The organism is Curtobacterium sp. VKM Ac-1393 (assembly GCF_015350995.1).
Taxonomy (GTDB): domain Bacteria; phylum Actinomycetota; class Actinomycetes; order Actinomycetales; family Microbacteriaceae; genus Curtobacterium.
On record NZ_JADKRW010000004.1, the window covers coordinates 1 to 55,540 of the forward strand.

Annotated in this window: 57 protein-coding genes and 1 tRNA gene (1 of these 58 cut by a window edge); 24 read left to right on the plus strand and 34 right to left on the minus strand. The window is 70.3% G+C overall.

Features of this window, described 5'->3' with window-relative positions; translation table 11 throughout:
• Positions 1–78 precede the first annotated feature (78 nt).
• Positions 79–723, minus strand: coding sequence for a TetR/AcrR family transcriptional regulator (locus ITJ59_RS09485; RefSeq protein ID WP_194650893.1), 645 nt, complete (start codon positions 721–723; stop codon positions 79–81).
• A 76-nt stretch (positions 724–799) separates the two neighbouring features.
• Between ITJ59_RS09485 and ITJ59_RS09490 the strand changes: the two genes are divergently transcribed.
• Entirely contained in the window at positions 800–2,242 is a 1,443-nt protein-coding gene (locus ITJ59_RS09490; RefSeq protein WP_228511355.1) for a DHA2 family efflux MFS transporter permease subunit, read from the plus strand.
• A gap of 15 nt (positions 2,243–2,257) precedes the next feature.
• On the opposite strand, the gene ITJ59_RS09495 is transcribed toward ITJ59_RS09490, so the two are convergent.
• From ITJ59_RS09495 to ITJ59_RS09520, 6 genes are all read right to left on the minus strand, one after another.
• Positions 2,258–3,034 carry an amino acid ABC transporter ATP-binding protein gene (locus ITJ59_RS09495; protein ID WP_194650895.1) on the minus strand — a complete coding sequence of 259 codons (777 nt, stop codon included), beginning with the start codon at positions 3,032–3,034 and terminating at the stop codon, positions 2,258–2,260.
• A complete protein-coding gene (locus tag ITJ59_RS09500; protein WP_194650896.1) occupies positions 3,031–3,909 on the minus strand; it encodes an amino acid ABC transporter permease in 879 nt (292 codons plus the stop codon). Before ITJ59_RS09500 ends, ITJ59_RS09495 begins: the two co-directional genes overlap by 4 nt.
• Positions 3,910–3,913: 4 nt before the next feature.
• A complete protein-coding gene (locus ITJ59_RS09505; protein WP_194650897.1) occupies positions 3,914–4,738 on the minus strand; it encodes an ABC transporter substrate-binding protein in 825 nt (274 codons plus the stop codon).
• A gap of 82 nt (positions 4,739–4,820) precedes the next feature.
• Positions 4,821–5,327: a cupin domain-containing protein gene (locus ITJ59_RS09510; protein WP_228511356.1), complete on the minus strand. Its 507-nt coding sequence runs from the start codon at positions 5,325–5,327 to the stop codon at positions 4,821–4,823.
• Positions 5,324–6,760: an amidohydrolase family protein gene (locus ITJ59_RS09515; RefSeq protein ID WP_228511357.1), complete on the minus strand. Its 1,437-nt coding sequence runs from the start codon at positions 6,758–6,760 to the stop codon at positions 5,324–5,326. The genes ITJ59_RS09510 and ITJ59_RS09515 overlap by 4 nt, the downstream gene beginning before the upstream one ends.
• Positions 6,757–8,505 carry an adenosylhomocysteinase gene (locus tag ITJ59_RS09520; RefSeq protein ID WP_194650898.1) on the minus strand — a complete coding sequence of 583 codons (1,749 nt, stop codon included), beginning with the start codon at positions 8,503–8,505 and terminating at the stop codon, positions 6,757–6,759. Before ITJ59_RS09520 ends, ITJ59_RS09515 begins: the two co-directional genes overlap by 4 nt.
• Positions 8,506–8,554: 49 nt before the next feature.
• On the opposite strand from ITJ59_RS09520, the gene ITJ59_RS09525 reads away from it, so the two are divergent.
• From ITJ59_RS09525 to ITJ59_RS09555, 7 genes are all read left to right on the plus strand, one after another.
• Positions 8,555–8,818 carry a glutaredoxin family protein gene (locus tag ITJ59_RS09525; protein ID WP_194650899.1) on the plus strand — a complete coding sequence of 88 codons (264 nt, stop codon included), beginning with the start codon at positions 8,555–8,557 and terminating at the stop codon, positions 8,816–8,818.
• Between the two features lie 124 nt (positions 8,819–8,942).
• On the plus strand, positions 8,943–9,782 hold the full coding sequence (locus tag ITJ59_RS09530) for an amidohydrolase family protein (protein WP_194650900.1): 840 nt from the start codon (positions 8,943–8,945) through the stop codon (positions 9,780–9,782).
• 42 nt (positions 9,783–9,824) lie between these two features.
• Positions 9,825–10,694, plus strand: a complete 870-nt coding sequence (locus tag ITJ59_RS09535; protein WP_194650901.1) for a fumarylacetoacetate hydrolase family protein — start codon at positions 9,825–9,827, stop codon at positions 10,692–10,694.
• On the plus strand, positions 10,694–11,461 hold the full coding sequence (locus tag ITJ59_RS09540) for an SDR family NAD(P)-dependent oxidoreductase (protein ID WP_194650902.1): 768 nt from the start codon (positions 10,694–10,696) through the stop codon (positions 11,459–11,461). The genes ITJ59_RS09535 and ITJ59_RS09540 overlap by 1 nt, the downstream gene beginning before the upstream one ends.
• A gap of 87 nt (positions 11,462–11,548) precedes the next feature.
• Positions 11,549–12,226: a FadR/GntR family transcriptional regulator gene (locus tag ITJ59_RS09545; protein WP_111086323.1), complete on the plus strand. Its 678-nt coding sequence runs from the start codon at positions 11,549–11,551 to the stop codon at positions 12,224–12,226.
• 37 nt (positions 12,227–12,263) lie between these two features.
• Positions 12,264–13,637 carry a HEAT repeat domain-containing protein gene (locus tag ITJ59_RS09550; RefSeq protein ID WP_194650903.1) on the plus strand — a complete coding sequence of 458 codons (1,374 nt, stop codon included), beginning with the start codon at positions 12,264–12,266 and terminating at the stop codon, positions 13,635–13,637.
• A gap of 107 nt (positions 13,638–13,744) precedes the next feature.
• Entirely contained in the window at positions 13,745–14,023 is a 279-nt protein-coding gene (locus ITJ59_RS09555) for a GlsB/YeaQ/YmgE family stress response membrane protein (RefSeq protein ID WP_194650904.1), read from the plus strand.
• Between the two features lie 91 nt (positions 14,024–14,114).
• Here ITJ59_RS09555 and ITJ59_RS09560 read toward each other — a convergent pair whose 3' ends face one another.
• From ITJ59_RS09560 to ITJ59_RS09600, 9 genes are all read right to left on the minus strand, one after another.
• Positions 14,115–15,071, minus strand: coding sequence for an aldo/keto reductase (locus ITJ59_RS09560; protein WP_194650905.1), 957 nt, complete (start codon positions 15,069–15,071; stop codon positions 14,115–14,117).
• Positions 15,068–15,394, minus strand: coding sequence for an L-rhamnose mutarotase (locus ITJ59_RS09565; protein WP_194650906.1), 327 nt, complete (start codon positions 15,392–15,394; stop codon positions 15,068–15,070). The genes ITJ59_RS09560 and ITJ59_RS09565 overlap by 4 nt, the downstream gene beginning before the upstream one ends.
• On the minus strand, positions 15,394–16,719 hold the full coding sequence (locus ITJ59_RS09570; RefSeq protein ID WP_194650907.1) for an alpha-L-fucosidase: 1,326 nt from the start codon (positions 16,717–16,719) through the stop codon (positions 15,394–15,396). The genes ITJ59_RS09565 and ITJ59_RS09570 overlap by 1 nt, the downstream gene beginning before the upstream one ends.
• 34 nt (positions 16,720–16,753) lie before the next feature.
• Positions 16,754–17,671, minus strand: coding sequence for a carbohydrate ABC transporter permease (locus ITJ59_RS09575; RefSeq protein WP_194650908.1), 918 nt, complete (start codon positions 17,669–17,671; stop codon positions 16,754–16,756).
• Positions 17,664–18,641 (minus strand): carbohydrate ABC transporter permease, encoded by a 978-nt coding sequence (locus ITJ59_RS09580; protein WP_194650909.1) that lies wholly within the window; start codon positions 18,639–18,641, stop codon positions 17,664–17,666. The genes ITJ59_RS09575 and ITJ59_RS09580 overlap by 8 nt, the downstream gene beginning before the upstream one ends.
• A gap of 107 nt (positions 18,642–18,748) precedes the next feature.
• A complete protein-coding gene (locus tag ITJ59_RS09585) occupies positions 18,749–19,987 on the minus strand; it encodes an ABC transporter substrate-binding protein (RefSeq protein ID WP_228511358.1) in 1,239 nt (412 codons plus the stop codon).
• A gap of 59 nt (positions 19,988–20,046) precedes the next feature.
• Positions 20,047–21,384 carry an enolase C-terminal domain-like protein gene (locus ITJ59_RS09590; RefSeq protein WP_194650911.1) on the minus strand — a complete coding sequence of 446 codons (1,338 nt, stop codon included), beginning with the start codon at positions 21,382–21,384 and terminating at the stop codon, positions 20,047–20,049.
• Positions 21,385–21,703: 319 nt separating this feature from the next.
• Positions 21,704–22,288: a TetR/AcrR family transcriptional regulator gene (locus ITJ59_RS09595; protein WP_194650912.1), complete on the minus strand. Its 585-nt coding sequence runs from the start codon at positions 22,286–22,288 to the stop codon at positions 21,704–21,706.
• A gap of 61 nt (positions 22,289–22,349) precedes the next feature.
• Entirely contained in the window at positions 22,350–24,404 is a 2,055-nt protein-coding gene (locus ITJ59_RS09600) for an MDR family MFS transporter (protein ID WP_194650913.1), read from the minus strand.
• A gap of 187 nt (positions 24,405–24,591) precedes the next feature.
• Here ITJ59_RS09600 and ITJ59_RS09605 point away from each other — a divergent pair, with 187 nt between their 5' ends.
• From ITJ59_RS09605 to ITJ59_RS09620, 4 genes are all read left to right on the plus strand, one after another.
• Positions 24,592–25,551 carry a phosphotransferase gene (locus tag ITJ59_RS09605; protein ID WP_194650914.1) on the plus strand — a complete coding sequence of 320 codons (960 nt, stop codon included), beginning with the start codon at positions 24,592–24,594 and terminating at the stop codon, positions 25,549–25,551.
• A 70-nt stretch (positions 25,552–25,621) separates the two neighbouring features.
• Positions 25,622–26,047: a hypothetical protein gene (locus tag ITJ59_RS09610; RefSeq protein WP_194650915.1), complete on the plus strand. Its 426-nt coding sequence runs from the start codon at positions 25,622–25,624 to the stop codon at positions 26,045–26,047.
• A gap of 190 nt (positions 26,048–26,237) precedes the next feature.
• A complete protein-coding gene (locus ITJ59_RS09615; protein ID WP_228511359.1) occupies positions 26,238–26,534 on the plus strand; it encodes a helix-turn-helix domain-containing protein in 297 nt (98 codons plus the stop codon).
• Positions 26,531–27,790 carry a type II toxin-antitoxin system HipA family toxin gene (locus ITJ59_RS09620; RefSeq protein ID WP_194650916.1) on the plus strand — a complete coding sequence of 420 codons (1,260 nt, stop codon included), beginning with the start codon at positions 26,531–26,533 and terminating at the stop codon, positions 27,788–27,790. Before ITJ59_RS09615 ends, ITJ59_RS09620 begins: the two co-directional genes overlap by 4 nt.
• Positions 27,791–27,817: 27 nt before the next feature.
• On the opposite strand, the gene nadE is transcribed toward ITJ59_RS09620, so the two are convergent.
• Entirely contained in the window at positions 27,818–28,645 is an 828-nt protein-coding gene (gene nadE / locus ITJ59_RS09625) for an ammonia-dependent NAD(+) synthetase (RefSeq protein WP_194650917.1), read from the minus strand.
• Between the two features lie 81 nt (positions 28,646–28,726).
• Here nadE and ITJ59_RS09630 point away from each other — a divergent pair, with 81 nt between their 5' ends.
• The 3 genes from ITJ59_RS09630 to ITJ59_RS09640 all read left to right on the plus strand — a co-directional run bounded on the left by ITJ59_RS09630 (position 28,727) and on the right by ITJ59_RS09640 (position 31,046).
• On the plus strand, positions 28,727–28,876 hold the full coding sequence (locus ITJ59_RS09630; protein ID WP_194650918.1) for a hypothetical protein: 150 nt from the start codon (positions 28,727–28,729) through the stop codon (positions 28,874–28,876).
• A 159-nt stretch (positions 28,877–29,035) separates the two neighbouring features.
• Positions 29,036–29,473, plus strand: coding sequence for a MarR family winged helix-turn-helix transcriptional regulator (locus ITJ59_RS09635; protein WP_194650919.1), 438 nt, complete (start codon positions 29,036–29,038; stop codon positions 29,471–29,473).
• Positions 29,474–29,606: 133 nt separating this feature from the next.
• A complete protein-coding gene (locus tag ITJ59_RS09640) occupies positions 29,607–31,046 on the plus strand; it encodes an MATE family efflux transporter (protein ID WP_194650920.1) in 1,440 nt (479 codons plus the stop codon).
• 229 nt (positions 31,047–31,275) lie between these two features.
• Here ITJ59_RS09640 and ITJ59_RS09645 read toward each other — a convergent pair whose 3' ends face one another.
• The gene (locus tag ITJ59_RS09645) at positions 31,276–31,884 is read right to left on the minus strand and encodes a copper resistance CopC family protein (RefSeq protein ID WP_194650921.1); all 609 of its coding nucleotides are present in this window, start codon (positions 31,882–31,884) and stop codon (positions 31,276–31,278) included.
• A gap of 41 nt (positions 31,885–31,925) precedes the next feature.
• Positions 31,926–32,093: a hypothetical protein gene (locus ITJ59_RS09650; RefSeq protein ID WP_194650922.1), complete on the minus strand. Its 168-nt coding sequence runs from the start codon at positions 32,091–32,093 to the stop codon at positions 31,926–31,928.
• Between the two features lie 213 nt (positions 32,094–32,306).
• On the opposite strand from ITJ59_RS09650, the gene ITJ59_RS09655 reads away from it, so the two are divergent.
• On the plus strand, positions 32,307–33,020 hold the full coding sequence (locus ITJ59_RS09655; protein ID WP_194650923.1) for an alpha/beta hydrolase: 714 nt from the start codon (positions 32,307–32,309) through the stop codon (positions 33,018–33,020).
• 170 nt (positions 33,021–33,190) lie between these two features.
• Here ITJ59_RS09655 and argG read toward each other — a convergent pair whose 3' ends face one another.
• The 3 genes from argG to ITJ59_RS09670 all read right to left on the minus strand — a co-directional run bounded on the left by argG (position 33,191) and on the right by ITJ59_RS09670 (position 35,957).
• Positions 33,191–34,633, minus strand: coding sequence for an argininosuccinate synthase (argG, locus tag ITJ59_RS09660; protein ID WP_194650924.1), 1,443 nt, complete (start codon positions 34,631–34,633; stop codon positions 33,191–33,193).
• 132 nt (positions 34,634–34,765) lie between these two features.
• Positions 34,766–34,840: transfer RNA gene (locus tag ITJ59_RS09665), tRNA-Arg, on the minus strand.
• 13 nt (positions 34,841–34,853) lie between these two features.
• Entirely contained in the window at positions 34,854–35,957 is a 1,104-nt protein-coding gene (locus ITJ59_RS09670) for an epoxide hydrolase family protein (protein WP_194650925.1), read from the minus strand.
• 251 nt (positions 35,958–36,208) lie between these two features.
• Here ITJ59_RS09670 and ITJ59_RS09675 point away from each other — a divergent pair, with 251 nt between their 5' ends.
• Positions 36,209–37,015 carry a CPBP family intramembrane glutamic endopeptidase gene (locus ITJ59_RS09675; RefSeq protein ID WP_194650926.1) on the plus strand — a complete coding sequence of 269 codons (807 nt, stop codon included), beginning with the start codon at positions 36,209–36,211 and terminating at the stop codon, positions 37,013–37,015.
• A gap of 138 nt (positions 37,016–37,153) precedes the next feature.
• On the opposite strand, the gene ITJ59_RS09680 is transcribed toward ITJ59_RS09675, so the two are convergent.
• The 3 genes from ITJ59_RS09680 to ITJ59_RS09690 all read right to left on the minus strand — a co-directional run bounded on the left by ITJ59_RS09680 (position 37,154) and on the right by ITJ59_RS09690 (position 39,929).
• Positions 37,154–37,648 carry an HNH endonuclease gene (locus ITJ59_RS09680; RefSeq protein ID WP_194650927.1) on the minus strand — a complete coding sequence of 165 codons (495 nt, stop codon included), beginning with the start codon at positions 37,646–37,648 and terminating at the stop codon, positions 37,154–37,156.
• A 364-nt stretch (positions 37,649–38,012) separates the two neighbouring features.
• Entirely contained in the window at positions 38,013–39,056 is a 1,044-nt protein-coding gene (locus ITJ59_RS19610; RefSeq protein WP_194650928.1) for a C40 family peptidase, read from the minus strand.
• Positions 39,057–39,233: 177 nt separating this feature from the next.
• On the minus strand, positions 39,234–39,929 hold the full coding sequence (locus ITJ59_RS09690; protein WP_194650929.1) for a metal-dependent transcriptional regulator: 696 nt from the start codon (positions 39,927–39,929) through the stop codon (positions 39,234–39,236).
• 174 nt (positions 39,930–40,103) lie between these two features.
• Here ITJ59_RS09690 and serC point away from each other — a divergent pair, with 174 nt between their 5' ends.
• Positions 40,104–41,219 (plus strand): phosphoserine transaminase, encoded by a 1,116-nt coding sequence (gene serC / locus ITJ59_RS09695; protein WP_194650930.1) that lies wholly within the window; start codon positions 40,104–40,106, stop codon positions 41,217–41,219.
• A gap of 90 nt (positions 41,220–41,309) precedes the next feature.
• Here serC and ITJ59_RS09700 read toward each other — a convergent pair whose 3' ends face one another.
• Together ITJ59_RS09700 and ITJ59_RS09705 are read right to left on the minus strand one after the other, a co-directional pair.
• Positions 41,310–42,032: a DUF3027 domain-containing protein gene (locus tag ITJ59_RS09700; RefSeq protein WP_194650931.1), complete on the minus strand. Its 723-nt coding sequence runs from the start codon at positions 42,030–42,032 to the stop codon at positions 41,310–41,312.
• 4 nt (positions 42,033–42,036) lie between these two features.
• A complete protein-coding gene (locus tag ITJ59_RS09705) occupies positions 42,037–42,414 on the minus strand; it encodes a cold-shock protein (protein ID WP_111085215.1) in 378 nt (125 codons plus the stop codon).
• A gap of 109 nt (positions 42,415–42,523) precedes the next feature.
• On the opposite strand from ITJ59_RS09705, the gene ITJ59_RS09710 reads away from it, so the two are divergent.
• The 5 genes from ITJ59_RS09710 (at position 42,524) to ITJ59_RS09730 (ending at position 48,832) form a co-directional block, all read left to right on the plus strand.
• Positions 42,524–42,769, plus strand: coding sequence for a hypothetical protein (locus ITJ59_RS09710; protein WP_194650932.1), 246 nt, complete (start codon positions 42,524–42,526; stop codon positions 42,767–42,769).
• Positions 42,770–42,797: 28 nt separating this feature from the next.
• Positions 42,798–44,561 (plus strand): helicase-associated domain-containing protein, encoded by a 1,764-nt coding sequence (locus tag ITJ59_RS09715; protein ID WP_194650933.1) that lies wholly within the window; start codon positions 42,798–42,800, stop codon positions 44,559–44,561.
• Positions 44,562–44,623: 62 nt separating this feature from the next.
• Positions 44,624–46,321: a DNA repair helicase XPB gene (locus ITJ59_RS09720; RefSeq protein ID WP_194650934.1), complete on the plus strand. Its 1,698-nt coding sequence runs from the start codon at positions 44,624–44,626 to the stop codon at positions 46,319–46,321.
• A gap of 51 nt (positions 46,322–46,372) precedes the next feature.
• Complete coding sequence (locus tag ITJ59_RS09725; protein WP_017888045.1) at positions 46,373–47,068, plus strand: response regulator transcription factor; 696 nt, start codon at positions 46,373–46,375, stop codon at positions 47,066–47,068.
• 66 nt (positions 47,069–47,134) lie between these two features.
• Positions 47,135–48,832 (plus strand): sensor histidine kinase, encoded by a 1,698-nt coding sequence (locus ITJ59_RS09730; RefSeq protein WP_194650935.1) that lies wholly within the window; start codon positions 47,135–47,137, stop codon positions 48,830–48,832.
• 259 nt (positions 48,833–49,091) lie between these two features.
• Here the strand turns inward: ITJ59_RS09730 and ITJ59_RS09735 are convergent, their stop codons facing one another.
• The 7 genes from ITJ59_RS09735 to ITJ59_RS09765 form a co-directional block, all read right to left on the minus strand.
• Positions 49,092–49,988 (minus strand): hypothetical protein, encoded by an 897-nt coding sequence (locus ITJ59_RS09735; protein ID WP_194650936.1) that lies wholly within the window; start codon positions 49,986–49,988, stop codon positions 49,092–49,094.
• A gap of 329 nt (positions 49,989–50,317) precedes the next feature.
• The gene (gene groL / locus ITJ59_RS09740) at positions 50,318–51,940 is read right to left on the minus strand and encodes a chaperonin GroEL (RefSeq protein WP_111085221.1); all 1,623 of its coding nucleotides are present in this window, start codon (positions 51,938–51,940) and stop codon (positions 50,318–50,320) included.
• 261 nt (positions 51,941–52,201) lie between these two features.
• The gene (locus ITJ59_RS09745; RefSeq protein ID WP_111085222.1) at positions 52,202–52,405 is read right to left on the minus strand and encodes a cold-shock protein; all 204 of its coding nucleotides are present in this window, start codon (positions 52,403–52,405) and stop codon (positions 52,202–52,204) included.
• 199 nt (positions 52,406–52,604) lie between these two features.
• Positions 52,605–53,210, minus strand: coding sequence for a LytR C-terminal domain-containing protein (locus ITJ59_RS09750; RefSeq protein WP_194650937.1), 606 nt, complete (start codon positions 53,208–53,210; stop codon positions 52,605–52,607).
• Positions 53,207–53,524 (minus strand): DUF3263 domain-containing protein, encoded by a 318-nt coding sequence (locus ITJ59_RS09755; RefSeq protein WP_323749469.1) that lies wholly within the window; start codon positions 53,522–53,524, stop codon positions 53,207–53,209. Before ITJ59_RS09755 ends, ITJ59_RS09750 begins: the two co-directional genes overlap by 4 nt.
• Positions 53,525–53,620: 96 nt before the next feature.
• Entirely contained in the window at positions 53,621–54,625 is a 1,005-nt protein-coding gene (locus ITJ59_RS09760; protein WP_194650938.1) for a DUF2332 family protein, read from the minus strand.
• Complete coding sequence (locus ITJ59_RS09765) at positions 54,622–55,095, minus strand: GNAT family N-acetyltransferase (RefSeq protein WP_194650939.1); 474 nt, start codon at positions 55,093–55,095, stop codon at positions 54,622–54,624. Before ITJ59_RS09765 ends, ITJ59_RS09760 begins: the two co-directional genes overlap by 4 nt.
• Positions 55,096–55,160: 65 nt before the next feature.
• On the opposite strand from ITJ59_RS09765, the gene msrB reads away from it, so the two are divergent.
• A protein-coding gene (msrB, locus tag ITJ59_RS09770) for a peptide-methionine (R)-S-oxide reductase MsrB (protein ID WP_194650940.1) crosses the window boundary here: on the plus strand, positions 55,161–55,540 show its 5' portion. 28 nt of this gene lie beyond the right edge of the window; the window shows 380 of its 408 coding nt (coding positions 1–380); its start codon is at positions 55,161–55,163; the stop codon falls past the right edge of the window.

Consider the following 55,540-nt stretch of genomic DNA (forward strand, 5'->3'; position numbering starts at 1 on the left):
ACAACAATGACCGGATCCACTCGAGCCACGGACTCACGCCCGCAGCCCGAGTGTCACCAACCTCATGACTCAGTACATCTAGGCGCGCGGGCGGGCGGCGCCCGGGTCCGCGACCCTCGGGTCCGCCGCGCTCGGCCGCACCAGGTCGAGCACCTGCCCGCACTTCGCGCCGAACGTCGCGCGGAGCAAGTCCGCCGCGTCGCGGTCCTCGTCGAACCGCGCCGGCATGTCGATCGCGAGCATGATCGCGAAGATCATCCCGCTGCCCAAGAAGCCCTGCACCTGGTCGTCCGGGATCCCCGCCTCGTCCCGCAGGAACCGGTAGATCTCAAGGAAACCGTCGCGTGCGGCCGCACCGATCGCGGGCTCGGCACCGGAGACGAACCCCTGCAGCAGCACGGTGTGCAGGCCCTGCTCGGCAGCGAGGTCGACGAACTGCTCACCGATGACGTGCGCCGGCACGTCGTCCGGGCCGAGGGTCGTCAAGGTCTCGCGCCAAGCGTCGAGCAGGATGCCGAGGGTGTCGCGGAAGACCTCGAGGAACAGCGCTTCCTTCGACCCGAACATCCGGACGACGTACGGCTGGCTGATGCCCGCCGCCGAGGCGATCTGGTCGGTGGTGGTGCCGTGGTACCCCTGGCGGCCGAACACCCCGCGTGCGGCTTCGAGGATCATCGCGCGACGCTGCGCTGCCGGCATCCGGACGGCTGTCTCCGTGCTCATGGTTGACATGTTATCAGTCGATTACTACAGTCCGTCGAAGCAAGTAATCATCGGATTACCAACGACTGGAGACAGCATGTCCCGACGCATCCCCGTGTGGCTCGCGATCGCCGCCGCATCCCTCCCGATGTTCATGGCGACGCTCGACAACCTCGTCGTCACCAGCGCACTCCCCGCCGTGCACGCCGACCTCGGCGCCTCGGTCGAGGAGCTGCAGTGGATCACCAACGCCTACACGCTCGCCTTCGCCGCCCTGATGCTGCTGGCCGTCGGCCTCGGCGACCGCATCGGCCGCCGCCACCTGTTCATCGCCGGCATCGGCGTCTTCACCGTCTCGTCGGCCTTCGCGGCGATGAGCACTGACCCGACCGCCCTCATCGTCTGGCGCGCGGTCGAGGGGGCCGGCGCCGCGGCGATCATGCCACTGTCGCTGACCCTGCTCGTCGGCAGCGTCCCGGACCGCCTGCGCACCGTGGGCATCGGCGTCTGGGGCGGTATCTCGGGCCTCGGTGTCGCTCTCGGCCCGCTCATCGGCGGAGCCGTCGTCGAGAGCTGGAGCTGGGAGGCGATCTTCTGGCTCAACGTCCCCGTCGGCGTGATCGCGATCCCGCTCGCCCTGTTCGCCCTGCCGAACACCCGAGGTGCCCGGGTCCGGACCGACGTCCTCGGCGTCGTGTTCGCGGGCCTCGGAGTGCTCGGTGTCGTGTTCGGGATCGTCCGCGGCAACGACGCAGGATGGACGAGCACCGAGGTGCTGGCCGGGCTCATCGGTGGCGGCGCACTGCTCGTCGCGTTCGTCGTCCGCCAGGCCACGACGGCCGCACCGCTCCTGCCGCTCCGGTTCTTCCGCGACCGCAGCTTCACCCTCGCCAACCTCGTCGCCATGACGTTCTCGTTCGGCGCGTTCGGGTCAGTCTTCATCCTGATCCAGTTCCTGCAGGTGGTGCAGGGCCGGTCACCGCTCGAGGCCGGCGTCTGGACGATGCCGTGGACCCTCGCACCGATGATCGTCGCGCCGCTCGCCGGGATCATCGCACCACGGGTCGGCACCCGGGTGCTCATCGCCGGCGGCATGGCGTTCCTGTCCGCCGGTCTGTTCTGGATCGCCGCCACGATGTCCGCCGACGTCACCTTCACCGGCCTCCTGCCCGGCTTCCTGCTCGCCGGCATCGGGATGGGCGCCGTGTTCGGGCCGATCTCGACCGCGGTGCTCGCGCGGATGCCCCAGGACGACCACGCGAAGGCCTCCGGCGCGAACTCCACCCTGCGCGAGATCGGGGTCGCGCTCGGCATCGCGGTGCTCACCGCCGTGTTCACCGGGGCCGGCGGCCAGCTCACCCCCACCGGCTACGTCGACGCGGCCCAGCCCGCCGTGCTGGTCGGAGCCGCCGTCGTCGCCGCCTCGGCACTGGTCGCCGTGTTCCTGCCGGCAGGTCGCGGATCCCACGTCCCCGACGTGGTCGCCGATGATGACCGGGAGGCGCGGCTCCTGTCGCCGACGCCGGCTCCCGTCGCGTAGTCGCCCGGTCTGGTCCTAGGCGTGGACGCGGGAGAGGAACTCGACCAGGGCCGGGTGCTGCGGTGCGTCGAGCACGTCCCCGGGGACGCCCTGCTCGACGACCTCGCCCCGGTGCAGGAACACGATCCGATCGGCCACGTTCCGCGCGAAGTGCATCTCGTGCGTGGTCATCAGGATCGTCGACCCCTGCCGCTTCAGCTCGGTGACCAGGTCGAGCACCTCGCCGACGAGCTGGGGGTCGAGGGCACTCGTGACCTCGTCGAGCAGTAGGAGCTCGGGGTCCGACGCGATCGCCCGGACGATGGCCACGCGCTGCTGCTGCCCGCCGGACAGGCGGTCCGGGTACGCATCAGCGAACTCCGACAGGCCGATCCGTTCGAGCAGCCGACGCGCGGTCGCCTCTGCTTCAGCCCGGCCGACGCCGTGCACCTGCCGCGAGGCGAGCGTCACGTTGTCGAGCACGGTCATGTGCGGGAACAGGTTGAACTGCTGGAAGACCACGCCGATCCGTGCCCGGACCCCGTCGACGGCGATGCGGGGATCGGCGATGTCAGTCCCCTGCAGCAGGATCTCGCCGTCGTCGATGCCCTCGAGCAGGTTCACCGTCTTGAGCAGGGTCGACTTGCCCGAGCCAGATGCCCCGATGACGCAGATGACCTCGTGGCGGTGCAGCGTCAGGTCGATGCCACGCAGGACCTCGTGCTCGCCGAAGGCCTTGCGCAACCCGCGCAGTTCGAGAACCGCAGCGTCCGCACCCGACGCACCACGGGCCTCCTGGCCGACCTCGCTCATACGGTCCCTCCGATCTGCTCGCGCCGCTGCTGGCGGCGCGCGATCGCGTCCGTGACGCGGATCAGCGGCAGGCTGATCACCACGAACAGCAGCCCCGCGACGAAGTACGGCGTGAAGTTGTAGGTCTCCGCCTGGGCGATCTGCGCCGAGCGGACCGCGTCGACGGCGCCGAGGATCGACACCAGGCCGACGTCCTTCTGCATCGACACGAAGTCGTTCATGAGCGCCGGCGTGACCTTGCGGATCGCCTGCGGCAGCACCACGAGCCGCAGCGTCTTGGCGTGCGAGAGCCCGAGCGACCGCGCGGCCAGACGTTGCGAGGGGTGCACGGCCTCCATGCCGGCGCGCAGGACTTCCGCGATGTACGACGAGTACGTCAGGACGATCGCGATGGTGCCCCAGACCTCGGCGGGCAGCCGCGGGAACACCCCGAGCCCGGGGATCCCGTAGCCGACCAGGTACAGCACGATGATGAGCGGCAGGCCGCGGAACAGGTCCGTGTAGCCGGTCGCCAGCATCCGCAGCGGGAAGAACACCGGGTTCCGCAGACCACGCACCACCGCGAGCAGGGTGCCGAACACGGCGACCCCGATGGCGCTGAAGAACAGGATGCGGACGTTGAGCCAGAGCCCCAGCAGGATGTCCGGGAAGCTGTCGATCGCGGTCTGCGGGTCGAAGAACGACTGCTGGACCGCAGCCCAGCCCGGAGTGTTCACGACGCCGAAGTAGACGACCGCGATCACGACGAGCGTCGATGCCACCGACACCACGATCGACCGGCGTCCGCGCTGCCGGCGGTAGAGCCGACGTTCGAGCTCGACCTGGCTCGGCGCTGCTGCGGCAACCGGGGTGCCGGCGCCTGCTGGCACGGTCATGCGGTTACTTCAGGACCGGGGTGTTGGTCTCCGAGGAGAGCCACTTCGTCTGCAGGTCCTCGAGCGTGCCGTCGTCCTCGAGCGTCTTGAGCGCCTTGTCGACCTTGCTCGTGAGCGCCGAGCCCTTGGGCAGCACGAAGCCGAACTGGTCGCCCGAGCCGTCCGCCGGGAACTGCGCCGAGACCGTGCCGTCGTCGAGCTGCGCAGCGGCCATGTAGAACGCCGTCGGCAGGTCGGTGACGATCGCGTCGATCTGGCCCGACTTCAGTGCGAGCACGGCGTCGTCGTTCGAGTTGAAGACCTGTGGGGTGATCCCCAGCACGCTCTTCACGCTGGCGATCGACGTGGACCCGGTGGCGACACCGATCGCGTCCTTCTTGAGCGCGGCGATGCTCGTGTCGTCGACGGCCTTCGAGGTGCTCGTCGTCACCACGGCCTGCGTCGTCGTGTAGTACGCGCTCGACATGTCGACGGCCTTCTTGCGCTTCGCGTCGATCGAGAACTGCTGGACGTTGAGGTCCCAGTCCTTCGGGCCCGGTGCGATCGCACTGTCGAAGGTGCTGCGCTTCCAGACGACGTCGGACTTGCTGTAGCCCATCTCCTTCGCGACCGCGTAGGCCACGGCGGACTCGAAGCCCTTGCCGGACTGCGGCTTGTTGTCCTCGATCCACGGCGAGTACGCCGGCTCACCGGTGGCGATCGTCAACTTGCCGTCGGTGACGGTGCCGTCCGATCCGGAGCTGCTGCCCCCGGCGGAGCACGCCGACAGGGCGAGGGCGGCGACCGCGGCTGTTGCGACGGCGAGGGTGAAGCGGAGGGATCGGGTCACGGTCGGGCCTTCGTGCGAGGGGGTGGGGGCAGGTCGAAGTGTACTTCGCGGTGGGATACCAACGCGAAACCGTGTCGCGGTACTACTCGGCCTCGTCGGCCATCGTGAAGTCGTCGAACGAGAAGCCCGGCGACACCAGGCAGCTCAGCAGCACCTCGCCGTCGTTCGGGATCGTCCGCTGCCACACGCCACCGCGCACGAACGCCTGCGCGTCGTTCACCCGGTCACGTCCGGCGTCGGGCCCGAGGGTGATCCGCGCACCGGGCTCGGGAGCATCGCCGGAACCGCCGAGTTCGAGCTCGACGGTGTCCGGGCCGTGCCACATCCAGATCTCGTCGCTCGTGACCCGGTGCCAGGCCGAGGCCTCGCCCGGCGGCAGCAGGAAGTGGATCAGGGTGGCGGCGGGGCGGTCCCCCGCGGGCGTCGTCACCGTGGCCGGTGAGGTCCAGGTGCGGACGTACCAACCACCTTCGGGGTGCGGCTCCATGCCGAGGGCGATGGCACGCTTCGGCACGTCGAGCCACTCGATCAGCTCGCCGTCGACGGTGCGACGGGCGGCCATGCCGGGGCGGGGTGCGGTCTCGGTCATGATTCCTCCACAGGGATGACAGGGCGGGCAGGGCGGCCGGGCGACGACGTCGGCTCGCCGGTCAGCGCTCCGTCGACGGCGCGGACCACGCCACGGATGACGGTGGCGGATGCACGCCCGGCGCCGTCCTCGACGAGCTCGGCGAGTGCGTCGGGCACGGTGCGGGCATCGACGTCGAACACGGCCAGGTCGGCGCGGGCCCCCACGGCGAGGTGGCCGATGCGGTCCGGACCGACGGCGAGCCCCATCGCGTGCGCGCCACCGAGGGTCGCAGCCGCCAGGAGCCGCTCGTGCAGGTCGCGGTGGCCGTAGCCCTGGGCGCGGGCGATGCGGTGGAGCGCGGTGACGTCGGCCATCAGGTCGAGGGACGGCGACGACGACAGCGAGTCGGTGCCGATGGCGATCGGGCTGCCCTCGCGCAGGTAGTCGGCGACGGGCGGCGGGTCGAGGCCGATGACGGCGTTCGACCGCGGGCACAGTGCGACGGCGGTGCCGCGTGCGCGCAGGAGCGCCCGGTCGGCGGCCGTCATGTAGACACCGTGCGCGATGTGGCAGTCCGGACCGAGCACCCCGAGCCGGTCGACGAACGCGGTGGCGCTCGCCCCGAACCCGAGGGCCCGGAGCGCCCGGAACGAGGGCACGTTCGCCAGGTGCCAGTCGTTGCCGTGGCCGACGCCGTCGACACCGTCGAGTCCGGGAACGGGTCCGAGGGCGATGCGCTCCCCCTCGAAGGCGGCCTCGCCGAGGTGCAGGTGCAGCCGGAGCCCACGCTGCCGGACGATGTCGGGGAGTTCGAGCAGGGGTGCGACCTCGAGCGAGTACGGCGCGTGCGGTGACAGGCCGGCTCCGGGGGTGGTCGGGATCCGGGCGAGTTCGTCGAGCACCTGGTCGCGGCCGTGCGACTGCCAGGCGTCGTTCTCCCAGTCCATCACCTCCCAGTAGGCGATGCCGCCGAGCCCGGCGTCCTCGAGCGCGGTGGCGGCCTCGATGTCGGTGACGATGTCCGCGATGCTCGTCACGCCGGCACGGATCGAGGCCGCGGCGCCAGCGGCCGCTTCGGCCCGCCAGTCGTGCGGTTCGGCGTAGACCTCGTTGAAGGCAGCCGCCCAGTCCTCGAATCCGCTGTACTGCCGGGTGCCGACACTGGCCATGCCGGTGTACTGCAGGTGCGAGTGCGCGTTGACGAGGCCCGGCAGGAGGGCTCCGCGCCACTGCCGTTCGGTGAACGTCGCACCCGTTCCGGCGAGCTGGTCGACGACCCACGACCGGTCGCCGACGTGCAGGATGCGGCCGTCCTGCACGGCAACCGCGCCGTCGGCGATCGGCGGCGCGGTCATCGGCACGACGACGCGCGCCGAGTGCACGACCACGGGGTGGTCGGCACGCGGGCGCGCGGCGCTCGGGTGCGAGTCGCTCGGGTGCGCAGCGCTCATGCGGGGTCTCCGAAACGACGCGTCCGGACGTCCGGCTCGCGGTCCGCCGGGTGTTCGGCTGGAAGGCCGGGAGGAACGGGGTGCGCTCCGAAGGCGGCGAGCGCCACGCGGGCGGTCGCGTCGTCGACCGCGGGGTCGATCGGCACGACGGCTCGCTCCAGTTCGTCGCCCCGCTCGAGCAGCATGCGGACGGCCCCGAGCTGCACGGCGAAGGACAGGTCCATGATCTCGATCGGGTTGCCCTCGGCCGCGGTGATGTTGATGCAGCCGCCACGGTCGAGCACGACCGGCCCGCCCTCGGCGTCGGGGAACACGAGGCGTTCGGCCTTCGGACCCACTGGCCGCAGTTCGGCTCCGGCGGCGCGGGCGTCGTCGAGCGCGACCTCGTGGTCGACCCCACCGGCGACGGCGACGACGGCCCCGTCCGCGCACGAGCGCAGCACCCGAAGGTCGATCGTGTCGGCGACCCCCGTGGCGCTCACCACGAGGTCGGCGTCCTGCACGGCATCGGCGAGCGGCGCGACGGCGTGGCCGGCGAACAGCGCCTGCAGGGCGCGCACCGGATCGGTCTCGGCGACCGTGACCCGGAACCCGAGGGCGGTGAGCACCAGCGCGACCCCTTCGCCGACGTGCCCGAACCCGGCGACGACCGCCGCGCCTCCCCCCACCGGCACGGCCGACCCGCCGCTGGCGCGTCGGTCCGGAACCGGCGGCGTGGGCCCAGGCCGGACCCGGTGCGTGCCGGACGCGAGTCCGTCGACCAGGTCGAGCACGGCGAACACCGTCGACTGCCCGGTGCCGTACCGGTTGTCGAAGAACGTCTTGGTGCGGGCGTCGTTGACGGCGACCACGGGGATGCCGAGCTCGCCCCGCGACGCCATCACGCGCAAGGGCCGGAGACCGCTCGTGGTCTCCTCAGCCGCGCCGAGCATCGTCGGCAGCAGGTCCGGTCGCTCCCGGTGGGCGAGCCGGATGACGTGGGAGCCGTCGTCGAGCAGGATGTGCGGCCGGGTGTCGAGCATCGCGAGGGCGAGCGCCTTCTGCTCCGGCAGCGACGCGGTGCTGCTCGCGTGCACCGTGAGACCCGCTGCCCGGAGCGACGCGGCCACGGCGTCGTCGGTCTCGTCGGCGTGCGCGTAGACGACGACCTCTGCCCCGGCGTCCCGCAGCAACAGGCTCAGCACCGCCGTCTTCGGCTCGAGGAACATCGCGACGCCGATGCGGGTGCCACGGAGCAGTCCGCCGTCGCGGAGTTCCGCGGCGACCTCGCGTGCGACGGGCATCGAGCGTCGTGCCCAGCGCAGGCGGGCGTCGGCGGCCGGGTCGCCCTCGGGGTCGCGGCCGGTCGAGACGAGGAAGACGTCGTCGGAGAGCATCGGGACGCCGAGCACACCGGGGCGGGCGGTCACGACGGGGCCGAAAGCGTCCTCGTCGACGGCGGGCAGGTGCCGGCCGGCGTCGATCACGATGAGCGTCGCGCCACGAGGGCGGTCCGCCTCGCGCTCGATGACTGGGGTCGACTCCTCGGGGGAACCGAGGCACCAGAGCTGGTCGATCGGTTCGTGGTCGGCGGCCGGGCGAGCGCCGAGACCGGTCAACAGACCGTGCAGCGCCGAGGCATCGCGGGGGTCGCCGCCGACGATGCGGAACCGGCGGGCCGCCACGAGCAGGTTCGTGACCGCGGCGAAGCGTCGGACGGCCGCTGACGCCCAGGATCGCGTCTCGGGGTCGGGTCCTGGCGGCATGCTCCAATCGTAGGGAATGGACGGGGGCGCGCAGACGTACTCTCTGGGCATGAGCGATGAAGTGTTCGACAAGGTGACGATGTTCGGCGCGGACTGGTGCCGCGACTGCCGCCGGTCCAAGGCGCTGCTCGACACCCTGGGCGTCGACTACGAGTACGTGGACGTCGAGCAGGATCTGTCGGCGGCCGACCGTGCCGAGGCGATCAGCGGGCGGAAGAACATCCCCGTCGTGGTGCTGCCGAACGGCAAGCACTTCGTCGAGCCGTCCGACGCGGAGCTGCGGGCCGAGCTCGAGGCCTCCGGCGCGGTCTGAGGGCGCGAACTTTCGCGCCCAGCGACACGTCACGCCGGCAGACACCCGTGACGTGTCGCCCAGCGCGAGAAGTCGTCGGACGGACACCCGCGCGGACATCGGATGAATCGGGCATCATGAGGGCGTGATCATCGATGCTCACCACCACCTCTGGGACCCCGCCGACCGGCCGTACCCCTGGATGGACGACTCCGTCGCCCCGATCCGCCGCCGGTTTGACGTGGACGACCTCCGCGCGGCGACGCAGGACACCGGCGTCACCCGGACCATCGTCGTGCAGGCCGTGCACGATCCCGACGAGACCGCGTGGCTGCTCGAGCAGCCCGGACCCGTCGCGGGTGTCGTCGGCTGGGTGGACCTGACCGCTGCCGACGTGGTCGACCGGATCGCAGCCGTCCGGGCGCGCCCCGGCGGCGAACGCCTGGTCGGCATCCGGCACCTGGTGCAGGACGAACCGGACCCGTACTGGCTCGCCCGGCCCGACGTCGCGCGTGGGGTGCGCGCCCTCGCCGATGCCGGCCTGGTGTTCGACGTCCTGGTCCGGGCGCGCGAGCACGCTGCTGCCCTGGCGCTGATCGACGCCGTGCCCGGTGCGTCGTTCGTGCTGGACCACGCCGGCAAGCCGTCCATCGACTCCGGCGACCCGGCCTGGCGAGGACGGATGGCCGACTTCGCCGCACGCCCGAACGTCGTCGGCAAGGTCTCCGGCCTGTTCACCGAGGCCGGCCAGGACTGGCAGGACCGCCCCGTCGCCCGCTACATCCGCGAGGTCGTGGAGCAGTTCGGCCCCGAACGGTCGCTGTTCGGCTCGGACTGGCCGGTGTCGACCCTGGCGACCGGGTACGCCGACGTCGTGCAGCGGACGACGGCAGCTCTCGCCGACCTGACGGCGGACGAGCGTGACGCCGTCTTCCGCCGCACCGCGGAACGCATCTACCTTGTCCGTGAAGTCGAGCAGACATAGGATGTTTCTGGCTGCATCGGCGCAGCCGGAGAGCGAGGAACGATGCAGTTCGCACGACTCGGCCCGGCGGGGAGCGAGATCCCCGTGGCCATCGACACCGACGGCGAGGTCTTCGACCTCCGCTCGATCACCAGTGACATCGGCGGGGCCTTCCTGGCCTCGGACCCGGTCGGCCGCGTCGACCACGCGCGCAGCGCCGGTGACCTGACGAGCATCGGCCGAGACCGGGCCGACGGCATGCGCCGTGGGGCCCCGATCGCCCGCCCCGGCAAGGTCGTGTGCATCGGCCTGAACTACCGCGACCACGCAGCGGAGACCGGCGCCGACATCCCCACCGAACCGATCGTGTTCATGAAGGACCCGATGACGGTGATCGGTCCCGACGACCAGGTGCTGATCCCCCGGAACAGCACGAAGACCGACTGGGAGATCGAGCTCGCGATCGTCATCGGCCGCACCGCTCGGTACTGCGAGACCGATGCGGACGCCGAGGCCTCCATCGCCGGCTACGCCATCGCGAACGACGTGTCCGAGCGGGAGTTCCAGCTCGAGCGCGGCGGGCAGTGGGACAAGGGAAAGTCCTGCGAGACCTTCAACCCGCTCGGACCGTGGCTCGTCACCCCCGGGTCACTCGCTGCCGCCGGCCTCGACCCCGCGGCGCTCGCGCTCCGGCTGACCGTCAACGGCGAGGTCCGGCAGGACGGCACCACCGCCGACATGATCTTCCGGCCTGTGGAGATCGTCCGGTACCTGTCCCAGTTCATGGTGCTGTACCCCGGGGACGTCATCAGCACGGGGACCCCGGCGGGCGTCGCGCTGGCCGGACACGCGCCCTACCTGCAGCCCGGGGACGTCGTCGAGCTCACCGCTGACGGGCTCGGCTCGCAGCGCCAGACGGTCGGAGCAGCCTGATGGCGGACGCAACCGGCGGCGCCGGCAGCCACGACGGCGTCCGGGCCATCGTCACCGGGGGTGCTTCCGGCATCGGCGCAGCGATCGCCGCCGCCTTGCAGGACCGCGGTGCGACGGTCGCCGTCCTCGACCTCCAGCCGTCCACCGCCGACGGCGTCGTGTCGATCACGTGCGACGTCAGCGACGATGCGTCCGTCCGCGCAGCCGTCGCCTCCGCCGTCGAGCAGCTCGGCGGACTCGACGTCCTGGTGAACAACGCCGGCATCGGCGCACAGGGAACGGTCGAGGACAACGACGACGACGAGTGGCGACGGGTGTACGAGGTCAACGTGCTCGGCGCCGTCCGGCTGTCCCGCGCCGCACTCCCCCACCTGCGGGCGTCGGGCAACGCGAGCATCGTGAACACCTGCTCCATCGCCGCCACCGCTGGACTGCCCCAGCGGGCGCTCTACTCGGCGACGAAGGGCGCCATCGCAGCCCTGACCCGCGCGATGGCCGCTGACCACATCCGCGAGGGCATCCGCGTCAACGCCGTCAACCCCGGCACCGCCGACACCCCGTGGGTCGCGCGGCTGTTGTCGGCCGCGGGCGACCCGGCCGCCGAACGTGCCGCCCTCGAGGCCCGCCAACCGCACGGCCGGCTCGTGCAGGCGGAGGAGGTCGCCGAGGCGGTCGCCTACCTGACGAGCCCGCTCGCACGGTCCACGACGGGCGTCGACCTGGCCGTCGACGGCGGGATGCAGGCCCTCCGGTTGCGGCCCGCCTGATGGTCGGGCCGTGACGACCGGGAGGCCCGGCTATCGTCGACCTGTCGGCTCGCGTCCGCGAGTGGGCCGGGATCAGGAGGTGGTGACGTGGCGTCGCTGACCGACGATGCGATCGCACGCATCCAGCAGATGATCGTGAGCGGTGAGCTCCAACCGGGGCAGCGCCTGCCGCCCGAGAAGGAACTGAGCGAGTCGCTCGGGCTGTCGCGGAACAGCCTGCGTGAAGCGGTGAAGGCCCTCGAGCTCATCCGCGTGCTCGACGTCCGACGCGGCGACGGCACCTACGTGACGTCGCTCGAACCCGGCGTCCTGCTCGAGGCCGTGTCGTTCGTCGTCGACATGCACCACGACCGGTCCCTCGTCGACCTGCTCGAGGTCCGCCGCATCCTCGAGCCCGCGTCCGCCGTCCTGGCGACCGCGCGGGCTTCCGAGCAGCAGATCGACGAGCTCGCCACGCTGATGCAGTCCGTCGGCGAGGACACAGGCGTCGAAGACCTCGTCGCGCACGACCTGCTGTTCCACTCGACCATCGCGGGCATCGGTGGCAACCAGTACCTGTCCGGACTGCTCGACGCGCTGTCGAGCAAGACCGTGCGGGTCCGCGTCTGGCGCGGGCTCACGCAGAACGGGTCCGTGCAGCGCACCCTCGACGAGCACGCCGCGATCGTGGACGCCATCCGACGCCGTGATCCGCAGCTCGTGCAGGCGCTCGTGGTGTCGCACGTCGAGGGCGTCGAGCGCTGGTTGCGGCGCTCCCTCGACTGACCGCGCGAACCGCCACGAATCCGCGATACTGCTCGACGTGCCGTTGACCCCGAACGAGGAGCGCGAGGCCGCGAGCATCGTCGCTGAGCTCCACGCCGTCGGCGTCGACGTCCGGCGGCTCCACGACGTCGCGGACCGCCAAGACCGGTACCGTCCTGCACTCCCGGTGCTCCTGGACTGGTTGCCGCGGGTGGAGTCCGATCGCAACCGCGAGAGCATCGTCCGCGCGCTCGGGAAGGCCTGGGCACGCCCGACGGTCAACCAGGCACTCGTCGACGCCTTCCGCACCACCTCGGACGACGGCCTGCGCTGGGTCATCGGGCTCGCCATCGAAGCGACGTGGCACGATCGGTGGTTCGACGACGTGGTCGCGCTGGTGCAGGATGCGGGGAACGGGTCCGGACGCCGGATGGCCGTGTCGGGACTCGGCAAGTCGAAACGCCCCGACGCCGTCCAGGTCCTGCTTGGGCTCACTGACGACGATGACGTCCGGAACCACGCGATCACCGCGCTGGCACGGCTCCGCGCACCCGCCGCGATCTCGGTGTTCCTCGACGCCGCCGAGAACGGGCCGCCGTGGGTGCGGACCGCGTCGCGGCGAGCGCTGGGGCGGCTCGATGCGCTGCCGCCCGAGGAACCGACAGCATCGAAGCCCACGAAACGGCTCCGGCCGAGGCGTGGTGACGACTGGTACCGATCGGCAGAGTGGAACGACACGATCGCAGCGGCGTTCGAGGCCGAACTCGCGCGGTCACGATCGTCGCGCCGGGAGTACCTGCGCATCCAGGGTGGGACCCTCGCGCTCCGTGCTGATGCGGACGAAGCGATACGGGAGGCCGGACGGACGCTGCTCCGTCGGTACATGGCGGAGTGCGCCGAGGTCGGCCAGTCCCCGGCGCTCGTGAACGGCGGCGGCGAAGCGCTCGCCACGTCGCTCGCTCTGTCTGGCCGTCTGCACGAGGCCGTCGACGAGTACCGACACGTGCTCCGCCGTGTCGATGAGGATGGAAGCGACTCGTTCACCACCGGCATGGCCGAGGTGCTGCTCGCCGAGGTGCTCATCCGCCTCGGCGACGACGCGTCCCTCGCGGAGGCCGACGTACTCCTGACCGGGTTCGAGCCCGAGATGCGACGCACCGCGTTCTTCCGTGATCGTGTTGTCCGTTACCTGACGGCTCGTGCCCGCGTGGCGAGCCGTCAGGGGCGGGCCGAGGACGCTGCTGACCATGCTCGGCGGGCCCTGGCGGTCCTCGCCGTCGAGGAGGCGCCGCTGCCTCGGCACCCGGGTGTCGGCGTCCCGGCCGACGATCCCGAACGTGATACTGAACTGCACGCGCTCGCTGAACCCCGACCATCCACGGCGAAGGCCCGCCGTCGCGTCCGGTCGCCGTTCCGACGGATGCGGCCCTGACATCGACTGAAACCGAGAACGCGTGCAGGCGGTTGGGTCCAGAGTCTGACGTCGGCCCTGACTCCGGCAACCCATGCCGCGGCAACCGCACCCACGAGGAGGAAACCGTGCTCGGTCTCATCATCAGCTTGATCATCGTCGGACTCATCGCCGGCGCCATCGCCCGGCTCGTCGTCCCCGGCAAGCAGAACATCTCGATCCCCATGACCATCCTGCTGGGCATCATCGGCTCGTTCGTGGGCGGGTTCCTCGGGTTCCTGATCTTCCAGCACGACCCGATGGACGGCTTCTTCCAGCCGGCCGGCATCATCGGCTCGATCATCGGCGCCATCATCGTGCTGCTCATCTACATCCGCTTCTCGGGTCGCAGCGCCAAGACCCGCTAGGCAGGTCTCGCCGGGCACGACCCGGCGCACAACCAAAGTCACCCCGAACCACGCATCCGTGCGGTTCGGGGTGATTTTGGTTGTGCGGGGCTCAGGCGGTGAGCAGGCCCCCTGCGCGCAGGTCCTCCCACAGGGACTCGGGCACGACGGCCGCGGCCCGAGCCACGTTGGAGCGCACCTGCTCGGCGGACTGCGCTCCGAGGGCGATCGCGCGGACGGCAGCAGCACGGCGCGGGAACGCCAGCGCGGCCTCGGGCAGCGTGACACCGTGCCGCTCGCAGACGTCGGCGATCGCGTTCGCCCGCGCCACGAGCGCCGCCGGAGCCGCCGCGTAGTCGTAGGTCGCCGTGGCGTTCGGCCGCTCCTGCCCGAGCAGCCCCGAGTTGTAGACGCCGACCGCGACGACCGCGACCCCGAGCGCGGCGCACCGGGCGACGAGGTCCGCCGCCGGCTGCTCCAGGAGCGTGTACCGCCCCGCGAGCATGACCACGTCGCAGAGCCCGGTCGACACTGCGGCGTCGAGGGCCTCGACCGAGTTCGATCCGACGCCGACCGCACAGACCACGCCTTCGTCCCGCAGCTCGGCGAGCGTCGGCAGCGCCTGCGTCAGGCCGTCCTCGAGCGAGTACACGTCGGGGTCGTGCAGGTAGGCGATGTCGACGTGGTCGAGGCCGAGCCGTCCGAGCGACGCGTCGAGGGACCGCCGGACGCCCGACGGCGACGGGTCCCACTGCCGCACGGTGTCGTTCGGCACCGCGAACCCGCCGGAGGCCAGGTCGTCGCCGCCGCCACGGCCGGGGACGAGCAGCCGTCCGACCTTCGTCGACACCAGGAATGAGTCACGCTGGCGGTCGGCGAGCGCCGCCCCGAGCCGTCGTTCGGACAACCCGAGGCCGTAGTGCGGCGCGGTGTCGAAGCCGCGCACGCCGGCGTCCCACGCGGCATCGACGGTGGCACGGGCGTCGTCGTCGGACACGGTGCGCAGCAGGTTGCCGATGCCGGCGCCGCCGAACCAGAACGGGCCGCGGTCGAGGTCGGGGGCCGTCATGCGTCCACCTGGTCCGCGAGCGACCAGACCCGCGGCACGCCGTCGTCGTTCCCCGAGTAGTCGTCGTCGGCCTCGAGCAGGGGGTTGATCGTCTCCTGCCACTCCGCGTTGACCGGGTCGTCGGCGAGCGCCCGGCGCATCGCGCGGTAGTCCTCGACCTCGATCAGGTGGACCAGGTCCTGCCCGTCCCGCCACACCGTCCAGTCGTGCACGCCGGCGTCACGCAGTCGGGCCGCGAGCGCGGGCGGGATCGAAGCGTGCACGGAGTCGTACGCGGCCTCGTTCCCCGCCCGCAGTCGGGTCCTCGACAGGATGCGCTGCATCAGTCGCGCAGGAACAGTTCGACCACCGGCACGGCGACGTCGGGTCGCACGATCGGCAGCGTGAGCGTCAGCGTCCCCGCCGGCTGCCCGCCGAGCCCGGTGTTCTGCGCACGGGTCCCGGGCGGGATCTCGCGGAAGTGCAGCTCCGACGCGTCGTTGAGCAGCTGGGCGTAGGCGACCCGGCCGGCGAGGTCGGGCAGGTGCACGTGCTCGAACGGCCACGCGAACAGGTGCAGGTACAGGCGGTTGCCGTTCTGCGTGTACACGGTGTTGCGCGGCGCGACGAACGACGACGGTCCGGCGCCGTAGACGGAGCGGGCGTGCTGGTGCATCCACGTGCCGATGCCGTCGAGGGTCTGGCGTGAGACCCCGTCGAACTCGCCACGGCCGGTGGGGCCGATGTTGAGCAGCATGTTCCCGTTGTTCGAGACGCCGTCGACGAGCATGCGGACGAGCAGGTCGACGGGCTTGAGGTTCACGTTGTCGCGGTCGTAGCCCCACGACCCGTTGAGCGTCTGGCAGGCCTCCCACGGCACCTGGGCGCCGTCGACCTCCATCGGCTTGTCCGGCTGGTACTGCTCGGGGGTGACGATGTCGCCCGGCAGGTCGAGCCGGTCGTTGACGATGATGCCTGGCTGGAGCCGCCTGGTCAGTTCGAGCAGCTCCGAGGATCCCCAGTCGTCGCGACCCTTGCCGCCCCAGATGTCCTCGTGGTCGTTGTCCCGGTACGAGAAGTCGTAGAACAGGTAGTCGACCTGCCCGTAGTCGGTGAGCAGCTCCTCGATCTGCCCGTGCAGGTAGTCGCGGTAGCGCGACATGTCACGGCCTTCGTTGAACGCCTCGATCTCCTCGGGCGAGTCATCGCGCCTCGGGTGCACGCCGTCGACGGTGAAGTCCGGGTGGTGCCAGTCGATGAGCGAGTGGTAGAAGCCGACCCGCAGCCCCTCGGCCCGGACGGCGTCGACGAACTCGCGCACGATGTCGCGGCCGAACGGGGTGTTCGTTGACTTGTAGTCGGTGAGCTTGCTGTCCCAGAGGCAGAAGCCCTCGTGGTGCTTCGTGGTGAGCACGACGTACTTCATGCCGGCTTCGCGAGCACGGCGGGCCCAGTCGGCGGCGTCGAACAGGTCGGGGTCGAAGTGGTCGAAGTACTTCTGGTAGTCGGCGTCGGTGATCCGCTCGCGGTTCTTCACCCACTCGTGCCGTGCCGGCAGGGCGTAGAGCCCCCAGTGGATGAACATGCCGAACCGGTCGTGGGTGAACCACGCGGGCAGGCCGCTCGCGTCGGTCGCGGTCTGCGGCGCTGCAGGTGCGGTGATGGTCATGAGGCCAGTGTTCCTTTCAGAGGGGGAAGGGGTGTCACCGGCCGCCGAGGCCGCTGGTGACGATGCCCTTGATGAGGTGCTTCTGCAGCAGGACGAGCAGGATCACGGTGGGCAGCATCGAGATCACGGACGCCGCCATCACGAGGTTCCACTCGGAGCCCTGCTGGCCGAAGAACTGCTGCAGGCCGAGCGGGATCGTGCCGTGGGCCTCGACGTCGTTCACGACGACGAGCGGCCAGAGGAACGAGTTCCAGTACGAGATGAACGAGAACACGGCCAGGACGGCCATGGTCGGTCGGGCGAGCGGCAGCATCACGGAGAAGAACGTCCGGATGGCACCGGCTCCGTCGACCCGGGCGGCGTCGTCGAGCTCCTGCGGCACGGTGAGGAAGAACTGCCGCACCAGGAACGCACCGAGGGCTGTGAACGCCCACGGGACGATGAGCGCTTGGAACGTGTCGACCCAGCCGAAGCCCTGCATCATCACGTACATCGGGATGACGAGGACGTCCTGCGGGATCATCAGCGTGACGAGGAACAGCAGGAACACCGTGTTCCGTCCGCGCCAGCGCAGTCGCGAGAACGCGTACCCGGACAGCACCGCGACGGCGACGTTGATCACGGTGCCGGCCGCGGCGACGAACACCCCGTTGAGGATGAACCGCGCGAACGGCAGGTAGGTGAACGCCTGCACGTAGTTGTCCCACTCGAGTGAGCGGCCCCAGAGCGTCGGCGGGGTGGTGAACACCTGGTCGGCGGGCTTGAGGCTCGTCGCGACCATGTAGATGAGCGGTGAGACGAACAGCAGTGTGACGAGGCAGAGCAGGGCGTACCCGATCGCGTGTCGCACTCGTCCGGGTCGCGGCGCCGACCGGGTCCTGGCGACGGCGCGGGGGTTGACCGTCCGGTTCGACGTGGTGGCGCCGACGTGCCCGCGGACCGCTTCACTCATAGTGCACCCACCGCTTCTGCCCGAGGAACTGGACGGCCGTGATCCCGAGGATGATGACGAACAGCACCCAGGCGCCAGCGGATGCCAGACCGAGCTGCTGGTTCTGGAACCCGGTGTTGTAGATGTACTGCACGAGGGTCTCGGTCGCGGTGCCCGGTCCGCCCTTGGTGAGGACGAACGGCTGCACGAACACCTGGAACGAGGTGATCAGCGTCATCATCGTCGCGAAGAACACCGACGGCGAGATGAGCGGGAACTTGATGGCCCAGAAGGTCTGCCAGGCGTTCGCGCCGTCGAGCTGCGAGGCCTCGATCTGGTTCTCCGGCACGGCGTCGAGCGCCGCCGAGAAGATCAGCATGTTGTAGCCGAACCCCTGCCAGACGCTCATCGCGACGATGGCGAGCATCGCCCAGTGCTGGTCGGCGAGGAAGTTCGGCGCGTGCACCCCGACGGTCGACTGCAGCGACGCGTCGATCGCCCCACCGGGCTGGTACAGCATCCGCCACACCACGACGTTCGCGACGATCGGCGTGATGGTCGGGATGAAGAACAGGACACGGAAGACGTGCCGTCCGGCGATCCGTGGCGTCAGCCAGGCTGCGAGCCCGAGCGACACGACGAGGTTGAGCGGCACGTAGAGCACCACGAACAGCGCCGTGTTGAGGGCGACGGTGCGGAAGACCGGGTCGGCGACGAGCCGGGCGTAGTTCTCGATGCCGGCCCAACTGCGCTCGCCGAGCATGGGCCAGTTCATGAAGCTGACGACGAGTGAGGCGATGATCGGGAACGCCGTGAAGACGACGAGCCCGATCGAGTGCGGTGCCGCGAACGCAGCGCCCCACCAGGAGCGGCGCCCGAGCGCACTCGTGTCCTCGCTCCCCTTCCGCCGCGGGGTGGCGGCTCCGACCGCGACCGCGGTCGCGACCGCGGGGACGGCCGCTTCGGCCGGTGGGTCCTGGATGGTGGTCATGCGACGACCTCCTCGTCGTTCGCGCGGTCCTGAACAGGGGATGGATCGGACGGGAGGCGCGGGGCGGGGTCGACCCGCGCCTCCAGTCCGTCAGACGGTCGCGTCCGTCACTGCGTACCGAGCTGTCCGGCGATGGAGGACATGGTGTCCTTGCCCGAGGTCTGCCCGTTGACGGCCTGCAGCGCGTACTGCGTGAACAGCTGCGAGAGCTGGTCGCTCTGCTTGTTCCCGAGGAGCGGTGACGACTTCGCGAGCCCTGCCTTGAGCGCAGCCTCGGCCCCGTCGATGTCCGCACTCGAGTACCACGCGGCCTGGGCGGCGGTGCGACCGGGGAAGGCGCGTCCCGCTTCGGCGAGTGAGGTCAGGACCTTCTCGCTGGTCATCGTCTGGACGGCCTTGAACGCTTGCTCCGGGTACTTGCACTGCTTCGACACCCCGAAGCCGGACCCGGCGGCGAAGGTCGACGGGCCGGAGGTGCCCGCGGGGAGCGTCGTGACGCCGAGGTCGAACTTCACCTTGGCCTTCTGGCTGATGAGCGACCACGGACCGTCGGTGTACATCGCGACCTTGCCGGCGGCGAAGTCGTTGCCGGGTGTCGAGGCGTCGGACGACGCCTGCGTGGCGTAGCCCTTCTTCACCAGGCTCGCCATCCAGTCGAGGCCGTCCGCGAACTTCGTGTCCGTGGCGTCGACCCCGCCGGACTCCGTGATCACGCGGCCGCCGTTGTAGCCGTAGATCATCGACTCGAGGTTCAGGTCGCCCACCGTCGAACCGAACATCGTGATGCCCTTCGCCTTGAGCGCGGCACCCGCGGCTTCGAAGTCGTCGACCGTCCAGCCGGGCTTCGGCTCGGCCACGCCGGCCTTCGTGAAGACGTCCTTGTTGTAGAACATCATGATGGGCCCGGTGTCGTACGGCAGCCCGTAGAGCTTGCCGTCGACCTTCATGCCGTCGAGCGCGGTGCTGTCGAACGCCGACAGGTCGGTGCCGTCCTTCTTCGCGAGGTCGTCGAGCGGCAGCAGCGACGACGTGTAGTTCGCGGTGCGGAGCGACTGCATGCTCACGACGCACTGGGCGCCTCCGGCACTCAACTGCGTGCTGAGCTTCGTGAAGTAGTTCTCGAACGGCGCACCCTGGATCGACAGGGTGATGCCGTCCTCGCTCTTCACGGTGTCGGCGACCTTCTGCCAGGCGGCCTTGTCCTCTTTCCCGGCGATCCACATGGACCAGGTGAGGGCGTCCTTCGACTGGTTGCCCCCGGCGCTGCTGCCGGAGGAACAGCCGGTCAGCACGAGGGCCACGGCAGCTGCTGCCGCGAGCCCGGCGGTGATTCGTCGTCGTTGCATCGGTGTCTCCACTTCGTCGTGGTGATGGGGTGTGTGGGATGGGTTGCTGGCGTGCTGTGTCAGGCGACGCGGACCGCGTCGGGGACCGCCTCGGTGTCCCCGGCGGCCCAGGCGGGTCCGTCCGGGAACGCGTAGGCGTCGAGGGAGCCGGCGAGCATCTCGGTGCCGGCTCCGGGGGCGGTCGGCGGCCAGTAGCGGCCGTCGTGGACGTCCACCGGGGTCACGAAGTGCTCGTGCAGGTGGTCGACGAACTCGATGCAGCGGGTGTCGAGGTCGCCGGTCAGCGCGACGGCGTCGAACATCGACAGGTGCTGCACCGCCTCGCACAGGCCGACCCCGCCGGCGTGCGGGCACACTCGGATGCCGTACTTCGCGGCGAGGAGCAGGATCGCCAGGTTCTCGTTCACGCCCGCGACCCGGGTCGCGTCGATCTGCAGGACGCTCATCGCACCCGCCTGGATGAGCTGCTTCGCGATCACCCGGTTCGCCATGTGCTCGCCGGTCGCGACCGGGATCGGCGCGATGCGTCTGGCGATCTCGGCGTGCCCGAGGACGTCGTCGGGGCTCGTGGGTTCCTCGACCCAGGCGAGGTCGAACGGGCTCAGCCGCTCGATCCACGTGACGGCCTCGTCGACGTCCCACCGCTGGTTCGCGTCGACCGCGATGCGGATGTCGGGGCCGACGGTGGCGCGGGCGATGCCCATCCGGCGGACGTCCTCGTCGATGTCGCCGCCGACCTTGAGCTTGATCTGCTCGAAGCCCTCGTCGACGGCCTCGCGGCAGAGCCGGGCGAGCTTCTCGTCGTCGTAGCCGAGCCAGCCCGGGGTCGTCGTGTACGCCTGGTAGCCCTGCGCTTCGAGCCGGGCCCGACGGGTCGCACGGTGCGGTTCGGCGGCCCGGAACAGCTCGAGCGCCTCGTCCGGGGTGATCGCGTCGGTGAGGTACCGGAAGTCCACCAGGTCGACGAGCTCCTCGGGACTCAGGTCCGCCAGCAGCGCCCACAGCGGCTGTCCCGCGCGCTTCGCCCGGAGGTCCCAGAGCGCGTTCACCACGGCGCCGATCGCCATGTGCATGACGCCCTTCTCCGGGCCGAGCCAGCGCAGCTGCGAGTCGTGGACCATCGCGCGCCAGGTGCCGCCCATGTCGGCGAGGACCGCTTCGGCGTCGGCGCCGACCACGTGCCCGCGCAGGGCGGCGATCGCGGCTTCCTGCACCTCGTTGCCGCGGCCGATCGTGAACACGAAGCCGGTGCCGACGTGCCCGTCCAGGGCGTCGGTCGTGATCTCGACGTACGCGGCGGAGTAGTCGGGCGCGGGGTTCATGGCGTCGGATCCGTCGTGCTCCCGAGAGGTCGGGAACCGGATGTCGCGCACGTGCAGACCGGTGATGCGGCTCATTCGTGTCTCCTGCCGTCCGGTCTCCGTCGACCGAACGAGGCAATCAAAACATCGGATGTCTCGCGCGTCAAGAGAACGCTTCGTCTGTTTTTGATCTCGAACGGGGCCGAGTCGTCGGATGGCTGCGCGGCTTGCGCTTGCGTGGCCGATCCGCGAAAGCGACAGATCCCCGCCAACTGTTCGCGGGGATCTGTCGCGCTCGCGGCACCGTCGACAGCGGAGCACGCGCATCTGTCGCTTCGGCGGGGGCGACCGGACCATGGACGGGAGGCACGGTGCGGGTCGGACCCGCACCGCGCCTCCCGTCCGTGGTCGCGTCTCAGGCGGAGGCGAGTCGGCCCATCTCGGCCACCACGCCGCGGAGGCGGTCCGCCAGCTCGTCGCGCGAGCCGTCGGCGAAGCGGTGTGCCGACTCGATGAGCGCCGCCATGACGAGCGTCACCGCGGTCCGTGCGGAGTCGACGTCGGTGCGCTCGGCGGCGACCGTGAACACGGCGAGCCGGGCACGCGCCATCCACTGCAGCATCGCGGGCACCATCTCCGGTCGCGCCTGCACGAGTTCCTTCATCCGACGGCGGTCCGCTGGCAGTGTCACCGTGCGGGCGACGAGGTCGCAGAGATCCGACACGAGCGGGCCCTCCGCGGTCAGGAACGCCTGTCGTGCCGCCTCGGGCACCGAGCTCTCGGGGAGCCCGAGTGCCGCGTCGCCCTTCGACGGGAAGTAGTTGAAGAAGGTGCGGGGCGAGACGCCGGCGTCGGCGCAGATCTCCTCGACCGTGACGCCGGCCAGGCCCCGGTCGGAGACCAGGGCCAGCGCGGCCTGGTGGATCGCGTGCCGGGTCTGCTGCTTCTTGCGTTCCCGCAGGCCACTCTCGCCTGGCGGGTGCGATTCGATCGTGGTCACTGCTGCTCCTGGTGCGGGTCGGGGCCTCCCGTCTGGTGACGAGAGGCCCCGGTGGCCGGTCCTACGCGCGGTCCCGCTGCACGGGGATCGATCCGGTGACGGGCGCCGTGGGCGACCCCATCGTGTCGGCCGCCTTGACGGCCTGCACCTCGAGGTCGTCGGCGGTGCCGGCCTGGTCGGCCTGCTCCTGCAGGGCCGAGCTCTTGCGGAGCGGCGGCGCCTTGAAGAACCAGCTGAGGATGAACGCCAGCAGGATCACGGCGAAGCCGACCCAGTAGACGGTCACGGCCGACGCGTTGAAGCCGGTCATGAACGGCTTGGTCAGCGCCGAGTCCGCACCGTTGAGGTAGGACGTGTCGCTCGTCTCGCTGCTCGCGCCGCTGCTGTCGCCAGCGGTCTTGTCGATCTGCTTCGACAGCGCCGGGGTGAGCTCGTCGACCCAGTACGAACGCTGCGCAGCATCCGACCAGTCGACCACGAGCTTGCCGTCCTGCACGCTGGCGTGCGCCTTGTCGGCTGCGGCGGTGAGGGCCTGCTGCTGCACGGCCTCCGGCGCACCGGCCGTGGCCGTGGTGACCTGCGCCGTGGCCTGGTCGAGACCGGACTGCACCTGCGACTTGACCGGGGTGACGATCGGGTTCCAGATCTGCTCCATGACGCCGGCGTTCGCCTTCGCCGTGGCGACGGTCGGGTTCAGGGCAGCGTCGAGCGCGCCGGACAGGTTCTTCTGGTCAGCGGTGGCGTGCAGGATGTTCGCCGGCATGATCGAGAACAGGATGGAGAGCAGCACCGCGGTGCCGAGCGTGCCACCGATCTGGCGGAAGAACGTGGCGGACGACGTCGCCACACCCATGTCGCGCGGCTGCACGGAGTTCTGCGAGGCGAGGGTGATGCTCTGCATGAGCTGGCCGAGGCCGAGGCCGATCAGGAACATGCCGATCATCAGGAACCAGAGCGGCTTGTCGATCGACATGAACGTCAGGACGACGTAGCCGCACGAGACCAGGGCCGTGCCGATCACCGGGAAGATCCGGTAGCGGCCGGTGCGCGCGACGATCTGACCGGAGGCGATCGAGGCGATCATCAGACCACCGATCATCGGCAGGGTCGCGAAGCCGGATTCGGTCGGGGTCAACCCGGTCACGATCTGCAGGTAGAGCGGGATGGTCAGCATGGCGCCGAACATCGCGAAGCCGACCAGGAACCCGAGGATCGTGGCCATCGAGAACGTGCCCGAGCGGAAGAGCTTGAGCGGGATGATCGCATCGTCCTTCATGAGGGTCTCGATCACCAGGAAGGCGACGAGCCCGAGTGCGCCGATCACGTAGCAGGCGATCGCACCGGCCGAGCCCCAACCCCAGGTGCGGCCCTGTTCGGCCACGAGCAGGAGCGGCACGAGGGTCGCGATGACCGAGGTGGCACCCCACCAGTCGATGCGCGGCTTCGTCTTGGCGTCGCCGAACTTCGGCAGGTGCAGGAAGGCGATGACCATCAGGAGCGCGGCGACGCCGATCGGCACGTTGATCAGGAAGACCCAGCGCCAGCCGGTGACACCGAGGATCGTGCTCGCTCCGGCGAACAGGCCACCGATGAGCGGGCCGATGACGGACGAGATGCCGAAGACGGCGAGGAAGTAGCCCTGGTACTTGGCCCGTTCGCGCGGGGCGAGGATGTCACCCATGATCGCCAGCGGCAGCGACATGAGCGCACCGGCACCGATGCCCTGGAAGGCACGGAACGCGGCGAGCATGATCATCGAGGTCGACATCGTCGAGAGCAGCGAGCCGAGGATGAAGACCGCGATGCCGAAGATGTAGAGCGGGCGGCGACCGAAGACGTCGGAGAGCTTGCCGTAGATCGGCGTCGTGATGGTGCTCGCGATGAGGTACGCGGTCGTGACCCACGCCTGCTGGTCGAGACCGTGCAGGTCGTCGCCGATGGTGCGGATCGCGGTACCGACGATGGTCTGGTCGAGGGACGACAGGAACATGCCGGCCATCAGGCCGTAGATGACGAGCAGGATCTGGCGGTGCGACATGATCGGCTTGCCCGGCGTGTTCGCCGGGGACGCCTGTCGTCCGCGCGACACCTCGACGGGTGCGGTGGCAGTAGACATGGGGGTCCTTCAGGGGTGCGTGGTGGACGTCGTGCGGGCAAGGGACGCCGGAGCGTGGCGGCGGGCCGTCGGACGGCGGGTCAACCTTGCAGACTCTGCAACTTTACACCACGGGCACGTTTGCTGCCAACGCAAATTTGCCGTCTGTGCACGTCCGTGAACGGCTTCTCAGGTACCGTCGTCGTGCATGGGGCGAACAGCGTGGACGGACGTGCCGGCGATCCTGCGCCGACGGGTGGAGCAGACCCTCGGCGGACCGGTGTCCACCACCGAGTCCCAGGCGGCCGGTTGGTCACCGGGCAGCGCCGACCGGGTGGGTACCGCGTCCGGACGGAGGGCGTTCGTCAAGACGGTCTCGCGGTCACGGAACGTCGACGCCCTCGACCTGCACCGGCGAGAAGCCGACGTCATGGCGCACCTGCCGTCGATCGTCCAGGCGCCGCGCCTGCTGGACGCGTTCGACACCACCGTCGACGGTGACGAGTGGGTCGTGCTCGTGCTCGACGACGTCGCCGGCAGGCCCCCCGGGGCATCGCTCGACGGCTCCGACACCGCGGCGGTGCTCGATGCCCTCGACACACTGCCGGCGGCGACCGGGGATCTCGGTGCCCTCCCACGGATCGCCGACGACCTGCGCCACGAGTTCGGCGCCTGGGACCGGATGCTCGGCGACGCGTCCCTGGCCGACCGGGTGGCCGACGTCGTACCGGCGCACGTGCTCGCCGCCGGACCCGCGTTCGCCCGCGCGGCCGCCCGGGCAGCGACCCTCGTCGACGGCGAGCACCTCGTGCACGCCGACTGCCGCGCCGACAACCTGCTCGTCGACGGCTCCGGCGTCGTCTGGATCGTGGACTGGCCGTGGGCGAGCATCGGTGCGCACTGGCTCGACCCGCTGACCTACCTGCTCGACACGCTCGTCCGCGGTGAGGACGTCGACGTGGAGCACCACCTCGCCACCCACGCGGTGTTCGCCGGGTTGCCCGCCACCACGGTCGACGCCGTGCTCGCCGGACTCGCCGGGCTGTTCTTCGAGCACGCGCTGCCGCCAGCGCCGCCGAACATGCCGACCATCCGCGACTTCCAGCGACGCGAGGGACTGGCTGCGGCGGAGTGGCTCCTCCGACGGTGGGACAGGGCGACGCACTGACGCGGACGACGGGTGTCGGGTACCCCGTCTGTCCAGCAAGCGCGGGACCGCGGAGCGTACGGTCCCCCGCATGACTGATGAGCACCGCACCCCGCGTCCCGAAGACGACGCCGCGCGCCTCGGTCTCGTCGTCGTCGGAGAGGCAGCCGCGCTGCACTCCGGTGACGAGGCGGCACTGGACGCGAGCGAGCAGAACATCCGCGACACCATCGACGAGATGATCGACGAACCGCTGACCGCCCGCCAGGAACAGGTGGTCGAACGGCTGGTCTCGGCCGGCGGGACGCTGACCGCGGGACTCAGCGGTGCGCTCGCCGCACAGGCAGGTCGGAGCGTCGACGAGGTGCTCGAGGGCGCAGCGCGCAGCGTCGTCTGGCAGCAGCGACTTGCGGACGAGCGTGACGACGCCGGGAACCAGGGCGGCGGCGGTCAGCGCGAGGACGCCGGCGGCCAGCAGCGCGATCAGCGGGACGAGAACGGGCGCGACGAGGACTGATCCTCGCCACGCCCGCTGCGCGTCCGGCGCCGTCGTTCTTGACCTTGCGCGAGCGCTTGCCGGTGATGACGAGTGCCTCGTCCGGGCCGGCGTTCCGGTACACGACCTTGACAACAGATGCCACGGCCGAACTGACGTGATTCCTGCCTATTGTCGCGGTTTGTGGCAGAATTTCCTGCCAGGAGGTCACATGGTCCAGCGATCGTCACCACGCCGCAGGCAGCAGCTTGCCGCGTTCGGCGAGAACATCCGGCGATGGCGGTCCGTCAACGCCATGTCCGCCGCGGAGCTGGCAGACCGCGCTGCCGTGACGCGGGAGACGCTGCGGGCGATCGAGAGCGGCACCGGCGGGCGCATCGACTCCCTCTTCGCCGTCCTCGGAGCACTCGGGATCGCGGACACCGCGATCGAGGCGATCGACCCGTTCCGCAGCGAGACCGCGCGCGCCCGGATCGATGACATCCTGCGCGGCGGCGGGTCACTGTGAACGACGAGACGGTCGAGGTCTGGAGCGGTGAGGCGTCCGGACCCCGCCGCGTCGGGACGCTGCGCCCGTCGTTCCAGGGACTCCGGACCCTCGCCTCGTCGTCGTTCGAGTACGACCCGGAGTTCCTCCGCGACGGTTGGCAGGTCTCGCCCGATCTCCCGCTCCGGCCCGGCCGGACGTACACGGCCGACAACCAGACCCTCCCCGGCGCCTTCAGCGACGCCGCACCGGACGACTGGGGGCAGAAGCTGATCCGGGCGGACCACGCCCTCCGGCGACAGCACGATACGTCGCTCCCCGCTCGGCTCGGCGAGTTCGACTACCTGCTCGGCGTCGCGGACCACACCAGGATCGGAGCGCTGCGTTTCCGTGTGGGCGGTTCGTGGTCGCCCTCCGAGACGGGAGTCGCGAACCTGCACGAACTCGATCGGATCCTCGCTGCAGCCGCGCGGTACGAGGACGACGAGGCAACCGACGAGGACATCGCCTACCTCGGTGACGTCGCGACCTCTCCCGGGGGTGCTCGGCCGAAGGCGAACGTCCGCACCACGCGAGGAACACTGGCGATCGCGAAGCTGCCGCACTCGAAGGACGGCCGCTTCGACGTCGAGCGCTGGGAAGCCGTTGCACTGACACTCGCATCGGATGCCGGACTCAGGACACCGGCGTGGTCACTCGTACCGCCGAGGTCCGGGCGCGCCGTCCTGCTCTCCGAACGCTTCGATCGAGACGCCGCTGGCGACCGGCTCGGGTACATGTCGGCACGGACCGCCCTCGAGCTCGGAGCGCACGACGACGGGTCACACCTGACCTACGAGGACCTCAGTGACGTCATCGACCATCAGAGCACGGCGCCCGCGGACGACCTGCGGGAGATGTTCGGCCGGATCGCGCTCTCGGTCCTCGTCAACAACGTCGACGACCACTGGCGGAACCACGCGTTCCTCCACACACCTGCGGGCTGGCGGCTCTCGCCGGTCTTCGACGTCAACCCGAGTCGGCAGCGCGGAGTGATCGACTCACGGGCGATCTCGCCGAGCGACGACCCGAGGTCCCGCGACCTGCGGAACCTGCTCGACATCGCCGGCGCGTTCCGGCTCCGGCGCCCGGACGCGGAGCAGGTGCTCCAGCGTGTGGCGGGCGCCGTCGCGGGATGGGACCGGGTCGCGGCGGGCGTCGGGATCGCAGCGGACGAGCGCGACGCGATGCGCGTGGCCTTCGACACCCCCCAGCTCGACTGGGCGCTGGGGCTCTAGACCGGAACGGACAGGTCGCGTCAGCGCCTACGCGCCCGCACGCCACCAGTCGTCGAACGGCGTCGCCGGCACCTGGCGCTTGTGCTCGGTCGCGCGGTACCGCGACTCGATCGCCTCGGCGACCTCGAGCGGCACGTCGTGCCCCTGCAGGTAGGCGTCGATCTCGGCGTAGGACAGGCCGAGGTTCGCCTCGTCGGTCTGACCGGGCGTCTCGTCGAGCAGGTCCGCGGTCGGAGCCTTCTCGTACAGGCGGGCCGGGGCGCCGAGGTACTCGAGGAGCTGGCGGCCCTGGCTCTTCGACAGGCCGGTGAGTGGCGTGAGGTCGACGCCGCCGTCGCCGTACTTCGTGAAGAAGCCGGTCACGGCCTCGGCCGCGTGGTCCGTGCCGACGACGAGGAGCCCGCGCTGGCCGGCGACGGCGTACTGGGCGACCATCCGCATCCGGGCCTTGACGTTCCCCTTGACGAAGTCGCTCAGCTCGACGCCCGAGGCAGCGGTGTCCTGCATGACCCCGTCGACACCGTGCTCGATGTTGACGGTGATGCCCGGGTCGGCCGCGATGAACTGCAGGGCGAGCTGGGCGTCGTCCTCGTCGGCCTGCACGCGGTAGGGCATGCGGACGGTGGTGAACTCGGCAGGGTGCCCGTCGGCGCGGAGCGACTCGACCGCGAGCTGGGTCAGACGCCCGGCGAGCGTGGAGTCCTGACCGCCGCTGATCGCGAGCAGGAACCCCTTCGCGCCGGTCGTGAGCAGGTAGTCGCGGAGGAAGTCGACGCGACGCGCGACCTCGTGCTCCGGCTCGATGGTCGGCTGGACGTTGAGGTCCGCTGCGATGGCGGCTTGGAGTTCACGCACCACTCCAGTATCCCGCTGCACCGGCCCCGTGCACAGGGTTCAGCGGACGGGTTCTGCCGGCACGGGTCTGATGGTGTTGTCATGGTCGGCGCCGATCGCGCACGTGCAGACGACCCCGAGGGTCTCGTCGCTCTGGGTCAGGCGGAAGCGCTCGACGTGCGGGGGTCCGACGTGCCGGTCGAGCGGGTGGGTGTCGTGATCGTGCACGGTGGTGTCCTGATCCTCGAGTGACTCCCGGCACGGGCACCGGGTCCGACAGGCGGGTGGTGAGTCCGCTCAGGTGCAATCTACTCGCCCGAACGGCCGCACCAGCACACCCGTCCGGGGGGCATTCGCGAACCCGGCTCGACCGCGTTGACAGTTAGAACTCGAACAGTTAGAGTTCTGATCATGCAGGTACCGGATCTCACCACCCCGCTCGAACTCATGCGGTGGATCGGATGGGCACAGCGCAAGGCAGCCGACGAGTGGGTCCGTGATCGGGACCTCACCCGCGAGCAGAGCTTCGTGCTCGGGTACCTGCAGCAGAACCCCGGTGCGATCCAGCGCGACATCGCCGAGATCACCCGGACCAGCGCGGCCAGCGTCTCGAGTCTCCTGCAGGGCCTCGAGCGGCGCGGCCTCGTCGAACGACGACCCGACGCCACGAACGGTCGGACCAAGACGGTGCACGCCACCCCGGCGGGCATCGAGCTCATCGCGGGCTTCACCGACGCGATGGTCGCCCTCGACGACACCCTGCTCGCACCGCTCGACACCGACGAACGGGCCACCCTGCAGCGCCTGCTGCAGAAGGTGACCGCCGAGCTCGCACCGCCGACACGGTAGCGCCGCCGACGCGGTAGCGCCGCCCCGGCACCGACGTCACCAGCGCGCTCGACGCGCCACGGGCCTCCCGGCCCCACCCCCGCACGCGACGACACCTCGTCGCGCCCTCAGCCCTGCCCACGAGGAGGCAGTCATGACCACCACCACCCCCGAGAACACCGCCGCGGCCACCAACCGCTGGTACCTCTCCGCCGCCCCGATCGCCCGGGCCCTCGTGCACCTGTGTGTGCCGATGGCCGCTGCGATGGTCGTCAGCGCCCTGTACAACGTCATCAACGCGGGCTTCATCGGATCCCAGCACGACACGTCGCTGCTCGCCGCGATCACCTTCGGTACCCCGCTGCTCGGCATCGTGATGGCCGTCGGCGGCGTGTTCGGCGTCGGCGGCAGCGCCCTGATGTCCCGCCTGCTCGGTGCCTCGGAACACGACCCCGCCAAGGCGCAGGACATCAAGCACGTCGCCTCGTTCGCGCTGTGGGGAGCCGTCGTCACCGGCGCGGTCCTGGCCGTCGTCGGGCTCGTGTTCCTGCGCCCCCTCGTCGCCGTGCTCGGCGCCGACGCCGCGGCCGTGCCCGCCACGAGCGAGTACGTCGCCGTGATGCTAGCGTTCGTGCCGGTCCTCGCCTCGTCGTTCGCGCTCGAGCAGATCGTCCGCTCCGAGGGGGCGGCGCGCCAGGCGATGATCGGCCTGCTCCTGTCGACCATCGGGAACCTGGTGTTCGACGTCCTCTTCATCCTCGTGCTGCACTGGGGTGTCGGCGGTGCCGCCCTCGCAGTCGGTCTCGCGAACGTCGTGTCCATCGCATACTGGGTGACCTGGCTGCAGCGGAACAGCGAGAACGTCAGCTTCGCCCCGAAGTGGTTCACGCTCCGCGCCGACATCCTGAAGCCCGTGTTCGGCATCGGCGTCGGCGAGCTGCTGCAGTCGGCCTTCTTGATCGTCACCACGCTCGTGCTCAACAACCTCGCCGCGGCCTACGGCGACGACCCACTCGCCGCGATGGGCGTCGCGGTCCGCATCGCCCAGGTGCCCGAGTTCCTGGTGATGGGCGTCACGATCGGCGTGCTGCCGCTGCTGGCCTACGCCTACGGCAAGGGCGACGCCGCACGGCTCCGGGCCGCCCTGCGGGGCGCCGCGTTCACCGTCGGCGCGATCGTGCTCGTGTTCTCCGGCGCGGTCTTCACGTTCCGCGAGCAGGTCTTCACGATCTTCTCCGGTGACCACTCGGTGCTCGCGATCGGTCTGACGATCCTGACGGCGCAGCTCGTCGCCGCGATCGTGAACGGGTTCACGGGGTTGCTCACCTCGCTGTTCCAGGCGACCGGCATGGTGCTGCCCGCGATGGTGCTGTCGCTGGCGCAGGGCGTGCTGTTCATCCCCATCGTGATCCTCGGCAACCTGTGGTTCGGCCTCGCCGGCATCATCTGGGCACTCACCGTCACCGAGGTGATCGTGTTCGTCGCCGCGGTGGCGCTGTGGCTGGCGTCGCGCGGGAAGATCGCGCGCGGCCTGGCCGAGGGCAGTGAGGAGCGGGCGGACGCCGCGCTCGAGGAGACGCCGGCCGCCGCGTAGCGCGGCGCGCTCGCATGGCGAGCAGAAGAGGTCGGGTCCCGTTCCAGGACCTGACCTCTCCTGCGCACGATGCGGGGGTGAACGCGGCCAGCGTCGGACGGGAGGCCCGTGGCGGCCTGGCACCGGGCCTCCCGTCCGGCGCGTGTCCGGGTCGCAGGCAGGAACGGTCGGGTCGCGGAAGGCGACCCGACACATTCTGCTCATGAAGTGGGGGGGGGCGGGACGCGCGCTACGGCCGGCCGCGTCCGCCGCGTCGGAGGAGGAGCACGACGACGGCAGCAGCGGCGAGGACCGTGCCGGCTGCGAGCGCGACCCAGACGCCCGGGGCGATGCCGGGTGGCGAATCGGGAGCGCCGTCGGAGGCCCCGGTTGCCGTCGCGGACGACGTCGGGGTGGGGGTGACGGGTGGCGAGCTCGACGGAGTGGTCGACGGGGTCGTCGCCGGAGCCGTTGCGACCGCGGCCCGGTACTCGAACCCGAACGAGCCGTCGATCGGGTGCCCGTCCGGCGAGACGTACCGCCAGAGCACCGTGTAGGCGCCGTTCTCGAGGTCGACGGCCTTGCCCATCGTCATGCCGGACACCGTCACTTCGCCCGTCGACACATCGGTGCCGTCGGCGTCGGTGACCTGGATCCGCAGCCCGGCGTCGAGGCCGGTGAGCGGCGCCTCGCTGAACGTCAGGTCGACCCGGTCGAGCGGTTCGGTGACGACCGCGCCGTCTGCGGGCGTGCTACCGGTGAGCGCCGAGTGCGCCATCGCGGGCTGGACCCCGAGGATCGCGAACAACCCGCCGAGGACGATCGCGAGGGAAGCTGCCGTCGTTCGTCCTGTCCGCATGCACAGACTCTACAAGCCGTAGAGCAGCGGACGGAGCAGCGTCAGATCTGTTCGCCGAGGAAGTCGGCGTAGGACGGCTCGCGCCGAACGTCGCCCGTGCTGGTGGAGGCGTGGCCGGTTCCTTCGAGACGCTCGGCCACGAGGGCTTCGAGGTCCTCGGGCGACCGGAGACCGTGGCGGTGCCAGTCGTGCTGCATTCTGGCGGTCATGACGACCAGCCCTTCGTCGAGATGATGCGCATCTCGGATTCGTCCGGATCGACCCGCTGTGCCAGACCCCACATCTGTGAGGTGCATCGTGACGACGGGTCCCTGATGACCGATCCGGTACGCCCACGCTATTGCTTCGGCTGTCCGCGGTCGAGCGCAGTGCGCTTCTCGGCCGACCGCGCGCTGTCGGCCGGCCCGCCGTAGCGTCGAGGCATGGAGATCCTCTTCGTCCACGGCGCCCTCGTCCGCGACGGCGCCTGGTGGTGGCAGCCCACCGCCGACCTGCTGTCCGAGCGCACCGGCATCCGCAGTCGAGCGGTCGCGCTGCCGTCCTGCGGTGAGTGCCCGTCGGGTCGCCCCGACGGCGGACTCGTCGAGGACGCCGCCGCCCTGCGCAGCGCCCTCGACGACAGCGACGGAGCGGTCGTCGTCGGGCACTCGTACGGTGGCACCGTGATCGCCGAGGCCGGGCAGCACGACGCGGTCGCACATCTGCTGTTCGTGTCTTCGTACCTGCCCGACATCGGTTCCGCGCAGGCCGCGATCATGAGCGACGAGCCCGACCCCGTGTCGATCGGTCCAGCCGGGGACGGTGTCCTCGCCGTCGCCGGGTACGACGCCGAGTCCTTCGGTGCACGGTTCCTGCAGGATGCTGACCGGGACACACAGCGGGCTGCCTGGGAGCGGGTGACTGAGCAGTCTGCGGGGGCGTTCGTGACGCCGACGACGGCGGCCGCGTGGCAGGGCGTCGACTCGACCTCCCTCGTCTGCACCGAGGACCGCAGCACCACCGTGGGGCTGCAGCGCCGGCACGCGGCGCGTGCGACGCGGAGCGTCGACGTGCCGACCGGGCACCACCCGTTCATCACGCGGCCCGACCTGGTCGTCGAGCAGCTGGAACTGCTGCTCGGAAGTGCCACGGCCTGAGTCGGGGCAGGACGACGGACGGGAGGCGCGGTGCCAGCTGGCACCTGGGCCCACGCCGGCCGGTCCCGGGCCGACGCGCCAGCGGCGGACCGGCCGTGCCCGGTGGGGAGCCTCCCGTCAGGATGTTCGCGCGTTCACGGCACGTGACCGGTCGCGTGGTCTCGCTCTGGTCAGTCGGTGCCGGAGTCGAAGGCCGCGCCTTCGGAGGCGAGGTCCGTCCGGCGGCCGCGTGCGTCCTCGGCATCAGTGGCGATGACGGCACCGCCGAGGATCTCCTCGGACTCGCCCGCCTCGAGCTCACCGACGAGCTCGGCCGTCGCCCCGCCGATGAGACCGGCTGCGGCGTACTGCTCGAGCCGCGCACGGGAGTCCGCGATGTCGAGGTTGCGCATCGTGAGCTGACCGATGCGGTCGTCCGGGCCGAATGCGGCATCGCCGACGCGCTCCATCGAGAGCTTGTCCGGGTGGTACGACAGCGCGGGGCCCGTGGTGTCGAGGATCGTGTAGTCGTCGCCGCGACGCAGGCGCAACGTGACCTCGCCGGTGACGGCCGAGGCGACCCAACGCTGCAGGGACTCGCGGAGCATGAGCGACTGCGGGTCGAGCCAACGGCCCTCGTACATCAGACGCCCGAGGCGGCGGCCCTCGTTGTGGTACGACGCCACGGTGTCCTCGTTGTGGATCGCGTTGAGCAGACGCTCGTAGGCGATGTGCAGCAGGGCCATGCCCGGTGCCTCGTAGATGCCGCGGCTCTTCGCCTCGATGATGCGGTTCTCGATCTGGTCGGACGCACCGAGACCGTGCCGGCCACCGATCGCGTTCGCCTCGTAGACCAGGGCGACGGCGTCGGTGAACTCCTGGCCGTTGATCGCGACGGGACGACCAGCCTCGAACCGGACGCTCACGATCTCGGTGGCGACGTCGACGTCGTCACGCCAGGCGGCGACGCCCATGATCGGCTCGACGATGTCCAGGCCGCTCGAGAGCTCTTCGAGGCTCTTCGCCTCGTGCGTGGCACCCCAGATGTTGGCGTCGGTCGAGTACGCCTTCTCGGTGGAGTCGCGGTACGGGAACCCACGGGCGACGAGCCACTCGCTCATCTCCTTGCGGCCGCCGAGCTCCTCGACGAACTCGGAGTCCAGCCACGGCTTGTAGACGCGCAGCCGCGGGTTGGCCATCAGGCCGTAGCGGTAGAACCGCTCGATGTCGTTGCCCTTGTAGGTGGAGCCGTCGCCCCAGATGTCGACGCCGTCCTCCTTCATAGCGCGGACGAGCATCGTGCCCGTCACCGCGCGACCGAGGGGCGTCGTGTTGAAGTACGTCTTGCCGCCGGAGCGGATGTGGAACGCGCCGGTCTGCAGGGCGACGATGCCCTCTTCCACCAGGGCACTCTTCGCGTCGACCAGGCGGGCGATCTCCGCGCCGTACTCGTGGGCGCGGCTCGGGACGGCGTCGATGTCCGGTTCGTCGTACTGACCGATGTCGGCCGTGTACGTGCAGGGGATCGCCCCCTTCTCGCGCATCCAGGCAACGGCGCAGGAGGTGTCGAGACCCCCTGAGAACGCGATGCCGACTCGTTCGCCGACGGGGAGACTGCTCAGGACCTTGGACACGGGATCAATCGTACGGGGAGTCCAAGCGGTACAACGACTGGTGCCGCTGGAAGGCGCTGCAGGGACTCGAACCCCTTCGACCTGCTGGTGCCCCTGGAAGGCGCTGCAGGGACTCGAACCCCTTCGACCTGCTGGTGCCCCTGGAGGGACTCGAACCCCCAACCGTTTCCTTAGGACGGAACTGCTCTTCCATTGAGCTACAGAGGCTGGCCCGTCCACTCTAGCGGCGGAACGGCTCCAGGAAGGTCGTGAGCTCGTCGGCGTACAGGGCCGGCTGCTCGAACGGCGCGAAGTGCCCGCCGCGCGGCATCATCCGGTACGACACCAGGTTCGTCGTCCGCTCCAGCCACGCCCGCGGCGGCTCCACCAGGTCGCCGGGGAACAGCGAGAACCCGGACGGCACCTCGACCCGTCGGGCGAGCTGGTCCGCCGGGATCACGGAGTTCGCGTGGTACATCCGCATCGCCGAGCCGATCGTCGCGGTCGCCCAGTACTCGGTCAGCAGCGCGAGCACCTCGTCGCGCGTGTACACGGACCACAGGTCACCGCCGCAGTCGCTCCACGACCGGAGCTTCTCGACGATCCACGCCGCGAGCCCGGCGGGTGAGTCGTTCAGGCCGACCGCGGCGGTCTGCGGCTTGGTGCGGTGCATCATCGCGTAGGCACCCTCGGCGTCCCGCCAGCGGGCGGTCGCGGCGACGAACTCTCGCTCCTCCGGCGACAACGTGTCGAGGTCGATGCCCGGCCAGGCCAGGCCGCCGTCGATGCGGTGCACGGCGACCACCCGGTCGGCGTGGTCGAGCGCGAGGTACCGAGCGACGTGCGTGCCGATGTCCCCGCCGGCGACCGCGAACCGCTCGTACCCCAGCTCGGTCATCAGCTCCGCCCACATGCCGGCGACCGCTCGGGCGTCGATCGGTTGCGGCGGGGCCTCGGAGAAGCCGTACCGGGGCATGTCCGGCACGACCACGTCGAACCCGGCCTCGACGAGCATCGGCAGGACCTTGCGGTACCGCCACCCGGAGTCCGGCCAGCCGTGGGCGAGCAGGAGCGGCAGTGCGTCCTCGGTGTCGGCCCGGGCGTGCAGCACGTGGATCCCGACGCCGTCGATCGTCACCCGCCGGCTGGGCAGTGCGGCGAGCTGTGCCCGGTGCGCGTCGAAGTCGAACCCGTCGGCCCAGTACTCGATGAGCGACCGGAGTTCGTCGACGTCCGCCCCGAGCGACCACCCGGCACCGGCGGGCACGTCCGGCCAGCGCGTCGCCCGCAGCCGGGCGCGGAGGTCCTCGATGGTCGCGTCGTCGATCTGCGGTGCGTCGCCCATGCCCGCGACGCTACTCAGCGCCTCCGACACCTGGACCGCAGTCACCGAGTGCGCACAAGACGACGGGTCGCCACCCGCGACCCGTCGTCTTGTGCACACTCGACGCCTGCGGCGCCCGGAGGCGTCGCCGCGCCAGGCCTCGAGCCCCTCGCCAACCCCACACAGCGACTAGCGCACCGGTGGGGCGTCCCAGTAGTTTCTGGTGCAGCGCGGGAACAGGGTCCGGCGCTGATCGAGTCAGGGGCCACAGGATGTCGGAGTCGAGCACCACCACCGCGCTGTCCGGGGCCGGCGGACAACGGTTCGGTCGGACGGTCGAACGCCAGGACGGCCAGGACGGCCAGGACGGCCAGGACTTCCCCTACTACGACGGCGATCCGATCCCGTTGCCCGTGTGGCAGTGGGTCCTGGTCATCGTCGCGTGCGCCGCGGGGTTCGTCACCCTGAGCTTCTTCCCGGCGGCGAACAACGTGCAGTCGCTCGTTCCCCGGTTCCTGTTCACCGCGATCCCCCTCGCCGTCTTCATCGTCTTCACCCGTCGTCACTGGAGCCGCATCTTCCGCCGCGTCACCGGCCGTGACGTCCGCGACATCGTGCTCTTCGGCGTCGCGAACCTCATCGTCTCCTCGGTCATGGGGCTCATCGTCAGCGTCGTCTTCGGTGCCAACGCGAACGCGGCGACCGACAACGTCGAGGGCGCAGGAGAGATCCTGTCGTTCTACCTCGGTACCGCGATCCAGCTGCTGGGCGAGGAGCTGTTCACGATCTTGCCGTTCCTCGCGGTCATGTCCTTCTGCATCCGAGGCGGGGCCACCCGGAACCGAGCCGTCGTGATCGCCTGGCTCGTCACCGCGGTGTGGTTCGGCGCTGCGCACCTTCCCACTTACGGGTGGAACGTGGCCCAGGCGTTCCTCGTGATCGGTGTCGCGCGCCTGGTCCTCACCCTCGCCTACATCCGCACCAAGAACATCGCGGTCTCCACCGGGGCACACATCCTGAACGACTGGGTGCTGTTCACCGTCGCCATCCTGACGGCCGGAGCTGCGGCCGCCGCGTGATCGCGCACCCCTGACGGACGGGAGGCCCGTGGCGGCGTCCCCACGGGCCTCCCGACCGTCACCGAGTGCGCAGAAGGCGACGGGTCGCCACCCGCGACCCGTCGCCTTCTGCTCACTGGGTGCCTGCGGCGCATGCCGCTACGCGGCCACGAGGTACTCGTCCCACTCCGCCTGCGGACGCTCGATGCCGCGCACGACCCACGACGAACCGTGCGGGATCTTGGGACGGAAGCGCAGCCGCCACCCCATCTCCTGCGGGGTGCGGTCACCCTTCTCGTTGTTGCAGGCGAGACAGCAGGCCACGAGGTTCTCCCACGAGTCCTGCCCACCGCGCGACTTCGGCTGCACGTGGTCGATGGTCGTCGCGTGCCGGTCGCAGTAGGCACACCGGTTGACGTCACGGCGCAGGACTCCGCGGCGTGACACCGGCACGAGTCTCGAGTGCGGGATCCGCACGTACCGAGTCAAGATGATGACGGACGGTCGGTCGTAGCTCGACGTCGACCCGGTGACCGGGTGTTCGAGATCAGCGGCGACGACGGAGGCCTTCTGGTTCATGACCAGCACGAGGGCGCGTCGGAACGAGATCACCGCGAGGGGCTCGTAACCGGCGTTGAGGACGAGAGTGCGCATTGGTTCCCTTCCGACGTGCCTGGACGGCTTCCAGGCGCTGCGGGTGCGTCGGACCGGGGACCGAGCAGGTGACCGTCGCTCGCGCACACGTCCCCTGAACCACGAAGAGCACCACCCCGAGGGGCAGTGCTCTGGTCATGCAGGGGCGTGCTCGTGCACGCAGGCGGTGGTCGACCATATGTCGACACGCGCGCGCCGACCCATGGTGCGGGTCGTGCGGAACGTCGACATGGAGTCTCCCTGCTCGGGGCCTTGCGGACCGGTGCAGCGCCAGGCTACGTCAGAAACCGGCCCGGCACGAGGGTGTGCGGGCCGGTTTCGGCGATGTTCACGGGTTCGATGCCCCGCGGTCGGGTCGGATGGCTCAGATGCCGAAGCGGACGATGTGGTAGTCGCTGGTCCAGATGGGGCGGATCGACACCGAACCACCGGGCTTCGGGGCGTCCATGATCATGCCGTTGCCCATGTAGAAGCCGTCGTGCGCCTCGTTGTTGAAGATGACGACGTCGCCCGGCTGCGCCTCGGACTCGGGGATCGTCGTGCCGGCCTGATCCTGCAGCGGCACGGAGTGCGCGAGGTTGATGCCGTATTGCGCGTAGACGAACATGACGTAGCCGGAGCAGTCGAAGCCCGACGGGTCGGCGCCGCCGAAGACGTACGGGGTGCCGATGTACTGCTTGGCGGTGGCGACCACGGCCGGCAGCGAGAACGGGGTGGCCGCGGCAGTGGAGCTGGCCACGTAGTCGGCAGCAGACGGGCCGGTGTACGACGCGTACTGCGCGGCGGTCTGCGCGCGAGCGGTCTGCGTGGCCGACGCTGCCTGCTCGGCCTGTGCTGCAGCTTCCTTGGTCGCCTCGGCCTGGTCGGCTGCGGCCTGCTTGGCCTCGGCACGGGCATCGAGCGTCGCGGTCGAGGTCGCGCCGTAGCCGTCGCGGCTCGTGCCGGCCAGTGCCACGGCGTCGGACACCGAGAACTCCTGGCTCTCGGTCGCGCGGACCTGGCGCTGCGCGTTCGCTGCGTCGGTGCCGGTGGAGGTCTGCGCAGCGAAGGCCGGTGCGACCGCGACGGTGCCGAACATGCCGGCGGCGACCGTCAGGACGATGGGCGCGAGGAACTTGCGCTTGCGCGACGACGAGCTCGCCTTGGCGGCGGTCGCGGTGGCTGCGGCCTGCGCGGCACGTCGGCCGCCGGGCAGCGGCGCGGTGCGCACGGGGACGACCTTGCGGGTCGGTCGTCCGTCGACCTGCCGGATCGCACGGCGGGTCAGCGGTGCGTCGGTGGCGTTCTCGGTGTTCGTCGGGTTGGCGGGCGTCTGGTCGTCCGCGGCGGAACCGGTCTGCGTCAAGGGTGTGGTCTCCGGCGTCTCGTCATCACGCAGCCGTGGGTACCCGGCAACGTGCAACCCCATCCGTTCGTCATCGTTTCCGATCGAGGCAGGAGACGGGTTCGAGACGTCCTGCCACGGGTCTCCGGCTCAGGCGCAGCGCGGGGACTCGACGAGTGTACGGGGCCGTCGTTACCTTGTCGAGATGAAAACGCCCGTTTGTAACGAAACGGTAAAGAAGCCCTGGTCAGGGCCGCAGAACTAGTCTCGCTCGATGTAGACGTGCTGGGCGACCTCGATGGGGAGCTCGATACCCGAGTCCTCACCCTCGACACGCACGGCGACGTAGGCACCGGCGCGCTGCACGCTCGCCAACCGACCGGGCATGACACCGGCGGTCCGGAGCTGGTGCAGGAGCTCGGGTTCGAACTGCACGGGTTCGCCGAGCCGGCGGATCAGGCCGGTCGCGACGGCGTCGGTGCCCTCGGTGGCGGCGACGATGTTCTGCACGCCGTCGAGGAAGCCCGCGGCTGCAGGGCCGCCGATCTCGGCCAGGCCGGGGATCGGGTTGCCGTACGGCGACTCGGTCGGGTTGCCGAGCATCTCGAGCAGGCGGACCTCGACCTGCTCGCTCATGACGTGCTCCCACCGACAGGCTTCGTCGTGGACGAACGCCCAGTCGAGCCCGATGACGTCGGCGAGCAGGCGCTCCGCCAGGCGGTGCTTGCGCATCACGTGGGTGGCGCGTGAGCGGCCTTCGTCGGTGAGCTCCAGGTGACGGTCGCCGGAAACGACGACCAGGCCGTCACGCTCCATGCGGGCGATGGTCTGCGAGACCGTCGGGCCCGAGTGACCGAGGCGCTCCGAGATGCGAGCGCGCAGCGGAACGATCGCCTCCTCCTCCAAGTCGAGGATGGTGCGAAGGTACATCTCCGTGGTGTCGACGAGATCGGTCACGGTCCGCCTCTCATGTCTGGGCCCAGCGGCCACCACCCTACTTGTTCGGACCGACGAACTCCGCCCGACACTTGCACGGCACAAGAAGCGGGGCGCAGCGGCAGCGGTCGGGGCGGTCCCGTCCGGTCGGTACAGGCGCACCAGCACTGGGATCGGCCTCGTTAGGATCGGTGCATGGCAGACATCGTCATCCCCGCCGACCTCCTCCCCACCGACGGCCGCTTCGGCTGCGGACCGTCCAAGATCCGCGGCGCGCAGCTCGAGTCCCTCGTGACGCGCGGGGCCACGATCCTCGGCACGTCCCACCGCCAGAAGCCCGTGAAGGACCTGGTCGGCAGCGTCCGCTCCGGTCTCGCCGACCTGTTCCAGGTCCCCGAGGGCTACGAGGTCGTCCTCGGCAACGGCGGCTCGACCGCGTTCTGGGACGCCGCCGCGTTCGGCCTCATCGAGCGCCGCGCCGAGAACCTGTCGTTCGGCGAGTTCGGATCCAAGTTCGCCAAGGCCGCCGGTGCCCCGTGGCTCGAGGCACCGCACGTCGTCGAGGCCCCCGGCGGCTCCCTCGCCGCCATCGAGCCCGTCGACGGCGTGGACGTCTACGCCTACCCGCACAACGAGACCTCCACGGGCGTCATGGCACCGGTGGTCCGCGCAACCGGTGACGCCGGAGCCCTCACCGTCGTCGACGCCACGAGTGCGGCCGGCGGAGCGGCGTTCGACGTCGACGCCACAGACGTGTACTACTTCGCGCCGCAGAAGAACTTCGCGTCGGACGGCGGCCTGTGGCTCGCACTGTTCTCGCCCGCCGCGATCGAGCGCGTCGAGCGGATCGCCGCGAGCGGTCGGTACATCCCCGAGTTCCTGTCGCTCAAGAACGCCGTGGACAACTCGCGTCTGAACCAGACGCTGAACACCCCGGCGATCTCGACGCTGCTGCTGCTCGACGACCAGGTCCGGTGGATGAACGAGTCCGGCGGCCTGGCGTGGGCGGACACCCGCACGAAGACCTCGTCGTCGACGCTGTACGACTGGGCCGAGTCGGTCGACTACGCGACGCCGTTCGTGACCGACCCCGCGGCCCGCTCGCAGGTCGTCGCCACGATCGACCTCGACGACTCCATCGACGCCAAGGCCGTCGCGGCGACCCTGCGCGCGAACGGCATCGTCGACACCGAGCCGTACCGGAAGCTCGGACGCAACCAGCTGCGCGTCGCGACCTTCACCGCGATCGACCCGGACGACGTCGCCAAGCTCGTGCAGGCGATCGACTTCACGGTGGACGCCCTGCGCTGACCCGGCGGTCGGCCGCTCGGTCGGCGGACACCCGAGAAACGACGAAGCACCACGGGGAACCGTGGTGCTTCGTCGTTCTCGTGCTGCGTGTCAGGAGCGGTGGAAGTCCGGGTCGACCTCACCCGCATCGAGCTGGGCGCCGTCGAGGTCGGCGTCCGGATCGACGGGCTGCACGCGCTGCGCGCGACGGCGGCGAGGAGGCTGCGGGGCCTCGTCGACTGCGTCGGCGAGCGCGTCGACGTCCACACCGTCGATGTCGTCGTCGTCCGGCTCGTCGAGGTCGTCCTCGTCCGCTTCGAACTCGTCGTCCTCGTCGTCGTCCGACTCGTCGTCGGTGTCGTCGTCGGTGTCGTCGTCGTCCGAGTCGTCGTAGTCGGCGTCCTCGTCGTCATCCGACTCGTCGTCGAAGTCGTCGTCCTCGTCGTCGTCGTCCTCGTCATCGGAGTCGGACTCGTCGTCGGAGTCGTCTGATTCCTCCGACTCGTGGTCCTGCGCCGCCCGGTACTCGGCGAGCCGCTCGGACCACGGCACCCACTCGGGCGCGACGAGCGAGCCGTCGCCGGGCATCAGCTCGACCTCGAGCACGGTCGGGTCCTCGTCGCCGACCTTGGCGACGCTGACGGTCCACCGCCAGCCCGGGTAACCGGGCAGCCGGTTGGCGAACAGGACGGAGACGACGCCGTCGCCCTCGTCCACGGTGCCGACGGGTGCACCGAGGGTCGATTCGGGCGTCACCTCGAGCAGCGCGGTCCGCGCCAGGTCGGTGAAGTCCATGGGCGCTGCGTCAGCAGGTACTGCGTCAGGATCTGTCATGGGGTCACGCCTCCAACTGGTCTGCGACGTGCCGCAGGATGGCGGCGAGTCGATCGCCGTTCTTCGGGTAGCGGCCGTGGCGGAGGTCTCCGCTGATCCGGTCGAGTTCCTTCACCAGGTCCTCGACGATCACGGCCATGTCGTCCGCGGAGCGACGGGTCATCCGCGACAGCGACGGCTGCGGGTCGAGGAGTCGCACGGACAGCGCCTGCGACCCCTTCTTCCCCTGCACGACGCCGTACTCGAGCCGCGATCCCGCCTTCACGGTCACGACGCCGTCGGGCAGCGACGACGCGTGCAGGAACACCTGGTCGCCGTCGTCTCCGGTGATGAAGCCGAAGCCCTTGTCGTCGTCGTAGAACTTGACCTTGCCGGTGGGCATGCGTGGACTCCTCGAGGTCGTGGTGCGGCCGTGGTGCGTCGGATATCCTGGGTCGATGGCCAATCCGACCCGATCAACCGGGAACCCGCAGGATTCCGCAGAACCCCCGGTGACGTTCAATCGTACCGAACGCGCTCTGGCGTTCATGGTCGGTGGCATCTTCATCGCCGCGTTCCTCTGCATGGCGGCGATGATCGTCATGTGGCTGACGGTCCCGAGCGCGCAGGGCTCGATGCCGTGGCCGGTGATCATGGCGATCCCGCTCATCGGCTTCCCGATCGGGATGGTCCTCGTCTTCACCCTCCTCGCCATCACCTGGACGCGTCGCGCACGAGCCAACCGGACGGCGCACTGACGTCCGCCCCGGACGCTGGCACCGGACGATGACGACCACCGCCGACCTGGCCGCCCGACTCCGGGCGTTGCCGGACGACTCCCTCGAACGACTCATCGCTGCGCGGAGCCTGCCCCCGGCCACCCTCGGTGAAACCGGTCCACAACGCATCACCGACTTCTTCGACCTGGCCGAGGCGCTCCGCACCGACGACGCCGTCGACGCGGCGGTCGAGCACCTGCCCCGCGCCACGATCCTCGCCCTGCGCGACGGCGGCGACGCCGACACGCTCGGCCCGGCGATCGCGCTCGGCCTCGCCGACGAGGACGGCGCCGTCGACGACGCGGTCGCCGCTCGCGTAGCCGCCCACCCCGACCTCGTGGCACTGGGGCGGACGGGAGGCCCGGATCGCCCCCGCCCCGCGGCCTCCGCCGACGACGCGGCCGTCCAGGACCGCGCGCGCACCACCGGCGCGGAGCAGGCGTTCTCGAGCATGACCGTGCTCGCCGAACTGCTGCGCGCGGTCGACGCCGGCACGGTCCGCGAGCTCGTCAAGGGCGGTATCGGCACCCCGCTCGCCAAGACCCTGGCCGAGCGCATCGGCACCGACGCCGACGTCGTGCCCGGCCGACTCGCACTGCTCGACCGGGTCGGGTTCGCCGACCCGGGGTCCGGCCGGTGGACCGTCACCGACACCGGACAGGACTGGTTGGTCGCCGACTGGCCGGATCGCTGGGCGACGCTCGTGTCGGCGTGGTCCGACACCCTCGGCACCCCGGTGCACGAGGTCCTCACGCTCGCCGACGACGACCTGCGCGACCTCGTGGCGCTCGGACGCTGGGCGTACCCGGCGGGCTCCCGCTGGCTCGACGCCGTGCTGCTCGACGCGGCCGGCACCGCCGCGTCGCTCGGACTCGCGGTCGACGGCATCGTCACGAGCACCGGCCGAGCACTGCTGGACGGTGACGCGGGGCCCGCGGCGGACGACCTGCCCGGCACCGTCAGCCAGGTCTACCTGCAGCACGACCTGACGGTGATCGCCCCCGGCCCCCTCGCCCCGGTCGACGACGCGGCCCTGCGCACCGTCGCCGTGCTCGAGGCCCCCGGGTTGGCCGCCCGCTACCGGATCTCCGAGGAGACCCTGCGCAGCGCGTTCCGGGCCGGGCACTCGCGCGACGAGATCCTGGCGCTGCTCACGCGCCTGTCGTCGACCGGTGTGCCGCAGCCGCTCGCCTACCTGCTCGACCAGGTCGCCGGCCGCGACGGCAGCATCGTCGTCGACCGCGGCGAGGGCGGGGTCGGCACCGTGGTGCGCGGGACGGCGGACCAGCTCGACCTGATCGGGGTGGACGCCGAGCTCCGGCAGATGGCGTGGGAGCGCAGCGACCTGACGACGCTGACCACCCGCTACCCGGCGCACGTCGTGCACACCGCGCTCGAGGACCAGCGCTACCCGGCCGTCCTGACGACCGCGGCCCGCCCCGAGACGCACCACGGGCCTCCCGGTCGGCGGAGCCCCACCGGACGCTCGCCGGAGCAGGCGGCGCACGCACTCGTGGAACGACTCCGCCTGACGACGCAACGCGGCGACGCGGAGCCGGAACAGGAGTGGCTCGGACGGCAGATCGACCTGGCCGTGCGCGGTCGCACGCCGATCCGGCTGACGGTGCGGATGCCGGACGGCTCCGAACGGCCGTTCTCGATCGTGCCGACGTCGGTCGCGGCAGGGCGTGTGCGCGGACGTGACACCAGCGTCGACGTCGAACGCACCCTGCCGCTGTCGCTCGTCGTGTCGGTCGAGAGCGACGCCTGACGGGCGACGCCCAGGGGACACGGTCACCCGAACGCAGGGGACGACGGCTAGGCTGGCCGGTCATGAACGGACCGCTGATCGTGCAGAGCGACCGCACCGTGCTCCTCGAGGTCGCACACCCCGACGCCGAGGACGCACGCCACGAGCTCGCGGCCTTCGCCGAACTCGAACGCGCTCCCGAGCACGTGCACACCTACCGCATCACCCGCCTCGGCCTGTGGAACGCCCGCGCCGCCGGACACGACGCCGAGGCGATGATCGACACGCTCGAGCGCTTCGCGAAGTTCCCGGTGCCGCAGAGCGTGACCGTCGACATCCGCGACACGGTGTCGCGCTACGGCCGACTCGTCATCCGGCGTGAGGAACGCCCCGACGCCCCCGTCATCGCGAACTCCCCCACCGAGGAACTCGAGCGCCTGCCCGTGCTGCTGCTGACGGCCGAGGACCCTGCGGTGCTGGCCGAGGTGATCCGGTCGAAGCGGATCAAGCCGTTGCTCGGCGACATGCGGAACCCGTCCGAGGTGGAGCTGCAGCCGTGGGCGCGCGGGCAGATCAAGCAGGAGCTCGTGAAGCTCGGCTGGCCGGCCGAGGACCTGGCGGGCTACACCCCCGGGCAGCCGCACCCGATCGACCTGGACACCACCGAGTGGCAGATGCGGCCGTACCAGGAGCAGGCCGTCGACACGTTCTTCGCACAGGGCTCCGGGGTCGTCGTGCTGCCCTGTGGCGCCGGCAAGACCCTGGTGGGCGCCGGCGCGATGGCGACCGCGAAGGCGACCACGCTCATCCTGGTGACGAACACCGTCTCGGCCCGCCAGTGGCGGAACGAACTGCTGAAGCGCACGACGTTGCAGCCCGAGGACATCGGCGAGTACTCGGGCAGCGTCAAGGAGATCCGGCCGGTCACGATCGCGACTTACCAGATCCTCACCGCGCGCCGGAAGGGCGAGTACACGCACCTGTCGCTCCTCGACGCCCTCGACTGGGGGCTGATCGTGTACGACGAGGTACACCTGCTGCCGGCGCCGGTGTTCAAGCTCACCGCCGACCTGCAGGCACGCCGGCGCCTGGGCCTGACCGCGACGCTCGTGCGCGAGGACGGCCGCGAGGGCGACGTGTTCTCCCTGATCGGCCCGAAGCGTTACGACGCCCCGTGGAAGGAGATCGAGGCGCAGGGCTACATCTCGCCCGCCGAGTGCTACGAGGTGCGCATCGACCTGCCGCACCAGGACCGCCTGGAGTACGCGGCGTCGAGCGACGACGAGCGCTACCGGCTCGCCGCGACGTCACCGGCCAAGATCCCCGTCGTCCGCGAGCTCATCGAGAAGCACCGCGGCGAGCAGATCCTGGTGATCGGGCAGTACATCGACCAGCTCGACGCGCTCGCGGAGTCATTGGACGCGGCCGAGATCACGGGTTCGACCCCGGTCGACGAGCGCGAACGGCTCTACGACGCGTTCCGCGCCGGCGAGGTGGACGTGCTCGTGGTGTCGAAGGTGGCGAACTTCTCGATCGACCTGCCCGACGCGACCGTGGCGATCCAGGTCTCCGGCTCGTTCGGATCCCGGCAAGAAGAGGCGCAGCGCCTCGGCCGGCTGCTCCGCCCGAACAAGGACGGCTTGCCGGCGTCGTTCTACACGCTCGTGGCACGGGACACCGTCGACCAGGACTTCGCGCAGAACCGGCAGCGGTTCCTCGCCGAGCAGGGTTACTCCTACACGATCCTCGATGCTGACCAGGTCCAGGCGCCCGTGGGCTGACGTACGCACCCCTCTCAGGAAACCATTAGGGAACGGTCAGATGATAGGACCATGAGCGATGGCCCCAAGATCCTGATCGTCGACGACGAACCGAACATCCGCGACCTCCTGACGACCTCGTTGCGCTTCGCCGGGTTCGCCGTCCGTGCCGTCGGCAACGGCGCCCAGGCGATCTCGGCCGTGCTCGAGGAAGAACCCGACCTGATCATCCTCGACGTGATGCTCCCCGACATGAACGGCTTCGGCGTCACCAAGCGCCTGCGGTCGTCGGGCTACACCTCGCCGATCCTGTTCCTCACCGCGAAGGACGACACCGAGGACAAGATCACCGGTCTCACCGTCGGTGGCGACGACTACGTCACCAAGCCGTTCTCGCTCGACGAGATCGTCGCCCGCATCAAGGCGATCCTGCGCCGCACCATGAACGACGAGGAAGACGCGATCATCCGCGCCGGCGAGCTCACGATGGACCAGGACACGCACGAGGTCACGATCGGCGACGCGCAGATCGAGCTCTCCCCCACCGAGTTCAAGCTGCTCCGCTACCTCATGCTCAACCCCAACCGCGTGCTGTCGAAGGCGCAGATCCTCGACCACGTGTGGGAGTACGACTTCAACGGCGACGCCGGCATCGTCGAGAGCTACATCTCGTACCTGCGTCGCAAGCTCGACCAGTACTCGGCCGAGCCGATCATCCAGACCAAGCGCGGCTTCGGCTACATGCTCAAGGCGTCCAAGGCCTCGTAGCCCGTTCCGTTCTTCACGGCGGTCGTCCGGTTTCACCGGGCGGCCGCTGTCTATCGTTGGGGCAGCATGCACACGCGAATGAGCCACTGGTGGGACGGGATCTCCCTGCGCACCAAAATCACCGGGATCACGGTGCTCCTGGTGGCGCTCGGACTGCTCGTCGCCGGGCTCGGCACGATGACCGTTCTGTCGACCTACCTGATGGCGCAGCTCGACAACAACGTCAAGGGCACCACGGAGCAGCTCGAGGGCCAGAACATCAGCGACGGCGAGCAGTACTGCAAGCTGTCGGTCGTGCTGTCGCAGAGCGCCTACGTGGCCGCCTACGACGCCGACGGCGACAAGATCTGCCAGACGAAGGCGTCGAGCCGTCCGGACATCCGCGAACTCGACTTCGCCGCAGCGGCCCAGAACGGTTCGCGGTTCTCGCTCTACGACAGCCAGCACAACCACGAGTGGCGCGCCCAGGTCATCCCGGCGTCGCTGCAGAACCAGACGAGCGGCTCCACCGAAACGGGCTTCGTGCTCGTCGCGGTGTCGAGCGCCGACACCGACCAGACGATCCTGCGGTTCACCGCGATCTTCCTGAGCTTCGGTGCCTCGGTGATCCTGCTCGGTGCCATGCTCACCCGCCTGCTCGTCACCGCCACCTTCGACCCGCTGCGTGACGTGGAGGACACCGCCGCACGGTTCGCCGCCGGTGACTTCAACCAGCGCCTCGAGGCCGACACGCCCAACACCGAGGTCGGGCGTCTGAACCGCTCCCTCAACGTCATGCTCGAGCGCATCGACACCGCGTTCGAGGACCGCCAGCGCACCATCGACCAGATGCGCCGGTTCGTCGGCGACGCCTCGCACGAACTCCGCACGCCGCTGGTGTCCCTGCGCGGCTACGCCGAGCTGTACCGGATGGGCGCCCTGCGCAAGGAAGAGGACGTCGCGCAGGCGATGGAGCGCATCGAGAAGGAAGCGAAGCGCATGGGGCTGCTCGTGCAGGACCTGCTCCAGCTCGCCCGCATCGACGAGTCGAAGCCGCTCGAGCTCGGCCCGGTCGACCTCGTCGCGATCGCCCGCGACTCGGCGCTCGACACCATGGCCTCCAACCCGGACCGCGAGATCCAGGTGCTCGTCGAGGACGCCACGACCGGCGAGAGCGTCCCGCAGGCCGTCCGACCGAAGGCCTCGGCGTCGTCGGTGTCGTCTGCGGACACCGGGGAGCTCCCGCCCACGTCGCCCACCTCGGCGAACACCACCGGCCCGATCGCGTTCTCGCGGCAGACGATCGCCCGCCTCCGTGCGCGGCGGACCCGTGCGATGGACATCGAGGCCGGCGCAGCCCCCACCGACGAGACGACACCGCTGCCCACCGTCGTGATGCCGAAGCGGCCCCCGATCGTGCTGGCGGAGGAGAACAAGATCCGTCAGATCGTCACGAACCTGATGGGCAACGCCATGCGGTTCACCGAGCACGACGACCCGATCGAGATCGGCATCGGCGTGGACGACGACCGCGGCATGGCCCACATCGACGTCATCGACCACGGCGAGGGGATCCCGGCGCAGCTCCGCGACAAGATCTTCCAGCGGTTCTGGCGTGCCGACACCTCGCGCGCGCGGGACACCGGCGGCTCGGGCCTCGGTCTCGCGATCGTGTCGGGCATCGTCGCCGCGCACCACGGTTCCGTCGAGGTCTTCGACACCCAGGGCGGTGGCGCGACCTTCCGCGTCTGGCTGCCGCTCCTGCCGCGCGACTACGCCGCCTGACGCGCGCCCGCGGCCCGGCCCGGCCCTGGCCGCGGGCCTCGGGCCGCCGGGCCATCCCGCCCCGTCCCGCCGGGCCATCCCGCCCGCCCGTCCCGCCGGGCCATCCCGCCCGGTCACAACACCCCGCTCGACACCGCCGAGCGGTCACGATCTGTCGTCTGCGCGCTCGGCGGCCGACAGTTCGTGACCGCCCGACGACCGGCTGACGACGCGTCGTGACCGCGCGACGAGCCGTTTCCCTGCGCGGCGATCGCGACGATCACGCTGACAGCCGACGACTTCTGACCGCTCGGACCTCGAACGCCTGGCGAAGTCGCTCGAACAACACCGCGGGTCGGTGCGCATCCGATGCCGTCGCGTGGATCACGAGCCAGTCGTTCACCACGAACCCGTTGTCCCTCCGCTGATCGTGTCGGAAGGTGTCGCGCTCGCGGTGGTGATCGCCGTCGTACTCCAACGCGATGCCGAACTCCGACCACGCCATGTCGACACGGCCGAGGAACTTCCCCGCACCGTCGTGCACGTCGATGTTCAGCTCCGGCTCGGGGAACCCCGCATCGACGACTGCCAGGCGGAGCCACGTCTCCTGAGGGGACTCCGCGCCGGGCCGGACGAGGTCCAGCGCACGCCGAGCAGCGAGCGCGAAGCGTGTTCCAGCTCGGATCGACGCGCGGAGGTCGTCCGCCGTCGCCAGCCCGGCAGGTCCGACGAGGTGGTCCCCGATCGCGACCAGCGCGTCACGTTGGAGCACTCCGGCGCACTCGAACCACATCTGTGCGGGGACGCTGACCGGGAGCCCGCGGTGTTCGACGGTCCTTGGTCGGTCCAGGCGGTGTGCGGCCACGCCGGGCCGCCGCATCCTGTACCCGTCCCTCGTGGTCGAGACGTGCACCGGGCTGACCGAGCGCACCGACTGCGGCAGTGGCGCGCCCCATATCTCGGCGGCGGTCGTGTGACTGAAGAACTGGTCGGGACGCATGACCAGGGCGACGGCGTCGATGAAGTCCACCGAGTCGATCTGGGCACGCACACCGTGGACCGGGGCTGCCAGGTCGGCGCGTCGAAGTCGTTCCCGATCGATGCCGTGCTCCACCGCATCGGCCACGCGGAAGGTGGAACGGTCGAACGGAGCGGGAAGGCGACGGGCAGCTGGCATGCCGTCATGGTCGCTGCCGGGGACGCAAACCGACCTCGCGCGCTCGGAACCTGTGGAGGACAAGGTGATCCGGGCCTCCTGTGTGGGAGAGACGGCCCCAGACACCCGCAAGCCGCACGCACGAGCCGGCCAGGACTCCCCTCTGCTGCGCCGCCGAGCGGTCACAATGTGTCGACTGGAACGGGCCGAACCGACGGTTTGTGACCGCTCGGCGAACTTGAGCGGGGTGTTGTGACCTCCCGCCCCGCCCGCCCCACCCGCACCCCTGCCAACCCGCACGCAGAAGGGCCCCGCACGCTGCGCGTGCGGGGCCCTTCGAGCAGGACTGCTTAGAAGTCCATGCCACCCGTCGGGTCGCCGGCCGGAGCGGCCGCGGCGCGCTCGGGCTTGTCGGCGACGACGACCTCGGTCGTCAGGAACAGACCAGCGATCGACGCAGCGTTCTGCAGCGCCGAACGCGTGACCTTGGCCGGGTCGATGATGCCCGCGGCGATGAGGTCGACGTACTCGCCGGTCGCGGCGTTGAGGCCCCAACCTGCTTCGAGCTCGCGGACCTTGGCGGCCACGACACCCGGCTCGAGACCGGCGTTCAGCGCGATCTGCTTGAGCGGTGCGTCGATGGCGACGCGGACGATGTTCGCACCCGTCGCCTCGTCGCCCTCGAGGGTGAGTGCGTCGAGCGCGACCTTGCCGGCCTGGATGAGGGCGACGCCACCGCCGGCGACGATGCCCTCTTCGACGGCAGCCTTCGCGTTGCGGACGGCGTCCTCGATGCGGTGCTTGCGCTCCTTGAGCTCGACCTCGGTCGCGGCACCCGCCTTGATGACGGCGACGCCACCGGCGAGCTTCGCGAGGCGCTCCTGGAGCTTCTCGCGGTCGTAGTCGGAGTCGGTCGCGTCGATCTCGGCGCGGATCTGACGGACGCGGCCGGCGATCTGCTCGGCGTCGCCGGCACCCTCGACGATCGTGGTCTCGTCCTTGGTGATGACGACCTTGCGGGCACGACCGAGCAGGTCGAGCGTCGCGTTCTCGAGCTTGAGGCCGACCTCTTCGGAGATGACCTGGCCACCGGTCAGGATCGCGATGTCCTGCAGCATGGCCTTGCGGCGGTCACCGAAGCCCGGGGCCTTGACGGCGACGGACTTGAAGATGCCGCGGATCTTGTTCACGACGAGCGTGGCCAGGGCCTCGCCGTCGACGTCCTCGGCGATGATCAGGAGCTGCTTGCCCGCCTGGATCACCTTGTCGACGACCGGCAGGAGGTCCTTGATGTTCGAGATCTTCGAGTTGACGATCAGGATGTAGGCGTCCTCGAAGACGGCTTCCTGACGCTCGGGGTCGGTGACGAAGTACTGCGACAGGTAACCCTTGTCGAAGCGCATGCCCTCGGTGAGCTCGAGCTCGGTGCCGAAGGTGTTCGACTCCTCGACGGTGACGACGCCTTCCTTGCCGACCTTGTCGATGGCCTCGGCGATGAGCGCGCCGATGGTCGGGTCCGCAGCCGAGATCGACGCGGTCGCGGCGATCTGGTCCTTGGTCTCGATGTCCTTCGCGTTGGCGAGGAGCTGGTCGGAGACGGCGGAGACGGCCTTCTCGATGCCGCGCTTGAGCGACACGGGGTCGGCGCCGGCGGCGACGTTGCGGAGGCCCTCGCGGACGAGTGCCTGGGCGAGGACGGTCGCGGTGGTCGTACCGTCACCGGCGACGTCGTCGGTCTTCTTGGCGACCTCCTTGACGAGCTCCGCACCGATCTTCTCGTACGGGTCGTCGAGCTCGATCTCCTTGGCGATGGAGACACCGTCGTTCGTGATCGTGGGGGCGCCCCACTTCTTCTCGAGGACGACGTTGCGGCCGCGCGGGCCGAGCGTCACCTTCACGGCGTCAGCCAGCTGGTTCAGGCCGCGCTCGAGGCCACGGCGGGCCTCTTCGTCGAAAGCAATGATCTTAGCCATGTGAGTTCTCGTCCCTCCCGGACGTCGTGGGGTCGTGCTGGCACTCAACGTGAGCGAGTGCCAACGCCGATTCTGGCACTCGACCGGGTCGAGTGCAACACGATCGGGAGGCTCGTGACGTCTTCCCAGGACACGCCCCGCCAACAGCACACCTCGACCACCGCCGCGGGCCGCCCGCAAAGGCACGCTGCGCACCGCGGGCCGCACACGACGAACGCGCCGCCCCTGACGGGACGGCGCGTTCAGACGAAGTGTCGCTGCTCAGGCGGGTCGGACTGCCTCCGCCTGCGGGCCCTTCGACCCGGTGCCGACGTCGAACACCACTGCCTGACCCTCCTCGAGGACCTTGTAACCCGACATGTCGATGGCCGAGTAGTGCACGAACACGTCCTGACCGCCTCCATCCACGGTGATGAAGCCGAAGCCCTTTTCAGCGTTGAACCACTTCACGGTTCCGTTGGCCATGATCTCTTGCTCCCTGGTACTGCTGTGCGAACGACGTGTTCGTCGTCTGCATGGGACTCTGACCGAACAGACCCGATCAGGCAAGAGGTATGACGTTGTTTCACGTCGATGCCGTCAGAAATCAACGTGCCTGAAACACAGCCGTCACACAATGCGCGAAAAACGCGGCGCGGCGGGTCAGCCCAGGGTCAGCCCAGGGTCAGCCCGTGTAGTCGGCACCGAGCACGACGCTCACGTCAGCGTTCGGGAACGCCGTCGACTGCTGCACGGCGGTGACCCCGAGCTGCTTCGCGATGCCCTGGGCGACCGCTGCCTGCGCGGCCTGCTGGTAGTACACGATCGTCGAGGTCGACCCGGTCGTGCCGGCGTCCCCCGTCGAGGCGACCTGCCAGCCGGCACCGGTCAGCGTCGCACTGGCGCGGGCGGCGAGGCCGGAGGTCGTCGTGCCGTTCAGGACGACGACGGTGGTGGTGCCCTGCTGGGCCGGTGTCGCGGCGGCGGCACCCGAATCGGCACCCGTCCCGGCCGACGACGACGCGGACGGCTTCGGGGTGGCGGACGCCGACGGCCTCGACGTCGCCGACGAGCTCGCCGACCCCGTGGGCGAGTCCGACCCGTTGAACGAGTAGCTGCCGTTCAGCAGCGCGAGGACGAGCACACCGACCCCGACGAGCACGCCGGTGGCCAGGGCCGCCCAGGCGAACGCGATCCAGCCACGACCGCGACGCTGGGCACCGCGGTGCGCGCCGACCCGTGGGCCGTCGGCGACGTCGTCGAACCGGTCTCGGGGGAATCTGGTGCTCATCGTTCCTCTTCACGTCCTTCGGGGGCCGCTCCGGGCGCGACGAAGCTGCGCGTGGCACGGGCGCTGGTGCGCGCGTGCCGGAGCCGCTGCAGCCTGGTGACGAGCTGCGGGTCGTAGGCCAGTGCCGCGGGCGAGTCGATCACGCGGTTCAGCACCTGGTAGTAGCGCGCCGCCGACATCTCGAACTCGACCCGGATCTCCGCTTCCTTCGTGCGGTCGTGCCGCGCCCGGTCGTGCTCGAACGACAGCACGTGCTTGGCGAGCTCACTGAGTTCGTCGACGCTGCGCTGCTCGTCGGTGGGGCTGGCGGTCACGGCGGTTCCGATCACGGTCGGGTAACGGGTCTCGCACATCGTAGGGGTGGAGAGCATCACGACCCTGGCACGGTGCTGGACTGTCGCCAACACCGGTCACAGGTTCGGATCGCGCAGCCACCGCACGCGCACGCCGAACGGGTCGGAGACGGCCACGGCGACACCGTCGAGCGAGGCCGTCGCGAACGCGTCCGGGTCGGCGGCGTCGACGTCGTCCGGCAGCGTCGCCGCCACCCCGCGCAGGATCCCGGTCCGCTCGAGCGCGATCCAGTGCACGCCGCGTTCACGCACGCGGTCCACGAACCGCTGGCGGTCGGCGCCCGGCACGTAGACCAGGGTGCCCGTGGTCAGGACAACCGGCTCCACGTCGTCCGGCAGGGCGTCCAGTGCGCGGTCGAGGTCACCCGGCAACGTGCCGACGAGCCGGACGGGAGGCACGGCGAGCGTCGCGCGCGCCGCCTGACGCATCAGGGCGGTCCGGTCCAGGGCCTCTGGCGGGACCGCCTCGACGAGACGGTCGAACGCGCCGTCGGCTGCGAGGTCGATCGGGTTCGGGTCGAGCGCGACCCGTGCGCCGATCGATATCGGCGAGTTCGCCGGCGCGGGGGTGTCGCCGGTGACGTCGACGACCAGTCGGATCGAGGGGTCGGCCACCGCCGTGTGCATCCGCACGAGGTCGGCCCCAGGTCCCGTCCGGTGGTCCACGGTCACCCGGTCCGGGATCGAGCACAGGCCGGCCGCAGCGCCGGCGTCGACCAGGCCGAGCGGCCGCGAGGCCCGCGCGGCGAGCGCCGCGAACAGCGGGACGACGGGGCCGAGCCGTCGCGGGTCGTTGGCCTGCACCGTGGCGGAGGCGAGCGCCGCGACCAGGGCGGGGCGGGCCTCCCGTCCGATCGCGCGCAGCGCACCGGGGTCCGACGGGTCCGCGCCCAGCCGCCGCGCGACCGCGAAGAACAGCTCCGGCTGCCGCTGCTGCTCGGGGACCTCGGCGAGGAGCGCGACCAGCGCGGCGTCGATGGAACGTGCCCACGCGGCGTAGGACGGCGAGACCGGCTCGATGCGGTCGGCGTACGCGGCGTACCGGGCTCGCGTGTCCGTCACCGCGCGGGCCGGTGCATGCCGACGTGACGGATGCCGGCCTCGTCGTAGGGCTCCCCGAACCGGACGAAGCCGTGCCGTTCGTAGAGTGCGGCGACGTACTCCTGCGCGTGCAGGACGAAGGGGTCGTGTCCGTGGGCCGCGAGCACGGCGCCGACGAGCCGGCCGGCGATGCCCTGCCCACGGTGGTCCGGGTGCGTCACGACCCGGCCGATCACCCACGCCGGGGGCGCCGCCTCGGCCGGGTGGACCTCGTCCGCAGCCGGACGGATCAGCCGCAGGTACCCAACCGCATCGGTGTCGGTACCGAACCACCAGTGCTCGGTCTCGGGCTCGCGGTCTCGGCCGTCGTAGTCCTCGGCCGTCACCCGTTGTTCGAGTGCGAAGACGCGGTTCCGGAGCACCACGATGCCGTACAGTTCGTCCGTCGTCAGACGGGTCCAGCGGGCACGGTGCACGGAATGCTCGGACATCGCAGCGAGTTTAGTGAAGTGGTCGGGAGTGCCCGGAAGAACCCGACCGGAAGCAGGAGGAAACCATGGCATACAACGTCGACAAGTCCGACGCCCAGTGGCGCGAGGAGCTCTCACCGGACCAGTACGCCGTCCTGCGTCAGGCGGGGACCGAACGACCGTGGACCGGTGAGCTCCTCGACGAGGAGCGTGCCGGCGTCTACACCTGTGCGGCCTGCGGCGCGGAGCTGTTCAAGAGCGGCACGAAGTTCGACTCCAACTGCGGCTGGCCGTCGTTCTACGAGTCCGTGAACCCCGACGCCGTGCAGCTGATCGACGACAAGTCGCTCGGCATGGTGCGCACCGAGGTCCGTTGCGCGAACTGCGGCTCGCACCTGGGCCACGTGTTCCCCGACGGCTTCGGTACCCCCACGGGCGACCGGTACTGCATGAACTCGATCTCGCT

Bases quoted from the DNA above. Each gene is read 5' to 3' on its own strand.
- ITJ59_RS09485 (WP_194650893.1), bottom strand. From the start codon at position 723: ATGAGCACGGAGACAGCCGTCCGGATGCCGGCAGCGCAGCGTCGCGCG.
- ITJ59_RS09490 (WP_228511355.1), top strand. From the start codon at position 800: ATGTCCCGACGCATCCCCGTGTGGCTCGCGATCGCCGCCGCATCCCTC.
- ITJ59_RS09495 (WP_194650895.1), bottom strand. From the start codon at position 3,034: ATGAGCGAGGTCGGCCAGGAGGCCCGTGGTGCGTCGGGTGCGGACGCT.
- ITJ59_RS09500 (WP_194650896.1), bottom strand. From the start codon at position 3,909: ATGACCGTGCCAGCAGGCGCCGGCACCCCGGTTGCCGCAGCAGCGCCG.
- ITJ59_RS09510 (WP_228511356.1), bottom strand. From the start codon at position 5,327: ATGACCGAGACCGCACCCCGCCCCGGCATGGCCGCCCGTCGCACCGTC.
- ITJ59_RS09515 (WP_228511357.1), bottom strand. From the start codon at position 6,760: ATGAGCGCTGCGCACCCGAGCGACTCGCACCCGAGCGCCGCGCGCCCG.
- ITJ59_RS09520 (WP_194650898.1), bottom strand. From the start codon at position 8,505: ATGCCGCCAGGACCCGACCCCGAGACGCGATCCTGGGCGTCAGCGGCC.
- ITJ59_RS09525 (WP_194650899.1), top strand. From the start codon at position 8,555: ATGAGCGATGAAGTGTTCGACAAGGTGACGATGTTCGGCGCGGACTGG.
- ITJ59_RS09535 (WP_194650901.1), top strand. From the start codon at position 9,825: ATGCAGTTCGCACGACTCGGCCCGGCGGGGAGCGAGATCCCCGTGGCC.
- ITJ59_RS09540 (WP_194650902.1), top strand. From the start codon at position 10,694: ATGGCGGACGCAACCGGCGGCGCCGGCAGCCACGACGGCGTCCGGGCC.
- ITJ59_RS09560 (WP_194650905.1), bottom strand. From the start codon at position 15,071: ATGACGGCCCCCGACCTCGACCGCGGCCCGTTCTGGTTCGGCGGCGCC.
- ITJ59_RS09565 (WP_194650906.1), bottom strand. From the start codon at position 15,394: ATGCAGCGCATCCTGTCGAGGACCCGACTGCGGGCGGGGAACGAGGCC.
- ITJ59_RS09570 (WP_194650907.1), bottom strand. From the start codon at position 16,719: ATGACCATCACCGCACCTGCAGCGCCGCAGACCGCGACCGACGCGAGC.
- ITJ59_RS09575 (WP_194650908.1), bottom strand. From the start codon at position 17,671: ATGAGTGAAGCGGTCCGCGGGCACGTCGGCGCCACCACGTCGAACCGG.
- ITJ59_RS09580 (WP_194650909.1), bottom strand. From the start codon at position 18,641: ATGACCACCATCCAGGACCCACCGGCCGAAGCGGCCGTCCCCGCGGTC.
- ITJ59_RS09585 (WP_228511358.1), bottom strand. From the start codon at position 19,987: ATGCAACGACGACGAATCACCGCCGGGCTCGCGGCAGCAGCTGCCGTG.
- ITJ59_RS09590 (WP_194650911.1), bottom strand. From the start codon at position 21,384: ATGAGCCGCATCACCGGTCTGCACGTGCGCGACATCCGGTTCCCGACC.
- ITJ59_RS09600 (WP_194650913.1), bottom strand. From the start codon at position 24,404: ATGTCTACTGCCACCGCACCCGTCGAGGTGTCGCGCGGACGACAGGCG.
- ITJ59_RS09605 (WP_194650914.1), top strand. From the start codon at position 24,592: ATGGGGCGAACAGCGTGGACGGACGTGCCGGCGATCCTGCGCCGACGG.
- ITJ59_RS09610 (WP_194650915.1), top strand. From the start codon at position 25,622: ATGACTGATGAGCACCGCACCCCGCGTCCCGAAGACGACGCCGCGCGC.
- ITJ59_RS09615 (WP_228511359.1), top strand. From the start codon at position 26,238: ATGGTCCAGCGATCGTCACCACGCCGCAGGCAGCAGCTTGCCGCGTTC.
- ITJ59_RS09630 (WP_194650918.1), top strand. From the start codon at position 28,727: ATGGTCGGCGCCGATCGCGCACGTGCAGACGACCCCGAGGGTCTCGTC.
- ITJ59_RS09635 (WP_194650919.1), top strand. From the start codon at position 29,036: ATGCAGGTACCGGATCTCACCACCCCGCTCGAACTCATGCGGTGGATC.
- ITJ59_RS09640 (WP_194650920.1), top strand. From the start codon at position 29,607: ATGACCACCACCACCCCCGAGAACACCGCCGCGGCCACCAACCGCTGG.
- ITJ59_RS09645 (WP_194650921.1), bottom strand. From the start codon at position 31,884: ATGCGGACAGGACGAACGACGGCAGCTTCCCTCGCGATCGTCCTCGGC.
- ITJ59_RS09650 (WP_194650922.1), bottom strand. From the start codon at position 32,093: ATGACCGCCAGAATGCAGCACGACTGGCACCGCCACGGTCTCCGGTCG.
- ITJ59_RS09655 (WP_194650923.1), top strand. From the start codon at position 32,307: ATGGAGATCCTCTTCGTCCACGGCGCCCTCGTCCGCGACGGCGCCTGG.
- ITJ59_RS09670 (WP_194650925.1), bottom strand. From the start codon at position 35,957: ATGGGCGACGCACCGCAGATCGACGACGCGACCATCGAGGACCTCCGC.
- ITJ59_RS09675 (WP_194650926.1), top strand. From the start codon at position 36,209: ATGTCGGAGTCGAGCACCACCACCGCGCTGTCCGGGGCCGGCGGACAA.
- ITJ59_RS09680 (WP_194650927.1), bottom strand. From the start codon at position 37,648: ATGCGCACTCTCGTCCTCAACGCCGGTTACGAGCCCCTCGCGGTGATC.
- ITJ59_RS19610 (WP_194650928.1), bottom strand. From the start codon at position 39,056: ATGGGGTTGCACGTTGCCGGGTACCCACGGCTGCGTGATGACGAGACG.
- serC (WP_194650930.1), top strand. From the start codon at position 40,104: ATGGCAGACATCGTCATCCCCGCCGACCTCCTCCCCACCGACGGCCGC.
- ITJ59_RS09700 (WP_194650931.1), bottom strand. From the start codon at position 42,032: ATGACAGATCCTGACGCAGTACCTGCTGACGCAGCGCCCATGGACTTC.
- ITJ59_RS09705 (WP_111085215.1), bottom strand. From the start codon at position 42,414: ATGCCCACCGGCAAGGTCAAGTTCTACGACGACGACAAGGGCTTCGGC.
- ITJ59_RS09715 (WP_194650933.1), top strand. From the start codon at position 42,798: ATGACGACCACCGCCGACCTGGCCGCCCGACTCCGGGCGTTGCCGGAC.
- ITJ59_RS09720 (WP_194650934.1), top strand. From the start codon at position 44,624: ATGAACGGACCGCTGATCGTGCAGAGCGACCGCACCGTGCTCCTCGAG.
- ITJ59_RS09725 (WP_017888045.1), top strand. From the start codon at position 46,373: ATGAGCGATGGCCCCAAGATCCTGATCGTCGACGACGAACCGAACATC.
- ITJ59_RS09730 (WP_194650935.1), top strand. From the start codon at position 47,135: ATGCACACGCGAATGAGCCACTGGTGGGACGGGATCTCCCTGCGCACC.
- ITJ59_RS09735 (WP_194650936.1), bottom strand. From the start codon at position 49,988: ATGCCAGCTGCCCGTCGCCTTCCCGCTCCGTTCGACCGTTCCACCTTC.
- groL (WP_111085221.1), bottom strand. From the start codon at position 51,940: ATGGCTAAGATCATTGCTTTCGACGAAGAGGCCCGCCGTGGCCTCGAG.
- ITJ59_RS09745 (WP_111085222.1), bottom strand. From the start codon at position 52,405: ATGGCCAACGGAACCGTGAAGTGGTTCAACGCTGAAAAGGGCTTCGGC.
- ITJ59_RS09750 (WP_194650937.1), bottom strand. From the start codon at position 53,210: ATGAGCACCAGATTCCCCCGAGACCGGTTCGACGACGTCGCCGACGGC.
- ITJ59_RS09765 (WP_194650939.1), bottom strand. From the start codon at position 55,095: ATGTCCGAGCATTCCGTGCACCGTGCCCGCTGGACCCGTCTGACGACG.